53 protein-coding genes, 2 tRNA genes, 2 pseudogenes and 1 riboswitch (2 of these 58 running past the window's edge) are annotated in these 55458 nt (G+C 71.1%); of the genes and pseudogenes, 19 read left to right on the top strand and 38 right to left on the bottom strand.

Annotated features, from left to right (window positions below):
- Positions 1-1228: the 3' portion of a transglycosylase domain-containing protein gene (locus ACFY0K_RS11130; protein ID WP_390639991.1), read on the top strand. Its footprint begins 1097 nt before the window's first position; only the last 1228 of its 2325 coding nucleotides appear in the window; its start codon lies off the left edge, out of view; it ends in the stop codon at positions 1226-1228.
- 20 nt (positions 1229-1248) lie between these two features.
- Here the strand turns inward: ACFY0K_RS11130 and ACFY0K_RS11125 are convergent, their stop codons facing one another.
- The 3 genes from ACFY0K_RS11125 to ACFY0K_RS11115 form a co-directional block, all read right to left on the bottom strand.
- Entirely contained in the window at positions 1249-1569 is a 321-nt protein-coding gene (locus ACFY0K_RS11125) for a DMT family transporter (RefSeq protein WP_390639583.1), read from the bottom strand.
- A gap of 47 nt (positions 1570-1616) precedes the next feature.
- Positions 1617-1690, bottom strand: a riboswitch (guanidine-III (ykkC-III) riboswitch).
- Between the two features lie 53 nt (positions 1691-1743).
- Positions 1744-2100 carry a co-chaperone GroES gene (locus ACFY0K_RS11120; protein ID WP_351958170.1) on the bottom strand — a complete coding sequence of 119 codons (357 nt, stop codon included), beginning with the start codon at positions 2098-2100 and terminating at the stop codon, positions 1744-1746.
- 24 nt (positions 2101-2124) lie between these two features.
- Positions 2125-2457 (bottom strand): DUF3618 domain-containing protein, encoded by a 333-nt coding sequence (locus ACFY0K_RS11115; protein WP_351490942.1) that lies wholly within the window; start codon positions 2455-2457, stop codon positions 2125-2127.
- A gap of 104 nt (positions 2458-2561) precedes the next feature.
- On the opposite strand from ACFY0K_RS11115, the gene bcp reads away from it, so the two are divergent.
- The 4 genes and pseudogenes from bcp to ACFY0K_RS11095 all read left to right on the top strand — a co-directional run bounded on the left by bcp (position 2562) and on the right by ACFY0K_RS11095 (position 4532).
- A complete protein-coding gene (gene bcp, locus ACFY0K_RS11110; RefSeq protein WP_382722238.1) occupies positions 2562-3029 on the top strand; it encodes a thioredoxin-dependent thiol peroxidase in 468 nt (155 codons plus the stop codon).
- A gap of 152 nt (positions 3030-3181) precedes the next feature.
- Positions 3182-3729, top strand: a pseudogene (locus tag ACFY0K_RS11105) (HNH endonuclease).
- Positions 3726-4394 carry an HNH endonuclease gene (locus tag ACFY0K_RS11100; RefSeq protein ID WP_390639582.1) on the top strand — a complete coding sequence of 223 codons (669 nt, stop codon included), beginning with the start codon at positions 3726-3728 and terminating at the stop codon, positions 4392-4394. Before ACFY0K_RS11105 ends, ACFY0K_RS11100 begins: the two are co-directional and overlap by 4 nt.
- Positions 4395-4447: 53 nt before the next feature.
- Positions 4448-4532 (top strand) — tRNA-Leu (locus tag ACFY0K_RS11095).
- Between the two features lie 41 nt (positions 4533-4573).
- Here ACFY0K_RS11095 and rdgB read toward each other — a convergent pair.
- The 4 genes from rdgB to ACFY0K_RS11075 all read right to left on the bottom strand — a co-directional run bounded on the left by rdgB (position 4574) and on the right by ACFY0K_RS11075 (position 6818).
- Positions 4574-5179 carry an RdgB/HAM1 family non-canonical purine NTP pyrophosphatase gene (gene rdgB / locus ACFY0K_RS11090; protein WP_390639581.1) on the bottom strand — a complete coding sequence of 202 codons (606 nt, stop codon included), beginning with the start codon at positions 5177-5179 and terminating at the stop codon, positions 4574-4576.
- A gap of 33 nt (positions 5180-5212) precedes the next feature.
- Positions 5213-5620 carry a hypothetical protein gene (locus tag ACFY0K_RS11085; RefSeq protein WP_390639580.1) on the bottom strand — a complete coding sequence of 136 codons (408 nt, stop codon included), beginning with the start codon at positions 5618-5620 and terminating at the stop codon, positions 5213-5215.
- Between the two features lie 147 nt (positions 5621-5767).
- A complete protein-coding gene (gene rph / locus ACFY0K_RS11080; protein ID WP_390639579.1) occupies positions 5768-6505 on the bottom strand; it encodes a ribonuclease PH in 738 nt (245 codons plus the stop codon).
- A 79-nt stretch (positions 6506-6584) separates the two neighbouring features.
- On the bottom strand, positions 6585-6818 hold the full coding sequence (locus ACFY0K_RS11075) for a glucose PTS transporter subunit EIIB (RefSeq protein ID WP_089106674.1): 234 nt from the start codon (positions 6816-6818) through the stop codon (positions 6585-6587).
- Between the two features lie 170 nt (positions 6819-6988).
- Here ACFY0K_RS11075 and ACFY0K_RS11070 point away from each other — a divergent pair, with 170 nt between their 5' ends.
- Together ACFY0K_RS11070 and ACFY0K_RS11065 are read left to right on the top strand one after the other, a co-directional pair.
- Positions 6989-8287 carry a PTS transporter subunit EIIC gene (locus ACFY0K_RS11070; RefSeq protein ID WP_390639990.1) on the top strand — a complete coding sequence of 433 codons (1299 nt, stop codon included), beginning with the start codon at positions 6989-6991 and terminating at the stop codon, positions 8285-8287.
- Between the two features lie 132 nt (positions 8288-8419).
- The gene (locus ACFY0K_RS11065) at positions 8420-9667 is read left to right on the top strand and encodes a PTS transporter subunit EIIC (protein ID WP_390639578.1); all 1248 of its coding nucleotides are present in this window, start codon (positions 8420-8422) and stop codon (positions 9665-9667) included.
- Positions 9668-9771: 104 nt separating this feature from the next.
- On the opposite strand, the gene ACFY0K_RS11060 is transcribed toward ACFY0K_RS11065, so the two are convergent.
- On the bottom strand, positions 9772-10524 hold the full coding sequence (locus ACFY0K_RS11060) for an MBL fold metallo-hydrolase (RefSeq protein WP_390639577.1): 753 nt from the start codon (positions 10522-10524) through the stop codon (positions 9772-9774).
- Positions 10525-10762: 238 nt separating this feature from the next.
- Between ACFY0K_RS11060 and ACFY0K_RS11055 the strand changes: the two genes are divergently transcribed.
- A complete protein-coding gene (locus tag ACFY0K_RS11055; protein WP_382722257.1) occupies positions 10763-11218 on the top strand; it encodes a type II toxin-antitoxin system PemK/MazF family toxin in 456 nt (151 codons plus the stop codon).
- A 7-nt stretch (positions 11219-11225) separates the two neighbouring features.
- On the opposite strand, the gene ACFY0K_RS11050 is transcribed toward ACFY0K_RS11055, so the two are convergent.
- The 9 genes from ACFY0K_RS11050 to clpS form a co-directional block, all read right to left on the bottom strand.
- Complete coding sequence (locus ACFY0K_RS11050) at positions 11226-11717, bottom strand: hypothetical protein (protein WP_390639576.1); 492 nt, start codon at positions 11715-11717, stop codon at positions 11226-11228.
- Positions 11718-11841: 124 nt separating this feature from the next.
- The gene (locus ACFY0K_RS11045; protein WP_390639575.1) at positions 11842-13914 is read right to left on the bottom strand and encodes a putative Ig domain-containing protein; all 2073 of its coding nucleotides are present in this window, start codon (positions 13912-13914) and stop codon (positions 11842-11844) included.
- A 245-nt stretch (positions 13915-14159) separates the two neighbouring features.
- Complete coding sequence (locus ACFY0K_RS11040; RefSeq protein ID WP_351958183.1) at positions 14160-15110, bottom strand: cysteine synthase; 951 nt, start codon at positions 15108-15110, stop codon at positions 14160-14162.
- 7 nt (positions 15111-15117) lie between these two features.
- Positions 15118-15396, bottom strand: a complete 279-nt coding sequence (locus ACFY0K_RS11035; protein WP_351958184.1) for a MoaD/ThiS family protein — start codon at positions 15394-15396, stop codon at positions 15118-15120.
- An 84-nt stretch (positions 15397-15480) separates the two neighbouring features.
- Positions 15481-15576: a putative leader peptide gene (locus ACFY0K_RS11030; RefSeq protein ID WP_351958185.1), complete on the bottom strand. Its 96-nt coding sequence runs from the start codon at positions 15574-15576 to the stop codon at positions 15481-15483.
- Between the two features lie 539 nt (positions 15577-16115).
- A complete protein-coding gene (locus tag ACFY0K_RS11025; RefSeq protein ID WP_382722267.1) occupies positions 16116-16538 on the bottom strand; it encodes a Mov34/MPN/PAD-1 family protein in 423 nt (140 codons plus the stop codon).
- A gap of 134 nt (positions 16539-16672) precedes the next feature.
- Complete coding sequence (locus ACFY0K_RS11020; protein WP_390639574.1) at positions 16673-18121, bottom strand: amino acid permease; 1449 nt, start codon at positions 18119-18121, stop codon at positions 16673-16675.
- Between the two features lie 342 nt (positions 18122-18463).
- Positions 18464-19069, bottom strand: coding sequence for a DUF2017 domain-containing protein (locus ACFY0K_RS11015; protein WP_388603002.1), 606 nt, complete (start codon positions 19067-19069; stop codon positions 18464-18466).
- Between the two features lie 49 nt (positions 19070-19118).
- Positions 19119-19436, bottom strand: a complete 318-nt coding sequence (gene clpS / locus ACFY0K_RS11010) for an ATP-dependent Clp protease adapter ClpS (protein ID WP_351958189.1) — start codon at positions 19434-19436, stop codon at positions 19119-19121.
- A 58-nt stretch (positions 19437-19494) separates the two neighbouring features.
- Between clpS and ACFY0K_RS11005 the strand changes: the two genes are divergently transcribed.
- Both ACFY0K_RS11005 and ACFY0K_RS11000 read left to right on the top strand, forming a co-directional pair.
- Positions 19495-20841, top strand: a complete 1347-nt coding sequence (locus tag ACFY0K_RS11005; RefSeq protein WP_390639573.1) for a nicotinate phosphoribosyltransferase — start codon at positions 19495-19497, stop codon at positions 20839-20841.
- A 148-nt stretch (positions 20842-20989) separates the two neighbouring features.
- Complete coding sequence (locus ACFY0K_RS11000) at positions 20990-21574, top strand: isochorismatase family protein (RefSeq protein ID WP_390639572.1); 585 nt, start codon at positions 20990-20992, stop codon at positions 21572-21574.
- A gap of 610 nt (positions 21575-22184) precedes the next feature.
- Here the strand turns inward: ACFY0K_RS11000 and ACFY0K_RS10995 are convergent.
- Both ACFY0K_RS10995 and ACFY0K_RS10990 read right to left on the bottom strand, forming a co-directional pair.
- Entirely contained in the window at positions 22185-22514 is a 330-nt protein-coding gene (locus tag ACFY0K_RS10995; RefSeq protein ID WP_390639571.1) for a hypothetical protein, read from the bottom strand.
- Between the two features lie 121 nt (positions 22515-22635).
- A complete protein-coding gene (locus ACFY0K_RS10990) occupies positions 22636-24987 on the bottom strand; it encodes an immune inhibitor A domain-containing protein (protein WP_390639570.1) in 2352 nt (783 codons plus the stop codon).
- 423 nt (positions 24988-25410) lie between these two features.
- On the opposite strand from ACFY0K_RS10990, the gene ACFY0K_RS10985 reads away from it, so the two are divergent.
- Positions 25411-25704, top strand: coding sequence for a hypothetical protein (locus ACFY0K_RS10985; protein WP_351958194.1), 294 nt, complete (start codon positions 25411-25413; stop codon positions 25702-25704).
- Positions 25705-25782: 78 nt separating this feature from the next.
- Here the strand turns inward: ACFY0K_RS10985 and ACFY0K_RS10980 are convergent, their stop codons facing one another.
- Together ACFY0K_RS10980 and ACFY0K_RS10975 are read right to left on the bottom strand one after the other, a co-directional pair.
- The gene (locus ACFY0K_RS10980) at positions 25783-26403 is read right to left on the bottom strand and encodes an RDD family protein (protein WP_390639569.1); all 621 of its coding nucleotides are present in this window, start codon (positions 26401-26403) and stop codon (positions 25783-25785) included.
- 272 nt (positions 26404-26675) lie between these two features.
- Positions 26676-28043: an RDD family protein gene (locus ACFY0K_RS10975; RefSeq protein ID WP_390639568.1), complete on the bottom strand. Its 1368-nt coding sequence runs from the start codon at positions 28041-28043 to the stop codon at positions 26676-26678.
- A 241-nt stretch (positions 28044-28284) separates the two neighbouring features.
- Here ACFY0K_RS10975 and ACFY0K_RS10970 point away from each other — a divergent pair, with 241 nt between their 5' ends.
- Positions 28285-28698 carry an SsgA family sporulation/cell division regulator gene (locus tag ACFY0K_RS10970; RefSeq protein ID WP_390639567.1) on the top strand — a complete coding sequence of 138 codons (414 nt, stop codon included), beginning with the start codon at positions 28285-28287 and terminating at the stop codon, positions 28696-28698.
- A 33-nt stretch (positions 28699-28731) separates the two neighbouring features.
- Here the strand turns inward: ACFY0K_RS10970 and ACFY0K_RS10965 are convergent, their stop codons facing one another.
- Positions 28732-30138, bottom strand: coding sequence for an FAD-binding oxidoreductase (locus ACFY0K_RS10965; RefSeq protein ID WP_390639566.1), 1407 nt, complete (start codon positions 30136-30138; stop codon positions 28732-28734).
- Positions 30139-30230: 92 nt separating this feature from the next.
- Here ACFY0K_RS10965 and ACFY0K_RS10960 point away from each other — a divergent pair, with 92 nt between their 5' ends.
- Positions 30231-31724 carry a tetratricopeptide repeat protein gene (locus tag ACFY0K_RS10960; RefSeq protein WP_390639565.1) on the top strand — a complete coding sequence of 498 codons (1494 nt, stop codon included), beginning with the start codon at positions 30231-30233 and terminating at the stop codon, positions 31722-31724.
- 9 nt (positions 31725-31733) lie between these two features.
- Here ACFY0K_RS10960 and hppD read toward each other — a convergent pair whose 3' ends face one another.
- A complete protein-coding gene (hppD, locus tag ACFY0K_RS10955) occupies positions 31734-32882 on the bottom strand; it encodes a 4-hydroxyphenylpyruvate dioxygenase (protein ID WP_352366894.1) in 1149 nt (382 codons plus the stop codon).
- Between the two features lie 122 nt (positions 32883-33004).
- Here hppD and ACFY0K_RS10950 point away from each other — a divergent pair, with 122 nt between their 5' ends.
- Positions 33005-33481, top strand: coding sequence for an Lrp/AsnC family transcriptional regulator (locus tag ACFY0K_RS10950; RefSeq protein WP_351958201.1), 477 nt, complete (start codon positions 33005-33007; stop codon positions 33479-33481).
- A 3-nt stretch (positions 33482-33484) separates the two neighbouring features.
- On the opposite strand, the gene ACFY0K_RS10945 is transcribed toward ACFY0K_RS10950, so the two are convergent.
- The 4 genes from ACFY0K_RS10945 to ACFY0K_RS10930 all read right to left on the bottom strand — a co-directional run bounded on the left by ACFY0K_RS10945 (position 33485) and on the right by ACFY0K_RS10930 (position 38788).
- Entirely contained in the window at positions 33485-34273 is a 789-nt protein-coding gene (locus ACFY0K_RS10945; protein WP_390639563.1) for a S16 family serine protease, read from the bottom strand.
- A gap of 95 nt (positions 34274-34368) precedes the next feature.
- A complete protein-coding gene (locus tag ACFY0K_RS10940) occupies positions 34369-35010 on the bottom strand; it encodes a helix-turn-helix domain-containing protein (protein WP_351958203.1) in 642 nt (213 codons plus the stop codon).
- A gap of 367 nt (positions 35011-35377) precedes the next feature.
- Positions 35378-37174 (bottom strand): DEAD/DEAH box helicase, encoded by a 1797-nt coding sequence (locus ACFY0K_RS10935; RefSeq protein ID WP_390639989.1) that lies wholly within the window; start codon positions 37172-37174, stop codon positions 35378-35380.
- A 180-nt stretch (positions 37175-37354) separates the two neighbouring features.
- Positions 37355-38788, bottom strand: coding sequence for an MFS transporter (locus ACFY0K_RS10930; protein WP_390639562.1), 1434 nt, complete (start codon positions 38786-38788; stop codon positions 37355-37357).
- A gap of 180 nt (positions 38789-38968) precedes the next feature.
- Here ACFY0K_RS10930 and ACFY0K_RS10925 point away from each other — a divergent pair.
- Positions 38969-39040 (top strand) — tRNA-Cys (locus ACFY0K_RS10925).
- Positions 39041-39113: 73 nt separating this feature from the next.
- Here ACFY0K_RS10925 and ACFY0K_RS10920 read toward each other — a convergent pair.
- Entirely contained in the window at positions 39114-39680 is a 567-nt protein-coding gene (locus ACFY0K_RS10920; protein WP_390639561.1) for a DUF3566 domain-containing protein, read from the bottom strand.
- A gap of 240 nt (positions 39681-39920) precedes the next feature.
- On the opposite strand from ACFY0K_RS10920, the gene ACFY0K_RS10915 reads away from it, so the two are divergent.
- The 3 genes from ACFY0K_RS10915 to ACFY0K_RS10905 are packed head-to-tail and all read left to right on the top strand — an operon-like array spanning position 39921 to position 42624.
- A complete protein-coding gene (locus tag ACFY0K_RS10915) occupies positions 39921-40760 on the top strand; it encodes a CPBP family intramembrane glutamic endopeptidase (protein ID WP_390639560.1) in 840 nt (279 codons plus the stop codon).
- Positions 40757-41923, top strand: coding sequence for a sensor histidine kinase (locus ACFY0K_RS10910; protein ID WP_390639559.1), 1167 nt, complete (start codon positions 40757-40759; stop codon positions 41921-41923). The genes ACFY0K_RS10915 and ACFY0K_RS10910 overlap by 4 nt, the downstream gene beginning before the upstream one ends.
- The gene (locus ACFY0K_RS10905) at positions 41920-42624 is read left to right on the top strand and encodes a response regulator (RefSeq protein ID WP_390639558.1); all 705 of its coding nucleotides are present in this window, start codon (positions 41920-41922) and stop codon (positions 42622-42624) included. The genes ACFY0K_RS10910 and ACFY0K_RS10905 overlap by 4 nt, the downstream gene beginning before the upstream one ends.
- 15 nt (positions 42625-42639) lie before the next feature.
- On the opposite strand, the gene ACFY0K_RS10900 is transcribed toward ACFY0K_RS10905, so the two are convergent.
- The 8 genes and pseudogenes from ACFY0K_RS10900 to ACFY0K_RS10865 all read right to left on the bottom strand — a co-directional run bounded on the left by ACFY0K_RS10900 (position 42640) and on the right by ACFY0K_RS10865 (position 53055).
- On the bottom strand, positions 42640-43800 hold the full coding sequence (locus tag ACFY0K_RS10900; protein WP_390639988.1) for an SUKH-4 family immunity protein: 1161 nt from the start codon (positions 43798-43800) through the stop codon (positions 42640-42642).
- 394 nt (positions 43801-44194) lie between these two features.
- The gene (locus tag ACFY0K_RS10895) at positions 44195-46507 is read right to left on the bottom strand and encodes a xanthine dehydrogenase family protein molybdopterin-binding subunit (protein ID WP_390639557.1); all 2313 of its coding nucleotides are present in this window, start codon (positions 46505-46507) and stop codon (positions 44195-44197) included.
- Positions 46504-48276, bottom strand: coding sequence for a 2Fe-2S iron-sulfur cluster-binding protein (locus tag ACFY0K_RS10890; RefSeq protein ID WP_390639556.1), 1773 nt, complete (start codon positions 48274-48276; stop codon positions 46504-46506). The genes ACFY0K_RS10895 and ACFY0K_RS10890 overlap by 4 nt, the downstream gene beginning before the upstream one ends.
- Positions 48273-49166, bottom strand: coding sequence for an FAD binding domain-containing protein (locus tag ACFY0K_RS10885; protein WP_351958210.1), 894 nt, complete (start codon positions 49164-49166; stop codon positions 48273-48275). Before ACFY0K_RS10885 ends, ACFY0K_RS10890 begins: the two co-directional genes overlap by 4 nt.
- 387 nt (positions 49167-49553) lie before the next feature.
- Entirely contained in the window at positions 49554-51182 is a 1629-nt protein-coding gene (locus ACFY0K_RS10880) for a beta-N-acetylhexosaminidase (RefSeq protein ID WP_390639555.1), read from the bottom strand.
- 1 nt (position 51183) lies between these two features.
- Positions 51184-51610: pseudogene (locus ACFY0K_RS10875) on the bottom strand (carbohydrate ABC transporter permease); the annotation flags it as partial.
- A gap of 284 nt (positions 51611-51894) precedes the next feature.
- A complete protein-coding gene (locus tag ACFY0K_RS10870; RefSeq protein ID WP_093502368.1) occupies positions 51895-52173 on the bottom strand; it encodes a DUF3039 domain-containing protein in 279 nt (92 codons plus the stop codon).
- A 309-nt stretch (positions 52174-52482) separates the two neighbouring features.
- A complete protein-coding gene (locus ACFY0K_RS10865) occupies positions 52483-53055 on the bottom strand; it encodes a YqgE/AlgH family protein (protein ID WP_217545775.1) in 573 nt (190 codons plus the stop codon).
- Between the two features lie 251 nt (positions 53056-53306).
- Here ACFY0K_RS10865 and murA point away from each other — a divergent pair, with 251 nt between their 5' ends.
- A complete protein-coding gene (murA, locus tag ACFY0K_RS10860) occupies positions 53307-54647 on the top strand; it encodes a UDP-N-acetylglucosamine 1-carboxyvinyltransferase (protein ID WP_351958212.1) in 1341 nt (446 codons plus the stop codon).
- Between the two features lie 165 nt (positions 54648-54812).
- Here murA and ACFY0K_RS10855 read toward each other — a convergent pair whose 3' ends face one another.
- Complete coding sequence (locus tag ACFY0K_RS10855; protein ID WP_089106629.1) at positions 54813-55094, bottom strand: HU family DNA-binding protein; 282 nt, start codon at positions 55092-55094, stop codon at positions 54813-54815.
- A 295-nt stretch (positions 55095-55389) separates the two neighbouring features.
- Positions 55390-55458, bottom strand: the 3' portion of a protein-coding gene (locus ACFY0K_RS10850; RefSeq protein WP_390639554.1) for an NAD-dependent malic enzyme. It continues 1335 nt past the right edge of the window; only the last 69 of its 1404 coding nucleotides appear in the window; its start codon lies off the right edge, out of view; the stop codon is at positions 55390-55392.

Genomic DNA, 55458 nt, shown 5'->3' with positions numbered 1-55458 from the left:
CGGTGACTTCCAGGTCGGCTCCACCTTCAAGCCGTTCGTCTTCGCCTCCGCCGTCGACAACGGCTCCACCACCCAGTCCGGGCAGACCATCACCCCGAACACCTACTACGACGGCACCGACAAGCGCACCGTCCAGGGCTGGCCCGGCGGCTCCTACGCGCCGGAGAACGAGGACGGGAAGTCGTACGGCCAGATCACCGTCCGCAAGGCCACCGACCTCTCCGTGAACTCGGTGTACGCGCAGATGGCCGTCGACGTCGGCCCGTCCAAGGTCAAGCGGACCGCCGTCGGCCTGGGCATCCCCGCCGACACCAAGGACCTCCAGCCGTACCCGTCGATCGCCCTCGGCACCGCCACCGCCAGCGTCCTCGACATGGCGGAGGCCTACGCCACGCTCGCCAACCACGGCAAGCACGGCATGTACACCATGGTCGACAAGGTCACCAGGGACGGCACGCAGGAGATCAAGCTGCCGGAGGCGACGACCGAGCAGGCCGTCAGCCGGCAGGCCGCCGACACCACCACCTCGATCCTGCAGAGCGTGGTCGACAACGGCACCGCCACCGCCGCCCAGGCCGCGGGCCGCCCGGCCGCCGGCAAGACCGGCACCGCCGAGGAGGACACCGCCGCCTGGTTCGCGGGCTACACCCCCGACCTCTCCACCGTCGTCTCCGTGATGGGCCAGGACCCGGTCACGGCCGCCCACAAGTCGCTCTACGGCGCGCTCGGCCTGCAGCGCATCAACGGCGGCGGGGCCCCGACCGAGATCTGGGCGCAGTACACCAAGGACGCCCTGAAGGGCACCACGGCCTCCGACTTCGACCTGGACCTCCAGGCCGGCGCCGAGACCGTGGCCCCGCCCACCCAGGGCACGGCCACCCCGGGCACCGGCGGCCAGGACAACGGCGGCACCACCGGCGGGAACCAGGACAACGGCGGCACCACCGGCGGCGGCCAGGACAACGGCGGCACGACGGACGGCTCCACCACCGCCGGCACCACCGACGGCGGCACGACCGGCGGCTCCACCACCGACGGCTCGACCACGGCCGGTACGACGACCTCCGGCACCGACTCCGGTACGACCACCTCGGGAACGGACTCCGGCACCTCGACCGGGACCACGAACGGCGGCACCGATACCGGTACGACGGCGGGTAACGGGGACGCCGGGACCACCACAGGAACGACGGCGGGCGACGGCGGAGGATTCGGCTTCGTCCAATGACCCAGGTCGGTGACCGCTGATCAGCGACCGCTGGTCGCCTTGAGTCCCACCACGGCGACCAGCAGCAGGCACACGAAGAAGATCCGGGCGGCGGTGGCCGGCTCCCCCAGCACCACCATCCCGAACACCGCCGCCCCCGCCGCCCCGATCCCCACCCACACGCCGTAGGCGGTACCGATGGGGAGCGTCCTCGCGGCGTACGACAGCAGCACCATGCTGGCGACGATCCCGCCGCCGGTGAGCAGACTGGGCACGAGCCGGGTGAACCCGTCGGTGTACTTCATCCCCACCGACCACCCGACTTCGAGCAGACCGGCGACGACCAGCAGAACCCAGGCCATGACAGACACCTCCGAGACGTCTCGCTGACGTATCTCCGACAGCGGGGGGTGCGTCGTCTTTGCCTTCACGGTCCCGGTACGGCGCGTCTCGTCGGGCTGGCTCCTTCGAAGGTAGCAAAGAAACAGCAAAGGGGCCTGGTGACCACAGTCACCAGGCCCCTTGAAGCCTCTGAATCAGAGATAGAGGCCGGTCGAGTCCTCCGAGCCTTCGAACCGGTCGGCGGCCACCGCGTGCAGATCGCGCTCCCGCATCAGCACGTACGCCACCCCCCGCACCTCGACCTCGGCACGGTCCTCCGGGTCGAACAGCACCCGGTCGCCGGGCTCCACCGTCCGCACGTTCTGCCCGACCGCGACCACCTCGGCCCAGGCCAGCCGCCGCCCGACGGCCGCCGTGGCGGGGATCAGGATGCCTCCGCCCGACCGCCGCTCACCCTCCCCGGTGTCCTGCTTGACCAGGACCCGGTCGTGCAGCATCCGGATGGGCAGCTTGTCGTGCTGGCTGCTCTGCTCGTCTCTCTTGGCGCTCACGCCTGTGAACCTACCTGCCTCTGATCAGCTCTTACGCCGCCGGGTACCGCTGAAGACCAGCAGCCCGACCACGCCCACGGCGACGAGCGCGACCGGCACCACCCGCTCCAGGCGCGGCGCGCCCTCCTCGTCCACGAACTGGGCCTTCACATCGCTCACGACCCGGTTGACCTGGACGTAGGCTCTCCCGAGGGTGTGATCGACGTTGGCCGCGACCTTGGCCTTCGCATCGCCGACGATGGTCTTCGGGTGCACCCGCACCCCGATCTCGTCCAGCGTCTCGGCCAGCACCTCGCGGCGGCGCTTGATGTCCGCCTCGATCTGCGCCGGGGTTCTGGTGTCCGACGTCTCCGCCACCGTAGGCCCTCCGAAGTCTGCCGTACTGCCGTACTGCCTGTTCTGGACAGTCTGTCAGCTCTCGCCGCCGCCGCACGGCCAGGACCCCCCGTTACGCTAGACCGATGAGCGAGCGACTCCAGCCCGGGGACGTAGCCCCCGACTTCACCCTCCCCGACGCCGACGGCAACGAGGTGTCCCTCTCCGCCCACAAGGGCCGCAAGGTCATCGTCTACTTCTACCCCGCGGCCCTCACCCCAGGCTGCACGAAGCAGGCCTGTGACTTCACGGACAACCTCTCCCTCCTCGCCGACGCCGGCTACGACGTCCTCGGCATCTCCCCCGACGCCCCGGAAAAACTCGGCAAGTTCCGCGAGAAGGAGAACCTCAAGGTCACCCTCCTCGCCGACCCCGACAAGAAGGTCCTCGACGCGTACGGCGCCTTCGGTGAAAAAATGAACTACGGCAAGACCTACCTGGGCGTCATCCGCTCCACGATCATCGTGGACGAGGAGGGCAAGGTGGAGAAGGCCCTCTACAACGTCCGCGCCACCGGCCACGTGGCCAAGATCATCAAGGACCTGGGCATCTGAGGACCACCTGATCCACCGACACCGACGGCTCGCACCGGGACACTCCCGGCGCGAGCCGTTCCCGCTTTTCCGGCTCCCGTGCGTGACTGTCCGATAACCGGTTCGTTACTCCGTACGGGCTGCGAACACGCGGCCGGGACGGAGGGGACTCGATGGGGGCCAGTGCGTACACCAGGGAGCGGCTGGAGGAAGCGGCTCGTGGGGCACGGACGTTGTCGGAGGCGCTGGGGAGGCTGGGGGTGGATCCGGGGAGTTCGACACGGGGGTACGTGCTCGGGCGGATGAAGAAGCTGGGGGTCGACGTGTCGCACTTCGAGCGGGAGGGGGTGAAGTGGACGCGGGAGGTACTGGAGGGGGCGGTGGCGGCTTCGACGAACATGTGCGAGGTGCTGCGCAGGCTGGGGCTGGAGGTGGTCGGCGGGCATCACACCCACATCAGTCGGAGGATCAAGGCGTACGGGATCGACACGTCGCACTTCCAGCTGCCGACACGGAAGGGAAAACCGTGGCGTCCCAGGACCCCCGAAGGACTGCTCGTCGAGCCGAGGCGGTCTGGCGAGGGCATCCGCTTCCGCTTGAGGTCGACCACGTCGACGGCAACTGGCGCGACAACCGCATCGAGAACCTGCGGCTGCTGTGCCCCAACTGCCACTCGACCACGGACAGTCATCGCGGCCGCGGCAAAGGCAGGGCCTCATGAGCGGGGGCGATCGGTACACCCGGGAGCAACTCGCCGAAGCAGCCGTGCAGTGCTCCGACATCGACGAGGTAATCGCCTTCTTCGCCACTCCGCCGTACGGCCAACTGCGCCGCCACCTCTTTCGACGTTTCGACCACTTCGGGATCGATGTCTCGCAAATGCCACGCCAGAGGCGAACAAGAACGTCACCCGCCAGTCCGGCCCGCGACGAGCTACGCCGAGCGGTCAAAGGAGCGACCTCCATCGCCGAGACGCTCCGCGCCCTGGGAATGGATCCCTACAACAGCAGACTGCGTGCTCAGTTCCGCCTTTGGGCAGCCGAGGCAGGTCTGGACACCTCGCACTTCCTGGGACAAGCACATCAACGCGGCGGACCGGGTACCACGCCACGCAGGCACGCCGAGGACATCCTGGTCCAGCACAACGGCAGCCGCCGGACCAGAACCCATCTGCTCCGCCGGGCACTTCTGGAAGTGGGCGTGCCCGAGGAGTGTGCCGAGTGCGGCACCGGCCCGGAGTGGCTCGGCAAGCCCATGACCCTGGAGGTCGATCACATCAACGGGGACTGGAGCGACGACCGGCAGGAGAACCTGCGTCTACTGTGCCCGAACTGCCATGCGGCCACGAGCACCTGGTGCCGAGGAGGCACACGAGGAAAGGCGTAGCCCCGTACACTGGGCCAAGCAAAACGGCAGCTCCAAGAAATGTCCGTTTTGGGGCGGTCGTGGCGAAATAGGCGATACGCGCGGGTTTTAGGTGCCCGTGGGAGAAATCCCGTGTGGGTTCGAGTCCCACCGACCGCACAGACGAGGGGCCGCCTGCACGGGCGGCCCCTCTTCCGTTCTTAGCCCAACAGCTCCCGCACCACCGGCACCAACGCCCGGAAGGCCTTTCCCCGGTGGCTGATCGCGTTCTTCTCCGCCGGGGTCAGTTCGGCGCACGTCCGCGTCTCGCCCTCCGGCTGGAGGACGGGGTCGTAGCCGAAGCCGTTCGTGCCGGAAGGGGCGTGGCGAAGGACGCCCCGCAACTGGCCCTCGACCACGCGCTCCGTGCCGTCCGGCAGGGCCAGAGCCGCCGCGCAGGCGAAGTGGGCGCCACGGTGTTCCTCGGCGATGTCCGCGAGCTGGGCGAGCAGCAGGTCCAGGTTGGCCTTGTCGTCGCCGTGGCGGCCGGACCAGCGGGCGGAGAAGATGCCGGGGGCGCCGCCGAGGACGTCGACGCAGAGGCCGGAGTCGTCGGCGACGGCGGGGAGGCCGGTGGCCTGAGCGAGGGCGTGGGCCTTGAGGAGGGCGTTCTCGGCGAAGGTGACGCCTGTTTCCTTGACGTCGGGGATGTCGGGGTACGCGTCCGCGCCCACCAGTTCGTGGGGCAGCCCCGCCTCCGCGAGGATCGAGTGCAGCTCGGTGATCTTTCCGGCGTTGCGGGTGGCGAGGATCAGGCGGGTCGTCATGCGCAGCAGTATCGCAAGGGCGGGCGCGGCGGCTTACGGGGTGCAGACCTTGGTCAGTTCGCCGGCCGCGTCGGTGACCGGGGTGACGTCGGGGGTGGAGTCGCCGTTCCTGACGGCGGTGCGGACGTTGTCCACGGCCTGCTGGAGGTGGTCGACGGCCTTGTTGACGTCGGCGTCGTCGGTCCTGTCGCCGATCTTCTTCAGGTTCTGCTGGATGGAGTCGAGGGCGGCGTCGGTGCGGGTGGGGTCGTTCGCGGCGTTCTCCACGGCCTGCTGGAGTGCGGTGACGCCGTCGGCGATGGAGTCGGCGGTGCGGACGCAGTCCAGTGCGGTGTTGACGGAGTCGCAGCCGCCGAGAAGGGCGGCGGTGAGTGCGGTGGTCGCGGCCACGACGGCGATGGTGGTGACGCGGCGGCGTCCTCGGCGTCGGCTGGCGGCCATGGCGGTGTTCCCTCCCCGTGGTACGGCTGGCCGGGCGCACGGTTGTACGTGCCGTGCGCCCGTACTGATAGGGACGCGGGCCCGGCCGCCCGGGTTGCCCCCGCCGTACCTCGGGTTTTTCCCTTCCCTTTACTCCTTGGGGCCCCGCTACTTCTTGAGTGCCTCTTCGAGTGCCGCCCGCTGGATCGCGGCCAGGTCGGTGCAGCCGGCGACGGCGAGGTCGAGGAGGGCGTCGAGTTCGTCGCGGGCGAAGGGTTCGGCCTCGGCGGTGCCCTGGACCTCGACGAAGCGGCCGTCGCCGGTGCAGACGACGTTCATGTCGGTCTCGGCCTTGACGTCCTCCTCGTAGCAGAGGTCGAGCAGGGGGACTCCGCCGACGATGCCTACCGAGACGGCCGAGACGGTGCCGGTCAGGGGCTGGCGGCCGGCCTTGACGAGCTTGCGTTCCTTCGCCCAGGTGACGGCGTCGGCGAGGGCGACGTAGGCGCCGGTGATGGCGGCGGTGCGGGTGCCGCCGTCGGCCTGGAGGACGTCGCAGTCGAGGACGACGGTGTTCTCGCCGAGGGCCTTGTAGTCGATGACGGCGCGCAGGGAGCGGCCGATGAGGCGGGAGATCTCGTGGGTGCGGCCGCCGATCTTGCCCTTGACGGACTCGCGGTCGCCGCGGGTGTTGGTGGCGCGGGGGAGCATGGCGTACTCCGCGGTGACCCAGCCCTCGCCGCTGCCCTTGCGCCAGCGGGGGACGCCTTCGGTGACGGAGGCGGTGCAGAAGACCTTGGTGTCGCCGAAGGAGACGAGGACGGAGCCCTCGGCGTGCTTGCTCCAGCCGCGTTCGATGGTGACCGGGCGGAGTTGTTCGGGGGTGCGGCCGTCGATTCGAGACATGGCGACGAGCCTATCCGGAGCGCGGGAAGGGGCTCTTACCCCGGTGGGAAGAGCCCCTTTTTCGCGGTGAGCCGGAGGCTCACATCATGTCTTCGATCTCCGCGGCGATCGGGTCGGCGTCGGTGCCGATGACGACCTGGATGGCGGTGCCCATCTTGACGACGCCGTGGGCGCCGGCCGCCTTGAGAGCGGCATCGTCGACCAGCGAGGCGTCGTGGACCTCGGTGCGCAGCCGGGTGATGCAGCCTTCGATCTCGTCGATGTTCTCGATTCCGCCGAGGCCGGCGACGATCTTCTCAGCCTTGCTGGCCATGTTCCTTCTCCCTGATCCGAACCGCTTTGTCGCAGTAACCCACAGTTGGCCCATCTTTGCGAGCGGTCGTGCCGCGCGTGCCGAATGATGGCGAGCAGCGCGGCGGAACCGTCTGTCGACTGGTCTACACCAGCTGGTGGGCGGTCGACAAACCCCCGGAGGAGGCGCCCGTGAGTGCCGAGAGCGCCGGCAGTGCGGCCGGTCCCGCGCGGGAGCGGTGGCACGCCCTCTTCCAGGGGCTGCAGAAGATGGGTCGCAGCCTTCAGCTGCCGATCGCGGTGCTGCCGGCCGCGGGGATCCTGAACCGGCTGGGCCAGCCCGACGTGTTCGGCGAGCAGGGGCTGGGCTGGACGGCGGTCTCCAAGGTGATGAAGGGGGCGGGCGGGGCACTGCTCGACGGTTCGGTCGGGCTGCCCTTGCTGTTCTGCGTGGGGGTCGCGATCGGGATGGCGCGGAAGGCGGACGGTTCGACGGCGCTGGCGGCGGTGGCGGGCTTTCTCGTCTATTACGGAGTGCTGCACCAGTTCCCGGAGGGCTGTCCGGGCGGGTCGAGGACGTTGCCGGGGATCGGGTGCCAGGTGCGGGACGGGTCGGTGTCGGCGTTCACGTTCCAGAATCCGGGGGTGTTCGGCGGGATCGCGCTGGGGCTGCTGACGGCGTTCTTCTGGGCGCGGTACCACCGGACGCGGCTGGTGGACTGGCTGGGGTTCTTCAACGGGCGGCGACTGGTGCCGATCATCATGTCCTTCGTGGCCATCGCGTTCGCCGCGCTGTGTCTGTGGGTGTGGCCGCCGGTCGGTGGCGGTCTGGAGAGTTTCAGCCGCTGGCTGCGGGACGCGGGGGCTTGGGGTGCGGGGGTGTTCGGGGTTGCGAACCGGGCTTTGCTGGTGGTCGGGCTGCACCAGTTCCTGAACGTGCCGATCTGGTTCCAGTTCGGCAGTTACACCACGCCCGAGGGGCAGACGGTGCACGGTGACATCAACATGTTCCTGGCGGGTGATCCGGACGCGGGCCAGTTCACGTCGGGGTTCTTCCCGGTCATGATGTTCGCGCTGCCGGCCGCCGCGCTGGCCATCACGCACTGCGCGAAGCCGCACCGGCGCAAGGAGATCGGCGGTCTGATGCTGTCGGTGGCGCTGACGTCGTTCGTGACGGGCATCACGGAGCCGCTCGAGTACTCGTTCATGTTCGTCGCGCCGCTGCTGTACGGGATGCACGCGGTGCTGACAGGGGTGTCGATGGCGGTCACGTGGGGCCTGGGGGTGCACGACGGGTTCAGTTTCTCGGCGGGACTGATCGACTACGTCATCAACTGGAAGCTGGCGACGCGGCCTTGGGCGATCATCCCGATCGGGTTGTGCTTCGCGGCGGTCTACTACGTGATCTTCCGGTTCGCCATCACGCGGTTCGATCTGAAGACGCCGGGCCGAGAACCGGAGGACGAGGTGGAAGACGTCACAGAAGCTTGAGCAGCCTGTGGCCGAAAGGCATACGCCGCGTAGTGCTCCGGTTGCGGAATTGACGGGTTCCTTATAACGCCCCCATCGTGTACAACAGGTCTACACCACTGAGTGGTGTAGACCACCACCGATGGAGGAAGTATGACAACCGCCACCGCGACGGCGGCCCCCACAAAGAAGTGGGGATCCGGTCTTTTCCAGGGCCTGCAGAAGATCGGCCGCAGCCTTCAGCTCCCCATCGCCGTGCTGCCGGCGGCCGGCCTGCTGCTCCGCTTCGGCCAGCAGGACATCCACGACAAGCTGCACCTGCCGGACAAGGTCACGGCGGTGTTCGCCACGGCGGGTGGCGCGATCTTCGACAACCTGCCGCTGCTGTTCTGCGTCGGTGTCGCGATCGGCTTCGCCAAGAAGGCGGACGGCTCCACCGCGCTGGCCGCGCTGGTCGGCTTCCTGGTCTACAAGAACGTCCTCACCGCGTTCCCCGTCACCGACGCGAAGGTCCAGGCGGGCGCCGACATCGCCGCCACCTACAACAACCCCGGTGTGCTCGGCGGCCTGGTGATGGGTCTGCTCGGCGCGGTGATCTGGCAGCGCTTCCATCGGACCAAGCTGGTGGACTGGCTCGGCTTCTTCAACGGCCGCCGGCTCGTCCCGATCATCATGGCCTTCGTCGGCACGATCATGGGTGTCTTCTTCGGCCTGGTCTGGAAGCCCATCGGTGACGGCATCTCCGACTTCGGCAAGTGGATCACCGGTCTCGGCGCCCTCGGTGCCGGTCTGTTCGGTCTGATCAACCGCGCGCTGATCCCGGTCGGCATGCACCAGTTCGTGAACACGGTCTCCTGGTTCCAGATCGGTGACTACAAGACCGCGTCCGGCACGATCGTCCACGGTGACCTCACCCGCTTCTTCGCCGGTGACCCGACGGCCGGTCAGTTCATGTCCGGCTTCTTCCCCATCATGATGTTCGGCCTCCCGGCCGCCGCCCTCGCCATCGCGCACACCGCCCGCCCCGAGCGTCGCGCCGCCGTGATGGGCATGATGCTGTCGATGGCGCTGACCTCCTTCGTGACCGGTGTGACCGAGCCGATCGAGTTCACGTTCATGTTCATCGCGCCGCTGCTGTACGCGATCCACGCGGTGCTCACCGCCCTGTCCATGGCGGTCACCTGGGCGCTCGGGGTGCACGCGGGCTTCACCTTCTCCGCGGGTGTCATCGACTACATACTCAACTGGAACCTGGCGACCAAGCCCTGGCTGATCATCCCGATCGGCCTGGTGTTCGGAGCGATCTACTACTTCGTCTTCCGCTTCGCCATCATCCGCTTCAACCTCCCCACCCCGGGCCGCGAGCCCGAGGAGGAGATCGAGGACCTCACCAAGGCGTGAGTCCCCACGGTGTGGCGAAGGCCCCCCGCAGCCCGGCGGCTGCGGGGGGCCTTCTCGTCGTGCGGGGGCCTTCTCGTCGTACGGCCCTGAACTCCGTCCGCGCGTCAGATCTCGTACGTCGCCCGAGGCGCCGCGAGATCCACCGGGCCGTCGAAGACCTCGCGGGCATGGGCGAGGTTGACGGCGGGGTCGGTCCACGGCGGGATGTGGGTGAGGACCAGGCGGCGGGCGCCGGCGCGGGCGGCGGTCTCGCCGGCCTCGCGCCCGTTGAGGTGCAGGTCCGGGATGTTCTCCTTGCCGTGCGTGAAGGCGGCCTCGCACAGGAACAGGTCGGTGTCCCGGGCCAGGTTCTCCAGCACCGGCGTGAGGCCGGTGTCGCCGGAGTACGTCAGGGACGTCCCGGCGTGCTCGACGCGGATGCCGTACGCCTCCACGGGGTGCCGGACCCGCTCGGTGTGGACCGTGAAGGGGCCGACGTCGAACGTGGACGGCTTGACCGTGTGGAAGTCGAAGACCTCGCTCATCGAGGAGGCGGTGGGGGTGTCGGCGTAGGCGGTGGTGAGGCGGTGCTCGGTGCCCTCGGGGCCGTAGACCGGGATCGGCGGGCACGGGCCGCCGTCGTGGCGGTAGTAGCGCGCCACGAAGTAGGCGCACATGTCGATGCAGTGGTCGGCGTGCAGATGGCTCAGGAAGATCGCGTCGAGGTCGTAGAGACCGCAGTGGCGCTGCAGCTCGCCCAGGGCGCCGTTGCCCATGTCGAGGAGCAGCCGGAAGCCGTCGGCCTCTACGAGGTAGCTCGAGCAGGCCGATTCCGCGGACGGGAACGACCCCGAGCAGCCGACGACGGTGAGCTTCATGAAGCAGAAACCTCCGTTGGCGGAAACCCAGATGCGCTGGGGAACCGGAGTCGGGAAAAAGGGCATGACGGGGGTCGTGCGGTTTGTCGAGCGTAAGGCGCAAAAGAGCCGGTCGCTCCTCTGCCAGGGACCGTTGTGGGCGAACTCACCTGTGGTGTCACCGGTTCGGCTGGACCGGGGGCGCAAAAGGATCGCGCAAGGGCGCGCATTGATTATCTCGCGCCGGTAACGTCGTCGTATGGACACGTCATGGTGGCTCGCGCTCGCGGCAGTCGTCCTGCTGGCGCTGGTCGCCACGCTCGTCGACGGCTGGGGCAGAGGCCACCGCCCGCGCGGGCACCGCACCCGCCCGCCGGGGCACCCGCGCGGCACGCGCGCGCAGGCCGGGCGGCCCCACCCGGGGGACATCTGGTGGGCCAACGTGCCCTACGAGGACGGTCCCGGCGCCAAGGACCGGCCCTGTCTGGTGCTGGCCGTGCACGGCAACAGGGCGACGGTCGCGAAGATCACCAGCAAGTACCACGACGAGCGCGCCGGGGTGATCCCGCTGCCGCCGGGCTCGGTCGGGGACGCCCAGGGCCGGCCGAGCTTCCTGGAGACCGACGAGCTGCGCGAGATCGCGGTGTGGGAGTTCCGGCGCCGGGTGGGCGTGGTCGACCCGGTGCTGTGGGACCAGGTGCGGCACCTCGCGTAGGACCGGCTCAGCTCACCTTCACGATGACCCGCCACTCCTGGATGCCCTTGCAGGAGACTCCGCCGGGCGCGGTGGGCTGGGCGCACAGGGGGCGGGTGGAGGAGAGGGTGACGGTGCCGGGGGCGACCGCGTCGTAGGCGGCGGAGGCGTCGCCCGGCTGGAGCACGATCCCGGCGTTGGTGGCGCGCAGTGCGGAGCCGCTGGCGGTGACGGCCGTCCAGGGGCGCTGCCGGGTGCCGTCGAGGCTGAGCCGGAGCTGTCCGCCGACCGCCATGCAGTAGGTGCTGCCGCTGTCCGCGGCGGTGAGCTCGCCGGCGCTGACGCAGCGGGTGGAGACACCGGGCGAGGACGCGCTCGGCGAGGCGGACACCGTGCCGCTGCCCTTGTCCGTGTTGTTCCCGCTCCCGCTGTCCGCGCTCCCGCTCTGCGAGCCGCAGGCCGCCAGCAGGAGCAGGCTCGCCGCGGCGAGCGACGTGCGGTGGAACGTCGTACGGCGCATGGGGTGTCCGCCTTTCCGTCGGGGAACGGACCCTGGGTGCCGATATGACGTATCCGCCCCTCGTACGGATCCCGCACCCGGACGGCTTCCGGGTGCGGGATCGGGTCAGTTCACTCGAACGGGGTCAGCCGGTCGTGACGGCGGTGTCGTCGACGACGAAGCTGGTCTGGAGCGAGGAGTCCTCGACACCGCTGAACTTCAGGGTGACGGTCGAGCCCGCGTAGGACCCGAGGCTGAAGGACTTCTGCACGTACCCGGAGGCCGCGTTGAGGTTGGAGTACGTGGCCAGGGTGGTCGAACCGGCGGTGACCGTCAGCTTGTCGTACTGGGTGCTGGTGGTGGTCTCGGCCGTGTCGACGTGCAGGTAGAAGGTGAACTTGGTGTTGGTGCAGGCGGCCGGGATCGTCACCGACTGGGAGAGCGTGTCGGTGTGCGAGGAACCGTAGCCGTCGAGCCAGGCCTTGTACGAGCCCGCGTGGGCCGCCTCGCCGCTGTCGTTGGTGATGACACCGCTGGAGGCCGTCCAGGTGGTGTTGCCCGACTCGAAGCCGGGGTTGCCGAGCAGCTGGGACGAGGAGCAGGTGCCGCCGCCGCTGGTGGAGACGGTCCAGGTGAAGGAGGCCGAGCCGGAGGCGCCGGTGGAGTCGGTCGCGGTGACGGTGGTGCTGTAGGTGCCAGCGGTGGACGCCGTACCGGAGATCAGGCCGGTGGAGCTGGAGATGGACAGGCCGGTGGGCAGGCCGGAGGCGCTGTAGGTGAGGGTCGCGCCCGCGCTGTCCGAGGCCGAGATCTGCAGGCTGACCGAGCTGCCGGTCGCGGTGGACTGGCTGCCGGGGTTGGTGACGGTCACCGTGTTGCCGGTGGTGGTGCCTGAGGTGAAGGCGGCGGTGCCGTTCGGGGTGCCCCAGCCGGTCGGGCCGTCGTAGCCGGTGCCGGCGGTGCAGAAGTACGACGTGGAGCACGAGCCGTTGTTGCCGCTGGTGACGTCGTACAGGTTGCCGGTGTGGCTGTACGGGTACTTCGCCGGGTAGTCGCTCGAACCCGGGGTGCCCGCGAGGGCGTACACACCGGCGATGATCGGCGAGGAGGCACTCGTACCGCCGTAGACCGCCCAGCCGGAGCCGCCGTAGGTGTCGTAGACCGCCACGCCGGTGGCCGGGTCGGCGACCGCGGAGACGTCGGACTCCATGCGCTTGGTGCAGCCGGTGTCGGTCTGCCAGCTCGGCTTCGAGTCGTAGGCGGAGCAGCCGGAGCCGGTGCCCTCGGTGGAGCTGGTCTTCCACACGGACTCGGTCCAGCCGCGGGTGCTGGAGGAGGTGGAGAGTGCGGTGCCGCCGACGGCGGTCACGTACTGGGAGGTCGCCGGGTACTCGGCGCCGTAGCCGGAGTCGCCCGCGGAGACGGTGATCGCGACACCCGGGTGCTTGAAGTAGGAGGTGTCCTCGCTGGTCTGGGAGGAGGACTCGGAGCCGCCCCAGCTGTTGGAGACGAACTTGGCGCCGAGCGCGACGGCCTCGTTCTCGGCGGTGCCGAGGTCGGAGTCGGTGGCGGAGTTGGCCTCGACGAGGATGATGTTGCAGTTCGGGCAGACGGCGCTGACCATGTCGATGTCGAGCGCTTCCTCGCCGGCCCAGCCGGAGTCGTTCGTCGGCAGCGAGGTCGTCGAACCGGTCTGGCTGACCTGCTTGAAGCAGCCGTTGGCGACGGTGCAGGCGGACAGGCCGTACGTGGAGCGGTAGGTGGCGAGGTCCGAGGCCGCGTTCGGGTCGTTGTAGGCGTCGACCACGGCGACGGTCAGGCCGGAGCCGCCCGTCGAGGGCAGGTTGTAGGCGCTGTGCAGGTTGGACGGGCTCAGGCCGGAGGGGGCGGCGGCGAGGGCCGAGGCCAGCTGCTGCTTGATGTCGGTGCGGCGCTGCGCGAAGCAGTTGACCTCACCGGGCTTGGACACGGCGGCGCACAGGTGCTTGGTGGGCACCTTCTGCCCGGCCTTGCCGGTGCTGTGCACGGCACGCCGGGCGGGGTCGGTCAGGGCCTTGGCGTTCTGGGCGGCCCGGGAGGTCTGGGCGGTGGCCTGGGGGGCGGTGGTGTGTACCTGTGCCTGTGCGGCCGGTGCCGCGACGAATCCGGAGACGGCGAGGGCGAGGGCGGGGAACGCGAAGGCCAGAAGTCTTCGCAGGCTCCGTCGTGATTCACGCATGGGGGTACTGCCTCCATCGGTGGGGTTACAAGGCAGGCCCGTGACGCGCGTAGCGGCGGCAGAGTGCGCGGTCATGAGCATGACACTTCGAACACCCTGGGATGCCGATGAGCGTGGCATGACAGGACGGTGAGGAACCTAGCCGGGTTCGCCGGGGACCGGTTCCCCCCGGCGAAGATCTTTGCTCCGCCATAGGCAGCGCTTAGCCCCCTCATAGAGGGGGATTGGCGCATACATGATGAGCGCTATGCCCAGAGCTGACCCTGAAGGGTCTCGATGGCTTCCTCGGTCGTGGCGGCGGTGTACACGCCGGTCGACAGGTACTTCCAGCCGCCGTCGGCGACGACGAACACGATGTCCGCGCTCTCCCCGGCCTGTACGGCCTTCTTCCCGACGCCGATCGCGGCGTGCAGCGCGGCGCCGGTGGAGATGCCCGCGAAGATGCCCTCCTGCTGGAGCAGGTCCCGGGTCCGGGTCACGGCGTCCGCGGAGCCGACGGAGTAGCGGGTGGTCAGCACGGAGGCGTCGTACAGCTCGGGTACGAAGCCCTCGTCGAGGTTCCTGAGCCCGTACACGAGGTCGTCGTACCGGGGTTCGGCGGCGACGATCTTCACGTCGGGCCTGTGCTCCCTCAAGTACCGCCCGACGCCCATCAGCGTGCCGGTGGTCCCGAGCCCCGCGACGAAGTGCGTGACGGACGGCAGGTCGGCGAGGATCTCCGGACCGGTGGTCGCGTAGTGCGCACCGGCGTTGTCCGGGTTGCCGTACTGGTAGAGCATCACCCAGTCGGGGTGCTCGGCGGACAGCTCCTTCGCCACGCGTACGGCGGTGTTGGAGCCGCCCGCGGCCGGGCTGGAGATGATCTCCGCGCCCCACATCCCCAGCAGGTCGCGCCGCTCCTGCGAGGTGTTCTCGGGCATCACGCAGACCATGCGGTAACCCTTGAGCTTGGCCGCCATCGCCAGCGAGATGCCGGTGTTCCCGGACGTCGGCTCCAGGATGGTGCAGCCCGGGGTGAGCCGGCCGTCCTTCTCCGCCTGCTCGATCATGTGCAGGGCGGGGCGGTCCTTGACCGAGCCGGTCGGGTTGCGGTCCTCCAGCTTGGCCCAGATCCGGACCTCGGGGGACGGCGAGAGCCGCGGCAGGCGCACCAGGGGGGTGTTGCCGACCGCGGCCAACGGGGAGTCGTAGCGCATGCCGATCTCAGGCCATGCCGCCGGCGACCGCCGGCAGGATCGTCACGGTGTCGCCGTCGGTGAGCTTGGTGTTGATGCCGTCGACGAAACGGACGTCCTCGTCGTTCAGGTACACGTTCACGAAGCGGCGCAGCTTGCCGTCGTCCACGATGCGGGCCTGGATGCCCGCGTGCCGGGTCTCAAGGTCGGCGAACAGCTCGGTGAGGGTCTCACCGCTGCCCTCCACCGCCTTCTGACCGTCGGTGTACTGGCGGAGGATGGTCGGGATGCGGACCTCGATGGCCATGGCTCAGGGCTCCTGTCGGAAAGTCTGGGTGGGTGGGCGCGCAGCGGCACGCCGCGGCTCACGGCCGTACGGCGGCAGGGAACGTCAACAGATGGCGCTGTTCAGCCTGCACAGGTCGACGTGCAGCCGCGCCACGAGCACCACGCCCGGCGCCTTGTCGCTCACGTCGTTCAGAACCATGCGGTCATCGTATCGATTCCCGCCCCCGGTTCCGGAGTGTGATTCCACATCCCGGACACTTTCCGGCCGAAAGATGAGACGCCCGACCCCAGGGGCGCACAGCCCGGCGCCGGGCCAGGGACCCACCCAGGGGCACGGAGAACTACGCGACCAGCCCCCACCGACCCGCAGGCGCCCACCGGCCGGTCCCGCACCGCCGGAATCCGCCGTCGCGGCGGAGAAGGATTTTGGTGAGCGGCGGAGAGGGGCGAAGGAAGATCTGGTGGACGGCGAAGAAGCGGGCACGGATCGGCGCCGGGCCAGGCAGCCCACCCAGGGGCGCGGGGAACTGCGCGACCAGCCCCCACCGACCCGCGGGCGCCCACCGGCGGGTTCGGCACCACCGGCCCGCGGGTGCCCAGCGGCCGGTCCGGCGCCGCCGGGATCCGCCGGTGCGGCCGAGCGCCGTCGCGGCGGAGAAAGAATCTGGTGAGCGGCGGAGAGGGTGGCGAGAGGGCTGGTGAGCGGTGGAGGAGAGGCTGGTGTCGGGTCGGTGGGGGTCAGTAGGACTCGACGATCCTCACCTCTTCCTCTGTCACCTCGCCCTCGATGATGCGGTAGGAGCGGAACTGGAAGTCGCCGAGGCCGTCGGTGTCGGCGGTGGAGACGAGGACGTAGTGGGCGCCGGGCTCGTTGGCGTAGCTGATGTCGGTGCGGGAGGGGTACGCCTCCGTCGCCGTGTGGGAGTGGTAGACGACCACCGGCTCCTCGTCGCGGTCGTCCATCTCCCGGTAGAGCTTCAAGAGGTCGCCGGAGTCGAACTCGTAGAACGTGGGGGACATCGCCGCGTTCAGCATGGGGATGAAGCGTTCGGGGCGGTCGGAGCCGGCCGGCCCGGCGACGACGCCGCACGCCTCGTCGGGGTGGTCCTTGCGCGCGTGGGCGACGATCTGGTCGACGAGGGCCTGGGTGATGGTCAGCATGGTCGCCAGGATAAGCAAGGGGCCGTCCCGTACCGAAGGCTGGTACGGGACGGCCCGGATGCCGGACGCCCTGAGCGGCTGCCGCAGGGGGGCGCCACGAGTGCTCCCCTGCGGCGGGCGTCCCGGAAGGGTGGTCAGTTCACTTTCTCCAGCGGCGCCGGCTCGCGGCGCTCGGCGACCTCGGGGTTGCGGTTCTTCAGCACCAGCCAGCCGACGCCGAGCGCGGCGGCCCAGCCGGCCATCACGTACAGGCAGACGCGGGAGTCGGCGTCGTACGCGATCAGGCAGGTGACGAAGAGGAGGAAGGCGATGGCGATCCAGCTGCACTTCGCGCCGCCCGGGGCCGGGAAGGCGGAGGCCGGCAGGCGGCCCGCGTCGACCGCGCGGCGGTAGAGGACGTGGCTGATCAGGATCATCAGCCAGGTCCAGATGCCGGCCGCGGTGGCGACGGAGGTGACGTAGCCGAACGCCTTCTCCGGGACGACGTAGTTGAGGACCACGCCGATGCCCATGAAGAGGACCGAGACCGTGATGCCGAACGCCGGGGTCTTCGACGCGGACAGCTTGCGGAACACGGCCGGGGCCTCGCCGCTGTCGGCCAGGTTCCGCAGCATGCGGCCCGTGGAGTACATGCCGGAGTTGCAGGAGGAGAGGGCGGCGGTGAGGACGACGAAGTTGACGATGCCGGCGCCGGCGGGGATGCCGATCTTCGCGAAGGCCGCGACGAAGGGGGAGACGCCGGGGGCGAACTCCGTCCACTTCACGACGCAGAGGATGACGGTGAGCGCGCCGACGTAGAAGAGGGCGATGCGCCAGGGGAGGGTGTTGATCGCCTTGGGGAGGGTCTTCTCCGGGTTCTCCGACTCGCCGGCGGTGACGCCGACCAGCTCGACCGCGAGGTAGGCGAACATGACGCCCTGAAGGGTCATCAGGGAGGAGCCGACGCCCTTGGGGAAGAAGCCGTCGAACTGGTAGAGGTTCGCGACCGACGCGGTGTCACCGGCGGAGCTGAAGCCGAAGGTGAGGACGCCGAGGCCGATCACGATCATGCCGATCAGGGCGGTGACCTTGACCATGGAGAACCAGAACTCCAGCTCTCCGAAGACCTTCACGGAGATCAGGTTGACCCCGAAGAGGACCACCAGGAAGACCAGGGCGGTCACCCACTGCGGGACCTGCGGGAACCAGTAGTTCACGTAGATCGCGGCGGCGGTGAGCTCCGCCATGCCCGTCACGACCCACATCAGCCAGTACGTCCAGCCGGTGAAGTAGCCGAAGAACGGGCCGAGGAACTCCCGGGAGTACTCGGCGAAGGAGCCGGAGACCGGGCGGTAGAGCAGCAGTTCGCCGAGGGCCCGCATGATGAAGAAGATGATGCCGCCGGCGAGGGCGTACATGAGGATGAGGCTGGGGCCGGCCTTGGCGATGTTCGCCCCGGCGCCCAGGAAGAGCCCGACGCCGATGGCGCCGCCGATGGCGATCATCTGGACCTGGCGGCTGCCGAGCCCGCGCTCGTACCCCTCTTCGGAGCCTTCGGCGGAATTCGCGGAATTCCCCGACGTGTCGACCTGAGCGGAGGTCATGTGTGCTGTGCGCCTTTCTCCATGCCGACCCGGGCCTCTCGTCGGCCTCGGATCGGGTTTCGATCCCCCCGGATTGCTGGAGCGGTGCCTGACCGGTGGTGCCGGTTCGGTGGCGCACCCGGACGTACACGTGGGTGGTGTTCGCCGGGCGGTCGTGAAGATTTATCACGGCCGCAACATTGATCACCGGGTTCCGTCGAGAGGGATTGTGGCGCACGCCACTGGAAGAAGCGGACAAAACGCGACCGAAACGGCCATAACAGGCCGCAACGGTGACGCGATCGTTATCCGGATTTGAGCGTCCTCTGAGCGAACACGAAGCCGGTACGCAATCGGGACGGACTACGGCATAAGGGTGGCGACCAGGGTCTCCTGGAGGCCGCCGAGCCACAGGTACGCCATCACCATCGGCTTGCGCGGGTCCTCGTCCGGGAGCCGGTAGAGGAGGTCGGTGTCGTCCTCGTCGGTGATGTCCAGGCGGCAGCCGATCGCGAGGCGCAGGTCGGTGAGGGCGCCGAGCCACTGCCGGGACTCCCCGGGCGCCAGCTTGAGGACCGCCTCGCCCTTCTCCCCCGGGGCGAGGGAGTCGAGGGTACGGATCACCGCGAGGGCGCTCTCCCGCTTGCCGGCCCTGAGGTCGTTCTCGGTGTAGCGGCGGAACTCGGCGGAGTGCGCCTGCTGCTCCTCGGCCTCCTCCGGGGACTGCGGGAGCCGCTCGGGGTCGCTGTAGGCGTCCGGGAAGAGCCGGCGCAGCACGGGGTCGGCGGGCGCCTCGGTCGGACCCTCGGCGAACAGCTCGGCGAGCGGGTCGTCGGGGGCGTCCTCGGCGGGGCCGGGGCCGATGAGCTCCAGGAGCTGGACGGCCAGCGACCGGATGATGGAGATCTCGACATCGTCGAGGGCGACGGCCGCGCCGCCGCCGGGGAGCGGTTCGAAGATTCCTGGCATGGAGGGGATTCGCTGCTTCCGGAGCTGATCGGGGCCGGTCGGGTGAGGGTTACTTCCGGTCCTGCTGGAGGGTGGCCCACAGGCCGTAGCCGTGCATCGCCTGTACGTCGCGTTCCATCTCCTCGCGGGTGCCGCTGGAGACGACCGCCCGGCCCTTGTGATGGACGTCCAGCATGAGCTTGGTGGCCTTGTCCTTGGGATAGCCGAAGTACGTCTGGAAGACATACGTCACGTAGCTCATGAGGTTGACGGGATCGTTGTGCACGAGCGTGATCCACGGGACGTCGGGCTCGGGGACGGCGAAGGTCTCCTCCGCCGACTCGGTGCGTTCGATCTCTACGGGAGCGGGTGACGTCACAAGGCCCATGCTGCCACGGGCCCCACAAATCGTCACACTGACGCGAAGGGGTGTAGCATCTGTCGCCATGAACACTGCGGACCTTGGGCTGCCGGTGGACGTCCCGTCGACGGCGCTCTTCACGGACCAGTACGAGCTGACGATGCTGCAGGCCGCCCTGAAGGCCGGTACGGCCGAGCGGCGCAGCGTCTTCGAGGTCTTCACCCGGCGGCTGCCGGAGGGGCGCCGCTACGGCGTCGTGGCGGGCACCGGGCGCGTCCTGGACGCTGTCGAGAACTTCCGCTTCGACACGGACGTCCTCGACTTCCTGGCGGAGCGGAACATCGTCGACGAGCCGACCCTCAAGTGGCTCGCCGGCTACCGCTTCAGCGGCGACATCTGGGGCTACCCCGAGGGCGAGGTCTACTTCCCCGGCTCGCCGATCATGCGGGTGGAGGGCTCCTTCGCCGAATGCGTGCTGCTCGAGACCGTGATCCTCTCCATCCTCAACCACGACTCCGCGATCGCGGCCGCCGCCTCCCGGATGTCCTCGGCCGCCGGGGACCGCCCGCTGATCGAGATGGGCGCCCGCCGCACCCACGAGCTGGCCGCCGTCGCCGCCTCCCGCGCCGCCTACGTCGGCGGCTTCGCCACCACCTCCGACCTGGCCGCCGGCTTCCGCTACGGCATCCCGACGGTGGGGACGAGCGCCCACGCCTTCACCCTGCTGCACGACCACGAGCGGGACGCCTTCCGCGCCCAGGTCGACTCGCTGGGCCGGGGCACCACCCTGCTGGTCGACACCTACGACGTCGCCGAGGCGGTCCGTACGGCCGTGGAGGTGGCCGGGCCCGAGCTGGGCGCCGTCCGCATCGACTCCGGCGACCTGCTGCTGGTCGCCCACCAGGTGCGCCGGCAGCTGGACGAGCTGGGTGCGACGCGCACGAGGATCACCGTGACCTCCGACCTCGACGAGTACGCCATCGCCTCGCTGGCCGCCGCGCCCGTGGACGCGTACGGGGTCGGCACCCAGCTGGTCACCGGTTCCGGGCACCCCACCTGCTCCATGGTCTACAAGCTGGTCGCCCGCGCCGAGTCCGCGGACCCGCAGGCTCCGCTGGTGCCGGTCGCCAAGAAGTCGACCGGCGGCAAGACGTCCGTCGGCGGGCGCAAGTGGGCGGCGCGGCGGCTGGACGCCGACGGGGTGGCGGAGGCCGAGGTGGTCGGCACCGGCGAGGTCCCGGCCGACCTGGTCGACCGGCAGCTCCTGGTCGAACTGGTGAAGTCCGGCGAGGTCGTCGCCCGCGAACCGCTGGACGCGCCCCGCGCCCGGCACGCGGCGGCCCGCGCGAACCTGCCGCTCTCGGCGACCCAGCTCTCGCGCGGGGAACCGGTCATTCCGACGGAGTACGTGCAGGGGCGCTCGGGTAGCTAGAGCGGGTGCCCGCGTACGCGCCCCGCAAGGCCCCCTCCCCTACGCCCCCGTAAGTCTCTACGCTCGGAGGTTCAGGCCGGGCCCGCACCCCTTGCATCCGCGTCTCCCCCGTCGACGGACCCGCTATCGAAAGCGAAGGACACCTACCATGCGCCGCGCCTTGATCGTCGTCGATGTGCAGAACGACTTCTGCGAGGGGGGAAGCCTTGCGGTGGCAGGGGGGGCCGATGTGGCCGCCGCGATCACCGAGCTGATCGGGCAGGCGCCGGCCGGCTACCGCCACGTGGTGGCGACCCGCGACCACCACGTCGCGCCGGGCGGCCACTTCGCCGACAACCCCGACTACGTGCACAGCTGGCCGGCGCACTGTGTCGCCGGCACGGAGGGCGTGGGCTTCCATCCGAACTTCGCCCCCGCGGTCGCCTCCGGCGCGGTGGACGCCGTGTTCAGCAAGGGGGCGTACTCCGCGGCCTACAGCGGCTTCGAGGGCGTCGACGAGAACGGGGTCACGCTGGCGGAGTGGCTGCGGGCCCGCAAGATCGACGAGGTGGACGTGGTGGGCATCGCCACCGACCACTGTGTGCGGGCTACCGCCCTGGACGCCGCGAAAGAGGGCTTCCGCACCCAGGTCCTCCTCGACCTCACGGCAGGCGTGGCCGAGGCGACGACGGACCGAGCCCTGGAAGACCTCCGCAAGGCCGGCGTGGAACTGACAGGCAAGCCGGTGGTCTGAAACACCGGAAACTTCCACCCTTCACCCGCTTCACCACCTGCCCCCGCCACCCCCTGCACGCTTCACCACCTGCCAGCCCGGACCCTCTTTCCGCCGGTCAGATGGATTTCCGCCGCAACGGCGCTCCGCCACGACGGCGGAATCCGGCGGTGCCGGACCGGCCGGTGGGCACCCGCGGGCCGGCGGGGGCTGGTCGCGCAGTTCCCCGCGCCCCTGGGTGGGCTGCTCTGCCCGGCGCCGAAGAGCCCCGCGGCCCCCCGGGGCAGCTGCTCCTTGAGACCCGGCCGCCCTTCCTTCCCGCCGCAACGGCGCTCCGCCACGACGGCGGAATCCGGCGGTGCCGGACCGGCCGGTGGGGGCTGGTCGCGCAGTTCCCCGCGCCCCTGGGTGGGCTGCTCTGCCCGGCGCCGAAGAGTGCCGCGCCCCTGGGTGAGCTGCCCGGTCCGGCGCCGAAGAGTGCCGCGCCCCTGGGGCAGCTGCTCCTTGAGACCCGGCCGCATTTCCTTCCCGCCGCAACGGCGCTCCGCCACGACGGCGGAATCCGGCGGCGCCGGACCGGCCGGTGGGGGCTGGTCGCGCAGTTCCCCGCGCCCCTGGGGTGTCGTGGTGGTCAGGCTGGTGTGGGTCTTCGGAGGAGGGAGCGGATGGGTCTCCAGAGTTCGAGGGGGGTGACACCGTTGTCAGGGGCCGTTCGCCATATGAGGCCGTCGGGGTGGTGGAGGACGGCGGTGATCTCGTCGGGGGTGGGCGGGGCGGCGTTGCCCCGCAGGTAGACCGCTCGCATGCCGAGGTTGCGGAGCCTCGTCAGGGCCCGGGCGCGGTTCTGGGCGTGAACCAGTACACGAACGGCGGACGAGCCGTCCGCGGTGATCGGGCTGGGCAGGTTCAGCGCCACGATCACCCTGCCGTTCGGCAGCTTGCAGAACCCTCCTGCGGCCATGCGGTCACACCCCCGTGTGCGTCGGTGTCAATAAGAAAGCCACAGGACGCACCTAAGCACGAGCGGCGGCGACCCGCCAAGGGGTCGCCGCCGATACGTGTCTGACCTGCAACGATGGGGATTACTTCACTGCGGGGCCGACCTGGAGGGAGATCGTCGAGCCGTCCTTGGCCTCCGTGACGATGTTGATCTTCGTGTTGGTGTCAGTGATCTTGACGCCGCCGGCCGGGTTCGAGGCGTCGTAGTAGTCGCTCTTGTGGTCGTTGAAGACCGACACCCCGGAGGACTGCCTGATCTTCGTCGCCACGTCCGCCTTGTGGAGGGTGATGCCGTCCGTGGCGTAGAGGCTGAACGGCGAGTCGTAGGCCTGGATGCGGTTGCGCATCAGCGTGCCGTCGGACCACTTCAGCGCCGTCGGGTGCGAGTCGATCGGGAGGATCAGACCGGTGCCGGGGTGGACGCTGGTGTTGTCGTCCGCCTCGGAGGTGTCCCACTTCCAGATCAACAGGCCGTTCTGGTACGGGTAGTGCTCCACCCAGTCCGGACGGGTCGTCGAGAAGCCGAAGTTGTACGGACCGGTCTTGAGGGTCTTGTCGTACGACACGTACTGGCGGTTCTCCGCGATGTAGTACTGCGCGTAGTCCTTGGTGAAGGACGCGCCGATGCGGGAGAAGCCGGAGGCGGTCCAAGCCGCGTCCGCGGACTCCGCGTTGTCGGAGAAGACCGCCGAGCCGTCCGCCGTCAGGGTGATCTCGTCGGCCGCGAAGCCCTTGAGGGCGACCCCGCCGTCGGTCTGGTAGCGGAAGCGGAGCTGGATCTTCTGGCCCGCGTAGGCGTCCAGCGGGTACGACAGCTTGGTGTAGGCGTCGACCGAACCGGTCAGCGCCGGCTTGTCGCTGCCGTCGCGCGGGATGGCCGCGCCGTTCACCGTGCCGTCCAGAGCGGTCCAGTTCGCGCCGCCGTCGGTGGACACCTCGGTGTAGAGGTAGTCGTAGCCCGACTCGATGTCGTACCAGCCGTCGAGGTTCAGCGTGGCGGACGACTTGCCGGTGAGGTCGACGTCGCGGGTCAGGGTGTTCTTGAGGTTGTCGCCGCTGCCGCTCCACCACTGGGTCGAGCCCTGGGCGGGAGACACGACGGTGGTGGTGACCGCCTTGTCCGGCAGGGTGACCACCGTGGCCTGCTTGTTCTCCGTGTTGTACTCGGCGACGCCCAGCTTGTGGCTGGACTTCGTGCCGGCCTTGGCCACGTCGTAGTTGAGCCAGCCGAGCTGGAGCTTGTCCCAGGCGTTCATGTCGCCGGGCAGGTCGCCGATCGCTTCCTTGCCGGTGCCCAGCCAGGAGCCGGAGGACATCAGGGTCCAGAAGCCGGTGGAGTTCTCGCCGCCGTTGGTGTCGTACTCGTCCGGCAGGCCGAGGTCGTGGCCGTACTCGTGGGCGTAGACGCCGAGTCCGCCGTTCTCCGGCTGCATGGTGTAGTCGCCGACCCAGATGCCGGTGTCACCGATCTGGGTGCCGCCGAGCTTGTTGCCGGCCGGGCCGGTGGCGCCGGCGTCGGTGCCGAAGGCGTACCAGCGGTGCGCCCAGATCGCGTCGGTGCCCTGGGCGCCGCCGCCCGCGGACTCGTCCTCGCCGGCGTGCACGATCTGGAAGTGGTCGATGTAGCCGTCGGGCTCGTTGAAGTTGCCGTCGCCGTCGTAGTCGTAGCGGTCCCACTGGTCGTACTGCGCGAGGTCCGTCTTGATGGCGGCGGCGGACACACCGGCCGCCTCCTGGTCGGCGACCCAGGCGGTCACGCCGTCCTTGACCAGGTTCCAGACACTGGAGCAGGTGGTGGAGCCGCAGGCGTTGTTGCCGTAACGGGCCTCGTTGTAGGGGACCTTGACCCAGTCGGTGACCTCGCCGTCGACCGAGTAGCGGCCCGAGGACTGCTTCTCGTAGTACTTCTTCAGCGACTCGGTGTCCTTGCCGGTGCCGAAGTAGAGGTCCTGGAAGTGCTGCTGGTTGTAGTCCGCCTGCCAGGCCGTGGAGTTGTCCTTGGTCCGGTCGGGCGCGGCTATCCGGTTGTGCAGCGGGCCGGCCGTGCCGCCGTACCGCGGGTCCGTCTGGTCACCGAACTCGACCAGGATCGTGAAGATCCTGTCCGTCTTCTCGCGGCCGAGCTCGACGTACTTGCTGTCGCCCGTGTTGCCCTTGAGCTGGACGACCTTCGAACCGTCGCGGTCCTTGACCTGGGCCTTGCCGGATATGACCTGGTCGAGGGCTTCCTGGTGCTGGGCCTCCTGGGTCTTGCTCAGGGGGCCGTCGAGGTCGTGCTCCTCCTGCTTCGTCGACGGGTCGTGCCGGTCGACGGTGCTGGTGGTCGCCGTCGGGGCCGTGGTCGCCGCGACCGCGAAGGTGGCGAAGCCTACGGAGGCGGTCGCGAGCGTCACGCCGACGGCGAGTGCTCTGAACGTCCAGGGTCTGCTGGTCACTTGAGTTCCTCCCCCGCGCCGCGCGCACGGCAAGGAGGACCGGGTGATGGTTGGGGGTCCGTGCGCGCACGTTCAACGCGTCGATTCAAGTGACGACATTTGACTACTGGTTTACGAGAAAAGACAGATCTTGACTCGGACTGTCCAACTGCACTATGCGGAGAAGAAGTTCGCTTTACGGACGCCGGGCCCGCGGTACCCCCGAAGGACCCCACCCAACCGGCGCGCATATGCCTCTGGTTGCCGTATGCCATGCGACCGTGCGCCCCCTGTGCACCGGTACCGTGGGTTAGGTCACGCTTACCGGACGTTCCTCTCGGGCATGCACGCGAATAGAGTCGAACGGTGGAACGCCCGGAAGCCGGTGGAAAGCAAGGCCGGTTCCCCCGTCTCACCCCCAAAACTTCCGAGGACACGATTGCCATGCCTCGTCCGACCCCGGCACAGCTCGTCTACGGTTCGGCCGCCGTGATCTGCTCGACGCTCGCCATGCTGCTGCTGTCACAGACGAGTTCGGGCATCGGGATCGCGGTCATCGCGCTCGCCGCGCTCGGTCTGGGACTGCTGGTGGCCATGACGGTCCCGCTCCCCCGGCCGCGCACGGTCGCACAGTCCCCGTCCGCCCCGATCGCACCGCCCGAGGTGCGGGTCCCCCTGCACCGGGAGACCGTGGCCGCCGCCACGGCCGAGCCCGTCCGGGAGCCCACCGCACCCTGACGCACACACCAGTGAAGTCGGCGGGTCCGTGAGCTGACGGACCCGCCGGCTGCTTGTGCGCCCCCCTGTACCGGCCCGCTACGCGCCCGTACTCACCACGACCGTCTTCGCCGCCTTGTCGTGCAGCCCCTGCTTGTACGGCTTGTCGAAGAAACTCCAGCCGCCGCAGATCACCGTCCAGATGCAGGCGCAGCAGAAGGCGAACGGCACCCACAGCACCAGGGCCCGCAGCAGCGAGGTCTGGGTGGAGGGCGTGGCGCCGTCGGACAGGTTGGCGACCCGCATGCGGAGCCACTTCATGCCGAGGGTCTGCCCCGACCTGGCGATCAGCAGGGTGTCGTAGGCGACGAAGAGGACGGCGGCGACGAGCGACTGGGCGAAGGACCGGCCGGCCGAGATCCGGTCGCCGTTCATCTGGTACTCGCTCACCCCGAACGCCAGGGTGAGCAGCACGACCACGATGCCCACCAGGATCATGTCGATGATCCGCGCGAGGGTGCGCTTGCCGCTGTCGGCGAGGGGCGGCATCCCGGCGAGGGGATCGGCGGGATAGCCACCGGAACCGCCGCCTCCGTAGGGACCGCCGCCGCCCGTGTCGTAGGGGCCGCCGCCGTAGGAGGGCGGCGGGGGCTGCTTCCTGAACGGATCGTTCTCCGGCGGCTCTCCTGAGCCCGGGGGCGGGGGCGGTTCGGTGCTCATGGCCCGAGTGCACCCCGAAGCAACCGGACCCGCACCCGGCGAGCGGCCGTACGGGGTACGGATACCCCGAAGGGGCCCGCGGGCAAGCGCCCCGAACGGGCCAGGAGGCAGCGCCCCGAAGAGGCCAGGGGGCAGCGCCCCGAAGGGGCGCGGGGGCAGCGCCCCGAAGGGGCGCGGGGGCAGCGCCCCGAAGGGGCGCGGGGAACTGCGCGACCGGCCACGACGGCGCCGCGGACGAACGACGGCCCGTCCCGGCGCCATCAGCCCAGCGCTCAGCCGGCGACGAAGGTGTGCGCCGCCTTGTCGTGCCAGCACTGGTGCCAGGGGCGGTCGAACAGGCACCAGGCGACGCCGACGATCCCGATGCCGAGCAGTCCGGGCACGGTGTACACCAGCCAGCGGCGCAGGGCGCCGCCGAAGCTGGGGGGTTCGTGGCCCTCGATGTCCCGTACTTCCAGGCCGAACAGCTTCTTGCCGAGGGTACGGCCCCATCGGGCGGTGGGCAGCACCTCGTAGAGGACGCCGGCGACGAGCAGGACCGCGAGCACGATGCCGAGGTACAGCCCGGTCGTGCCGTCCAGCAGCCAGACGGTCTCGGTGCGGCCGGACAGCTTGGCCGCGTCGATCTTGTCCTGCACGTGATCGGCCGCCTTGGTCCCGAACGGTACGGCGGCGGCCGCGGTCACCGCGCCGACGACCAGACTGTCGACGAGCCGGGCCGCGAACCGCTTGCCGAGACCGGCCGGCCGGGCCGCCGCCTGCCGCCGGGCGGCCGCCTGGAAGGGGTCCTCCACCGGCGGCTTCCAGGGGGCGACCTGCTGGTCACCGGCGAGCTGGTGCACCTGCTGGGCCCAGGAGGACTGCCCGCCGCCGGCACCGGAGGCCATGGGGGCGGCGGACTGCTGCGGAGGGACGACGGGGGCGACGGCCTGGGGAGCCGCGGCGGCTGCCGGAGGCTGGGCGGCGGGCGGCTGGGCGGCGGGCGGCTGGGCCGCGGCGGCACGGGCCGCGGCCGCCTTTCCGGCGCCGAAGCCGGGACGTGCGGGACCGGCGGCACCGGGAGCGCCGACCGGCCCCTGGGCGCCGAACCCGGCCGCACCGGCCCCGGGGTTCGGTGTGCCCTCGCCCCGGACCGGCCGGAAGGTCAGCGTGCCGTCGTCCATGGGCGGCCGGGCCGCCGGCGGAGTCCCCGCCGGGCCGACCGTCGGCCTGCGGAAGATGAACGTGCCACCGGAGTCGAGGTCCCCCTGGTCCGCCTGGTCCCCCTGGTCCGCGGGCGGGATCGACGCCGTGCCATCGGTCCGGGACGACCGGCCGTCCGGCTGGGCCGGGGCGCCCGCCACCCGGGGGTCGCTGCCCCACGCACTCCCCTCCGCCGTCCAGCCGGAGGCGCCGCCAGGCCGCGGGTCCTCGTCGAAGAAGTGCGGGCCGGTCTCCTCGACCGCCGCCGGGGCCGCGGGACCCGCGGGGTGCGAACCCGGCGGCGGGACGAGCGGTTCGCCGTCGGACGGGGCCGGGCGGCTGGTGCCCGGCACCCACGCGGCGCCGTTCCAGTAACGGACGTAGCCGGGGATGGACGGGTCCGGGTAGTAGCCCTCGCGGGGCCGTTCGTCACCGGGTGCCGGGGTTGGGGCGGTCATGTCCGTCATCCCGTATCTGCTCGGGGGTGATGTGGGAGCCTCCACATCTATCAGACCCGGGTGCCCGCCACCGCCAGTCCCGCAGGACCCGCCCCTTTCCGGGCACCCCTGTGCACCCCCTTCACCGCGCCGGGAAAAATTTCCCGGAACCCGCGTAATGCTCGCGGCCCCAGCCCCTCTCCACTCGTACGGGCCCACCCGAAGGCGCCCGTACGGCTGACCGAGAGAGGAACCCGACGCCATGCAGCACACCGTGGTGGAGCGCGAACTGGAGCTGCGGCTCATCCTGTCCCCGGAGCGGAGCGTCCCGGTCCCGGCCCGGCTGAACTACCGCTCCGACGACCCGTACGCCGTCCACGTCGGCTTCCACATCAACTCCGAGCAGCCCGTCAACTGGACCTTCGCCCGCGACCTGCTCGTGGAGGGGGTGTTCCGGCCGTGCGGGCAGGGGGACGTGCGGGTGTGGCCGGCGAAGGTGGCGGGCCGCACCGTCGTACTGATGGCGCTGAGTTCACCCGACGGTGACGCGCTGCTCGAGGCACCGGTCCCCCAGGTGTCCGCCTGGCTGGAGCGGACGCTGCGGGTGGTGCCCCCGGGAAGTGAGGGCGGGCAGCTGGGGATCGACGAGGCGCTCGATCAGCTGCTCGCCCGGTGAGGGCCCCACCGGATGGAATCGGAACGGCCGGGATCAGAACAGCTTGCCGGGATTGAGGATGCCCAGCGGGTCGAAGACCTGCTTCACGGCCCGCTGCATCTCCACGCCCACCGGTCCGATCTCCCGGGCCAGCCACTCCTTCTTCAGGACGCCGACGCCGTGTTCGCCGGTGATGGTGCCGCCGAGCTCCAGGCCGAGGCCCATGATCTCGTCGAAGGACTCGCGGGCGCGGCGGCACTCGTCGTCGTCCTGGGCGTCGAAGCAGACGGTGGGGTGGGTGTTGCCGTCGCCGGCGTGGGCGACGACCCCGATGGTCAGCCGGTGCTTCGCCGCGATGCGCTCGACGCCCTCGATCATGTCGCCGAGCCGGGAGCGGGGCACGCACACGTCGTCGATCATCGTCGTGCCCTTGACGGCCTCCAGGGCGACGAGCGAGGAACGGCGGGCCTGGAGGAGGAGTTCGGACTCGGCGGCGTCGTCGGCCGGGACCACCTGGGTGGCGCCGGCGGCCTCGCAGAGCTTGCCGACGGCGGCGAGGTCGGCGGCCGGGTCCGGGGTGTCGAACGCGGCGAGCAGCAGCGCCTCGGTGGACTCCGGCAGACCCATGTGGGTGAGTTCGTTGACCGCCTTGACGGTCGTGCGGTCCATCAGTTCGAGCAGGGACGGCACATGGCCGCCCTCCATGATCCGGCACACGGCCTCGCAGGCGGCGGCCGCGGAGCCGAACTCGGCGGCCAGCACCAGCTGCTGCGGCGGCTTGGGCTTCAGCGCCAGCACGGCCCGTACGACGATGCCGAGCGAGCCCTCGGAGCCGACGAAGAGGCGGGTGAGGTCGTATCCCGCGACGCCCTTCGCCGTGCGGCGGCCGGTGGACATCAGGCGGCCGTCGGCGAGGACGACGTCCAGGCCGAGGACGTACTCGGCGGTGACCCCGTACTTCACGCAGCACAGGCCGCCCGACGCCGTGCCGATGTTGCCGCCGATCGTGCACATCTCCCAGCTGGAGGGGTCCGGCGGGTAGTAGAGGCCGTGCTCCTCGACCGCGCGGGAGAAGGTGGCGTTGACGACGCCGGGCTCGACGACCGCGATGCGGTCCACCGGCGAGATCTCCAGGACGCGGTCCATCTTGGTCAGGGACAGCGCGATGCAGCCGTCGGTGGCGTTGGCGCCGCCGGACAGGCCGGTGCGGGCGCCCTGCGGGACGACCGGGACGCGCAGTTCGGTGGCGACGCGCATGACGTGCTGGACCTGCTCGACCGTGCGCGGCAGCACGACGACGGCCGGGGTGCCGGCCGGGCAGAAGCTCGCCATGTCGTTGGCGTAGGAGGCGGTCACGTCGGGATCGACGAGGACCGCGTCGGCCGGCAGCCCCGCGAGGAGCCGGTCGGTGAGGTTGCTGGTGGCCTCGTCCCGAGGCGCTTCGATACGGCTCATGATCACAGCGTCGCACCCGGGGCCATCGGTGTGAACCCCACAGGTGCCCTCCTTGGGCCGCCCGGATGCTTTGGTCGTATTGACGCACAGTGTCCGTCATGTGCGCGCTGGATAACCGACCGTCCCCACCGGCCACCTCACTGCTCCCGGAACCGGCTCCACCGCGCCGCCGCGGCCGGGTGCTGCGCCGGCTGCTGGTCGTCTCGCTGGTGGGCGGCGTGGCGGCCGGCGGCACCCTGATGCTGTGGCCGCGCGAGCCGCACCGCGCCGCGCCGGCCCCGGCGGCCGGGCCGCGGGCCCAGGCCGCCGCCCGGGCGGCGGCGGCCACGGCGGCGCAGACGGCCGTCCTGAACGGCCTGCCCGCCGCGCTGCCCGACCTGACCGCGCTGATCGGCGCCCGCGAGGCGCTGGTCCGGGCGCGGCCGAAGGACGGGGCGGCCTGGGCGGTGCTCGGGACCGCGTACGTCGAACGGGCGCGCAGGACCGCCGACACCGGCGACTACCCGCGGGCCGAGCGCGCGCTGCGGACCTCCCTCAAGGTGGCCGCCGAGAACAACACCGCGGCGCTGAGCGGACTGGCGGAGCTGGCCGTGGTGCGCCGGGACTTTCCCGAGGCGAGGCGGTTCGGCGAGGAGGCGCTGAAGGCGGCGCCGAAGCGGTGGTCGGCGTACCCGGTGCTGATCGACGCGTACAACGGGCTCGGCGACTACAAGGCGGCCCGGTCCGCGCTGGACAAGCTGATGGCGCTGAAGGTGGGAGCCGACGTGAAGCCGGCGGTGATGGCGCGGGCCTCCGCGGTGTACCGGGACCGGGGCTGGCGCGAGGACGCGGTGGCCCAGGTGACCGACGCGGCGGCGGCCGCCCGGACGCCGGCCGAGCAGGCCGCGTACCTGTGCCAGGCCGGGCAGCTGGCCTGGGAGCGGGGCGAGCGGGAGGACGCGCTGCGGCACTTCACGGCGGCCGTGCGCCTGGACCCCGACCAGTCGGCGGCGCGGGCCGGGCAGGGGCGGGCGCTGGCCGCGCTGGGCCGTACGCAGGAGGCGCTGACCGCCTACCAGGGGGCGCTCGCGCACCGGCCGGCTCCGCAGGTGGCCCTGGAGTTCGGCGAGTTGTACGAGTCGCTGGGGATGGGGCAGCAGGCGGAGGCGCAGTACGAGCTGATGCGGACCCAGGTACGGCGGGAGCTGGCGGCCGGGGTAGACGACGACCTGGTGATCGGGCAGTACGAGGCGGACCACGGGGACGCCCAGGAGGCGGTGGAGCGGCTGACGGCGGAGTGGGAGCGCCAGCCCGGCATCGAGGTCGCGGACGCCCTGGGCTGGGCCCTGCACCGGGCCGGCGACGACAAGGAGGCGCTGCGCTACGCCTCGATCGCGACCGACTCGACGAAGGGCGGCGGGGTGCGCAGCGCGCCGTACGCCTTCCACCGGGGCATGATCGAACGCGACCTGGACCTGGAGGCCCCGGCCCGCCGCCACCTCCAGGACGCCCTCCGCATCAACCCCTACTTCTCCCCCCTCCAGACCCCGGCGGCCCACACCACCCTCACGGCCCTCGGCAACCAGCCCCCGAACGAGGAACTGCCGCAGTAGGCCGGCGGATCACAGGTTGCCGCGGCGGTCCTGTTCGCGTTCGATCGCTTCGAAGAGGGCCTTGAAGTTGCCCTTGCCGAAGCCCATGGAGCCGTGGCGTTCGATGATCTCGAAGAAGACGGTCGGGCGGTCCTGGACCGGCTTGGTGAAGATCTGCAGGAGGTAGCCGTCCTCGTCGCGGTCGGCGAGGATCTTCAGTTCGCGCAGGGTGTCGATCGGGACGCGGGTGTCGCCGACCCACTCGCCGAGGGTGTCGTAGTACGAGCCGGGGGTGTCCAGGAACTCGACGCCGGCCGCACGCATGGTCCGTACCGTCTCGACGATGTCGTTGGTGTTGAGCGCGATGTGCTGGACGCCCGCCCCGCCGTAGAACTCCAGGTACTCGTCGATCTGCGACTTCTTCTTCGCGATCGCCGGTTCGTTGATCGGGAACTTGACCTTGAGGGTGCCGTCGGCGACCACCTTCGACATCAGCGCGCTGTACTCGGTGGCGATGTCGTCGCCCACGAACTCCTTCATGTTCGTGAAGCCCATGACCTTGTTGTAGAAGCCGACCCATTCGTTCATGCGGCCGAGTTCGACGTTGCCGACGCAGTGGTCGACGGCCTGGAAGGTGCGGCGGGCGGGGGGTTCGACGATCGGGGACGCGGCGGTGAAGCCCGGCAGGTACGGGCCGTCGTACCCGGTCCGCTCGACGAGGGTGTGGCGGGTCTCGCCGTACGTGGCGATCGCGGCGAGGACGACGGTGCCGTGCTCGTCCTTGAGTTCGTACGGCTCGGCCACCGACCGCGCGCCGTGCTCCACCGCGTAGGCGTACGCGGCACGGGCGTCCGGGACCTCGATGGCGAGGTCGACGACCCCGTCGCCGTGCTCGGCCACGTGGCGGGAGAGGAAGTGGCCCCACTCGGTGTCCGGCCTGATGACGGAGGTGAGGACGAACCGGGCCGAGCCGTTCTCCAGGACGTAGCTCGCGGTCTCGCGGCTGCCGGTCTCCGGGCCGGAGTACGCGACCAGCCGCATGCCGAAGGCGGTGGAGTAGTAGTGGGCGGCCTGCTTGGCGTTGCCCACGGCGAAGACGACGGCGTCCATTCCCTTGACCGGGAAGGGGTCATTCTGCCGGGCGGCCGCGGCGGGAGTGTGCTGTGTGGTCTGCGTCATGTGCGAAGCGTGAACCCGCCTCGCAAGGTGCGCAATAGATGGCGTTTCTCCTGGGCAATATGCTCAGCAGTACGGCCGTACTGGCGGACTTTCTGTGCAGGGTGACCATCCGGAGGCGGGCCATGGCGATCGATCAGCTGGACGGGCGGATCCTGGTGCTGCTGGCCCGGGAGCCGCGCATCGGGGTGCTGGAGATGTCCCGGAGGCTGGGCGTGGCCCGCGGGACCGTGCAGGCGCGCCTGGACCGGCTCCAGTCGAACGGCGTGATCCAGGGGTTCGGCCCCCAGGTGGACCCCGCGGCCCTCGGTTACCCGGTCACCGCGTTCGCCACCCTTCAGATCCGGCAGGGTCAGGGCCCGGACGTGCGGGCGCACCTGGCGACCGTGCCCGAGGTGCTGGAACTCCACACCACCACCGGCACCGGCGACATGCAGTGCCGGCTGGTGGCGCGCTCCAACGCCGACCTCCAGCGGGTGATCGACCGGGTCGTCGGTTTCGAGGGCATCGTCCGTGCCTCCACGGCGATCGTCATGGAGAACCCCGTACCGCTGCGGATCATCCCCCTGGTGGAACAGGCCGCCGCGGACAGCGAAGGGTGAGGCTCAACAGGCGGGGACCTTCTCCCCCTTCTGCAACGCCACCAGATCGGACACGGCCCCCTTCAGGGTCGTCACCGGCACCAGCCGCAACCCCTTCGGCAACTCCGCCTTCGCATCGGCACACTCGTCCTTGGGCACGAGAAACACCGTCGCCCCGTCCCGCCGCGCGGCCTGCGTCTTCAGCGCGACCCCGCCCACGGCACCGACCGCGCCGTCCGCACCGATGGTCCCGGTGCCGGCGATGTTCTTCCCCCCCGTGAGGTCGCCCCCACTGCCGTTGCCGTCCAGCTTGTCGATGATCCCGAGTGAGAACAGCAACCCCGCGCTCGGCCCGCCCACATCGGCCAGCTTCAGGGTCACCTTGACCTTGCTCGCGCTCAGGTCGAGGTACTTCAGCGCGGCCTGGGTCGCCGCGTCCTGCGACTGCTTCATCTGCTCGGTGTTGTGCTGCTCGATCTCCTGGACGTTGTTCCCGCTCGGGTAGACCGAGTCGCGCGGCATCACGGCGCGGTCCGTCCGGAACCAGTTGCCGAGCACGTCGCCGAGCGAGACCCGCGCGTCCGGCCCGGTCGCCTCGATCGTCGTCATCCGCAGCTGCCCGCTGGTGGTGCGGGTGGGCGCCCCGGAGACGGTGATCACCGGGGTGCCCTTGTTGGCGCCGAGCACGTTCGCCGTCATCCCTGGCTGGGCCACCGAGAACGGCAACGGCGCGAAGACGGCCGTACCGATCAGAGCCACGACGGGAACCGCACAGACGGCGACGGCCTGGAGACGCGTGAGACGTGAGAGCACGGAGTCAATCTAACGTGGCGACCTGTTCAGGCCATCGCCCCGACCCCCCGCACACACCGCACCGCCTCCGCCGCCGTCCGCGCGGCCGCCGTCTCTCAGCGCAAGGCCTCCGCGACCTCCCGGGCCGCGTCCATGACCCGTGCGCCGACCCGTTCCGGCACGGCGTCGGCCAGCATCACGACCCCCACGCTGCCCTCGACGCCGGTGACCCCGATCAGCGGCGCCGCGGCCCCGCTCGCCCCGGCCTCCAGTTCGCCGTGGGTCAGCGTGTATCCGGGGTCGTCCCGCGCCGAGTGCCGGGCGGCCAGGATCGCCTTGCCGGCGGCGCCGCGGTCCAGCGGGTGCCGGAACCCGGCCCGGTAGGCCACGTGGTAGTCGGTCCAGGTCGGCTCGACGACCGCGACGGCGAGCGCCTCGGTCCCGTCGACCAGGGTCAGGTGCGCCGTCGCCCCGATGTCCTCGGCGAGCGACCGCAGCGCCGGCAGGGCTGCTTCCCGCACCAGCGGATGCACCTGCCGGCCAAGACGCAGCACCCCCAGCCCGACCCGGGCTCGCCCGCCCAGGTCGCGCCGTACCAGCGCATGCTGCTCAAGCGTGGCGAGCAACCGGTACACCACGGTCCGGTTCACGCCCAGTTTGTTGGAAAGCTCGGTGACGGTCAGCCCGTGGTCCGTGTCGGCCAGCAGTTTGAGGACCCTGAGGCCCCGGTCGAGCGTCTGAGAGGTCTCCGCGGTCACGACGCCCACTCCTTAAGTGGTGAGGTCGGCAACCTCCGACGCGGCGGATGCGTCGCCGAGTCCCGTCAGCGACGCGCTTCAGAGGCCGCCGATCGGCATGGCGGCCCGGCGGCTCCGGGCCCAGTCGCTTCACGGCTGCGCTCCGCGGCGGCGCTGCCACGGGGCGTGTGCGTAGCGGGACAGTAGCGGTGCGGGTTCGCTGAGCGGAAGCCTCCGTCCAGAATCCGGTCACGCAGCGGTACGGACTACTGCGCTTTGTGTCGGTATGCGTCCGCCCGCCGCGCACCACAGCGGTGCTGGGGTACCCCCGGCCGAAGGGTGGGGGAGGAACTGCGCGACCAGCCACCACTCACCCGCGGCCGGCCGACTACCGCATCCGTGTGGCCCACTCCTGCACCTTGGCGATCCGCTGCCGCAGCTGCCCCGCCGTCGCCTCCGCACTCGGCGGCCCCCCGCAGACACGCCGCAGCTCCGTATGGATCACCCCGTGCGGCTTGCCGCTCTGGTGGACATACGCGCTGACCATCGTGTTCAGCTGCTTGCGCAGCTCCATCATCTCCTTGTGGGAGACCACGGGCCGCCGTTCCGCGGGCAGTTCCAGCAGGTCGGCCTCGGTGTCCGGCTTCTTGCGGCTGTGCGCGATCTGCCGGGCCTGCCGCTTCTGCAACAGCAGCTGCACCTGGTCGGGTTCGAGGAGCCCGGGAATGCCGAGGTAGTCCTGCTCCTCCTCGCTGCCCGGGTGGGCCTGCATGCCGAACTCGGCCCCGTCGTACAGCACCCGGTCGAAGACGGCCTCGGACTCCAGCGCCTCGAAGGCGAACTGCTCCTGTTCGCCGGTGTCCTCGTCCTGCTCCTTGTTCGCCTCCTCCATCTCCTTCTCGGACTCGGCGTACGGGTCCTCCTCGCCGTCCTTCTTCGGCTTGTCGAGGGCGTGGTCGCGCTCGACCTCCATCTCGTTGGCGAAGGTGAGGAGGTCGGGGACGGTCGGCAGGAACACGGACGCGGTCTCGCCGCGCCGCCGGGACCGCACGAAACGGCCGACGGCCTGGGCGAAGAAGAGCGGAGTGGAGATGGTCGTCGCGTAGACGCCCACCGCCAGCCGGGGCACGTCGACGCCCTCGGACACCATCCGCACCGCGACCATCCACCGGTCGTCACTCGCGCTGAAGTCGTCGATCCGCTTGGACGCGCCGGTGTCGTCGGAGAGGACCACGGTCGCCTTCGTCCCCGTGATCTCACGGATCAGCTTCGCGTAGGCGCGGGCCGACTCCTGGTCGGAGGCGATCACGAGGGCCCCGGCGTCCGGGATCCCCTTGCGCACCTCCGTCAGCCGCTGGTCGGCGGCGCGCAGCACGGCCGGCATCCACTCGCCGCGCGGATCGAGCGCCGTACGCCAGGCCTGACTGACCGCGTCCTTGGTCATCGGCTCGCCGAGCCGGGCGGCGATCTCGTCACCGGCCTTCGTCCGCCAGCGCATGTTGCCGCTGTAGGAGAGGAAGATGACGGGCCGCACGACGTGGTCGGCGAGCGCGTTGCCGTACCCGTAGGTGTAGTCGGCGGCGGACCGCCGGATCCCGTCCTGCCCCTCCTCGTACGTCACGAACGGGATGGGGTTGGTGTCCGACCGGAACGGCGTACCCGTCAGGGCCAGTCGCCGGGTGGCCGGCTCGAACGCCTCCAGGCAGGCCTCGCCCCAGGACTTGGAGTCACCGGCGTGGTGGATCTCGTCGAGGATGACGAGCGTCTTGCGCTGCTCGGACCGGTTGCGGTGCAGCATCGGCCGCACGCCGACACCGGCGTACGTCACCGCGACCCCGTCGTACTCACGGCTGAGCGGTCCGGCGCTGTACTCGGGGTCGAGCTTGATCCCTATCCGCGCCGCGGCCTCCGCCCACTGTTTCTTCAGGTGCTCGGTGGGGGCGACGACGGTGACCTGCTGCACGACGTGGTGGTGCAGCAGCCACGAGGCGAGCGTCAGCGCGAACGTCGTCTTCCCGGCGCCGGGCGTGGCCACGGCCAGGAAGTCGCGCGGCTGCTCCTGGACGTACTTCTCCATGGCCGCCTGCTGCCAGGCACGCAGCTTGCTGGCGGTACCCCAGGGCGCCCGGCCCGGGAAGGCCGGCGAAAGGTGATGGGAGTTGGAGGAGGACGGGGAAGCAGACATAGGTGTGGGCCCGGAGGGCCCTCCGTTGAGGGTGGTGGCGGGCGACGGGCGGGCGGTAGTCACGGTCTCCGTAGTAAGGGGGTCGGGCGGCTGCTACGTATGACAACCGGGCCACCCTACCGGCGCCCCGCGGCTGTCAACGCGCGGACAAGGCCGCCTCCCCCTCGGGTGGGACTCACGTCACAGATCACGAAGCCGGGTCGTCACCCAGGCCCCGGCGAGGGCCACCGCCGCCATCGGCAGGAACACCGCGGCGAAGGCCGCCGGGTGGGAACCGGAGCCCGCCGCCCCCGTCATGCTGCCGCCGCCGAGGGCGGCGAAGGCCGCACCGGCCACGGCGAGCAGGACGACATTGGAGAGCGCGTCGGAGATCTGCAGGGCCGCGGAGTTGGCGCCGGCCTCGGCCGGGGCGGACAGCCGGAGCATCAGCACGCTGGCCGAGGCGATCACCAGGCCCATCCCGAAGCAGCCGAAGGCCCAGGCGACGGCCACGGTCCACACCGGCACGCCGGACACGAGCACCGCCGGCGCCGCGGCGACCGCCGCCGCCACCAGCACCATCCCGAGCGTCATCAGCCGCTCCCGGTACGGCTCCATCCGCGGCCGCGCCTGCACCCACGAGCCCGCCGCCCAGGTCACCCCGCCGGCCGCCAGCGAGAACCCGGCGAGGGTGGGCGACAGGCCCCGCTGGGTGACGAGCATCAACGGCACGAAGGACTCGGCGGAGACGAACGCGCCGGCCGCGACCCCGCGCAGCAGGACGACGGAGGGCAGGCCCCGCACCGCGCGGTACGTGCCGCGGGGCAGCAGCGCGAGCACGGCGGGCACCAGCAGCGCACCACCGAGCAGCCCCGGTACCACCGACACCCACCGCAGATCCTGCGCCGCGTACTGCAGCAGCCCCGCACCCAGCGAGATACCGAAGGCGAGCAGGATCCGCCGCCGGTCGAACGCCCCCCGCGCCCCTTCCTCCGCCACCGGCCCACCCGCCCGGCGCCGTATCTGGGGAAGTGCCAGCGCCGCCGGGAAGACCACGAGCACCGGGATCCCGAGGAACACCCACCGCCACCCGAGCCGCTCGGTCACCGCACCCGCGGCCAGCGGCCCGACGATGGACGGCACCACCCAGCCCGCGGCGAACGCGGCCATGATCGCGGGCCGCAACCGCTCCGGGTAGGCCCGCCCCACCACGACGTACAGCGCGACGATGACCAGCCCGCCGCCGAACCCCTGCACGGCCCGCCCGGTGATGAACACCCACATGCTCTGCGCGGTCCCGGCCACCACCAGCCCGGCGGCGAAGCCCCCGATCCCCGCCGTCAGCGCCCCGAGCGGCCCCTTCCGGTCCGACCACTGCCCGGCCAGCACCATCCCGAACAGGCTGGTCGTGAAGTACCCCGAGAAGGCGAACGCGTACAGCGAGACCCCGTCCAGCTCCCGGGCCGCGACCGGCATCGCCGTACCCACCGCGGTCGCCTCGAAGGCGATGAGCAGAACGACGGAGACGATCCCGACGCTCAACGCCCGGTAGGACCGCCCCAGCACTCCCTGCGCGTCGGCTCTGTCGGGGGTCTCGTCCGCGACAACGGCGTCGCTCGGCTCAAGGGCGGTCATGCTCACCACGGTAAGGCCCAATCCCCACTCTGACCCCTGTCGCAAGCCCCACCCCGCCTCCGACCTTGGTCGTACACCCCGGGCCCCCCGTTCATGAACGCCGTATGGCAGTCCCGTTGCAGCCCCACCGATCCCCTTGAGCCCGTCCCTCACACCCTCGTACCTTCGACTCACACACACGGCCGTGTGCCCGAGTGGCTTAGGGACTCGCCTGCAAAGCGGGTTACGCTGGTTCGATTCCAGTCACGGCCTCTTACTGCCTGACCTGGCAGAACGACAGGGCGGCACCTCAGCAGAGGTGCCGCCCTTGCGGTTGTGCGGGTGGCTACGGCCGGCGGGGGCCGGGGGCGGCTTCGGTCCGGCGGGTGCGTGGGTGCAGCCGTGTCAGGAGGCGGAGGGCCTGGGCGGCGGGGGGCGGGTCGGTGAGGTCGCCGGACAGGGCCACTTCGACGCCGCCGCTGAAGCGGGCGGTGTAGTTGTACATGAAGCCGCACAGGCAGGCCAGAACGGTGCCGAGGAGGATCTCCAGCGCGACGACCCCGGTCGCGATGATCAGCGTCTCCCACGGCGTGGGCCACTCGCCGGGGGCCACGAGGTCGAGCAGCACCGACGTGGCGAGGGCGACGCCGAGGACGCACACCCCCAGGCCGGTCAGGAAGAAGAAGCTCATCACCGTGACCGACCACGGGTTGGTCCCGGCTATTCGCATGCGGGTGGGCCGGCGCGGTGGGCCGTGCGGGAAGGCGTGGTCACGGGGTGGCGCGGGCTGCGGCGAACCGCGTTCGGGGGCTGTCGGAGTGGGCGCCGTCGTTGACGTCACCATGCGGGACGAGATCCTCGGCCCCGGCTTGCGGGCCGTGCTGCGGGTCCTGCTGCGCTTGGTTCGGCTCATGTCCGCTCCCTCGCTGGTCCTCACCTGCGACGTTAGGCGGAGGCGTGCGGCCGCGCATGTCCGGCGACGACGGTGAGTGAGCAGGAGCCCGCCGGCCCGGGCGGTGGCGGGCGTTCGGGTTGTCCCCCGTGCGAGCTACCGGCAGGTGTCCACTCAGCGGTGACGATCGCGGGGCGGCCGGTCCGTAGCGTTCGGGCCAGTCGCGGCGCCCGGCCGCGGATCCTGTGAGGGAGAGTCATCATGAGGCTGGTCTGGCAGCTCCTGGCGGTCGCGGTGGTCGCCTTCGCCGGGGGCCAGGGCGTCGCCGCGGTGCAGGGGAACTGGTTCCTCACCCTGGTCCTCGGCCTGCTCACCGCCGTGGTCGCGGTGCTCGTCTACGGGTGGGTGGTACGGCGGACCGAGCACCGGCCGAGTGTCGAGGTGGGGCGGGAGGGGGCCCGGGCGGCGTTCGGGCGGGGGGCGGCCGTAGGTGTCGTGACGTTCGCGTGTGTCATCGGGAACATCGCCTTCCTCGGGGACTACACGGTGCACGGCGTGGGCTCGGTGACGGGTGCGGTGGGGGTGGTCGGGTACATGGCCGCGGCCGCGGTGACAGAGGAACTGCTGTTCCGGGGCGTGCTGTTCAGGATCGTCGAGGAGCGCACCGGGACCTGGATCGCGCTGGTGTCGACGGGGGCGCTGTTCGGGATGATGCATCTGCTCAACAAGGACGCGACGGTGTGGGGTGCCGTGGCCATCGCGATCGAGGCCGGCGGCATGCTCGGCGCCGCGTACGTCGCCACCCGTACCCTCTGGCTGCCGATCGGCCTGCACTTCGGCTGGAACTTCGCCGAGTCCGGCATCTTCGGTACCGAGGTCTCCGGCAGCGGCGGAGCGCAGAAGGGGCTGCTGGACGCGGCCACCTCGGGCTCGGAGCTGGTCACCGGCGGGCGGTTCGGGCCGGAGGCGAGTCTGTACTCGGTGCTGCTCGGGGTGCTGGTGACGGTCGCGTTCCTGTGGTCGGCCGCGCGGCGGGGGCGTGTGGTGCCGCGTCGGCGCCGGGACGTCCCGGCCGGCGCCGTCGCTACACTGCCCCGGTGATCGGTCCTCGGCGGGCGCCCGGGTGGTGGCACCAACTCGACGTCACGGTACGGGATCTGCCGCTCGGGCTGCTGCTCCTGGCCGGGTCGTTCCTGCCGGCGCTGCACGGCAAGGGGACCCAGGTCGGAGACCTGCCGACCCGCCCCTTCGACGCGCTGACGATCGCGGTGCTCGGCCTGGAGTGCCTGCCGCTCGCCGGGCGCCGCCGGTGGCCGGCCCTCTCGCTGGCGCTGGTGTCCGCCGGATTCGCCGTCGACCAGCTGCGCGGCTACCACTCGGTCGCGGGCACCGCGCTGCCGCTCGCCCTGATCAGCGCCGGCGCCCACCTGGAACGGCACCGGCGGGCGGGCGCGCTGGTGGTCTCCGCGGCCTACGTGCCGTTGGCGGTCGCGCTGTACCGGCTGGGGTCGGGTGGCGAGACGGTGAGCGGGTTCGTGACGTTCTACCTGGCGCTGGTCCTCGCCTGGGGCGTCGGGGCGTGGCTGCGCTCCACCCGGGCCGCGGAGGCCGGGCGGCGGCGGCGCGTCGCCGAGGACACCCGAACCGCCGAACGCACCCGGATCGCCCGGGAGTTGCACGACGTGGTGACCCACCATGTGACGGCGATGGTGGTGCAGGCGGAGGCGGCCCGGTACCTGACCGGCGCGCCGGACCGGCTGGACCGGACGCTGACCGCCGTCACCGACACCGGGCGGCTGGCCATCTCCGACCTGCGTCATCTGCTCGACCTGCTCGATCCCGGCCACGGCACGGACACCGGTGGCGGCAGGACACCGCCCGCCGGCCGGCTGCTCACGCTCGTGGAGCAGACGCGCGGGGCCGGGCAGCCGGTGGAGTTCACCGAGGAGGGCACGCCGTCCCCGTCGGCGGGCAGCGCCGACCTGGTGGCCTACCGGGTGGTGCAGGAGGCCCTGACGAACGCCCTCAAGTACGCCCACGGCAGCCGCACTTCGGTGCGGGTGCGGCACGGCCGGAAGGAGATCACCGTGGAGGTCGGGACGGACGGGCCAGGCTCGGCCACTGCGTCCCCCGGCGGGAGCGGGCGGGGCCTGGCCGGTCTGCGGGAACGCGTTGCCGTGCTGGGCGGCGAGTTCAGCGCCGGACCCGCGGACGACGGCCGTTTCGTCGTCCGGGCCCGGATACCCGCGGGGAGCCCGGCATGACGGGCGGGACCGGCGGGACCGGTGTGACCGCCGCCGTCGGCGAGGCGCCGATCCGGGTCCTGGTCTGCGACGACCAGGTGCTGATCCGCACCGGGCTTGCGACGATCATCAACGCCCAGCCCGACCTGGAGGTGGCGGGCGAGTGCGGGGACGGACAGGCCGCGGTCGGCCTCGCCGCCCGGCTGCGCCCGGACGTCGTGGTGATGGACGTCCGGATGCCGGTCCTCGACGGCATCGAGGCCACCCGGCTGCTCGCCGGTGCCGGGGTGCCGCATCCGGTGAAGGTGCTCGTGGTGACGACGTTCAACCTGGACGAGTACGTGTACGAGGCCCTGCGCGCCGGAGCCAGCGGCTTCCTGCTCAAGGACGCGCCGCCGGACCGGCTGCTGCACGGCATCCGGACCGTGGCCACGGGCGCGGCCCTGCTGGACCCCGAGGTGACCCGGCAGCTCGTGGGCCGCTACGCCGCCCGGATCCGCCCGGCCGACGGCGGCACCCCGCACGGCGTCCCGCTGACCCCCCGCGAGCTGGAGGTGCTGCGGCTGATCGCGGACGGCCTCTCCAACAGCGAGATCGCCGCGGCGCTGGTGATCAGCCCGGAGACCGTCAAGACCTTCGTGTCCCGCATCCTGACCAAGCTGGATCTGCGCGACCGCGTCCAGGCCGTCGTCTACGCCTACCGGCAGGGCCTGGTGACCTGACCCCGTGCCGTCCCGCTACAGCACCCCACCCGCCTCGTCCTGGAACAGCTCCGTCCAGTAGTGCCAGTCGGCGTCCGTCGTGGCCGGGGTGGGGTCGATGGTCGCGAGGGTGTGGAGCATGGTCGCGGCGAGCTGGTCGTAGGCCTCGGTGGTGAGTTCGTGGTTCAGGTGCTCGTCGATGGTGCGCTCGTGGTGCAGGAGCCAGAGGGTGTAGGCGAGCGTGGAGATGTCCGTGTTGAGGGGGTAGAGGGTCGCCTCGGGCTCGGAGAAGTTGAGGATCGCTCCGGTGGAGCCGTCCACGACGAGGCTGTTGTCCTCGACCAGGTAGCCGAGGCGTATGAGCCGGTCGGCGTGGGCCGGGAGGTCGTCCAGGGGGAAGCCGCCGGTGTGGATGTCCGCGAAGTACTCCCAGAGGGTGGGGAGCGGGGCGTCCGGGTCGAGGTGGAAGACGACCGCGTCCTCCGGGAGGCCGGTCTCGCGCAGGAAGCGGCGGGTCGGCTCGTGGGTGAGCGTGGGCGGGAAGTCGACCTCCTCGAAGCGGGCCACCCGGCCCTGCCCGAACTCCTGGTCCAGGAGCCGGGTCGGCAGGTCGACGGCGAGCCCGGAGTCCGTGCCGGGGCCGGCGATCAGGCTGAGCGGGCGGATCAGGGCCGTCGCCTTCCAGTACGGCGGGACGCGGCCGGCCGTGCCCTCCTCGAAGAGCTCAAGGAGCCTGCGGGAGGCCTCGGTCGCCGCCTTCGTGCCGTGCGTCCCGGCGAGGGAGGCGAAGCGGCCGCGCAGGCCCGTCAGTTCCTCGGTGACCGCGGCGAAGCGCAGCAGGGTCTCCAGCGAGGGGGCGAGCGGGCGCGGGTCGGTGGGGTCGATGAGGTAGGCCGTGCTGATCTCGCCGGTGCCGCCGTCGAGGAGGATCGACTCGGTGTCCAGGCCGGCCGGGGCCAGCAGCTCCCCGATCACCAGGCGGTCCCGGAGCTCCTCCGCGAGCCGGGCCGGGCCGTCCGTGGCGTCCGCCAGGGTGCGCAGGCCGACCGTGCGCAGCGGCTCGAAGGTCAGCAGGCCGCCGCTCTCGGGCAGTCCGGGGCCGGTGAGCCAGCTGCGGGTGGGTTCGTGCGTGACGTACCGGTCCAGTTCGGCCTCGGTCAGCGTGATCGCCGTCGCACCGCTGCCGGTCGTGCTGATCGTGCTCATCGCTGCCCCCGCGATCAAAGAGTTCAAGACGTGCAAGTCGTTCCGAGTGGTGCGCCGTGCGTAGATGCCGGAAGTCAGCAGGGCATGACGGGCCGTCCGGGCTTCCCCTCCGGAACGGCCGTCCCCACTGCCAGAACACTACGCCGCGGCACTGACAACGCCCCCAGAAGAGACGCCGGACGCCCCTCGACCGTTCCGCCCCGGTGGGAATCGTCTCCACCGTCTGTGCCACGGCGAGCTCCGGCATGTCCAGCCACGGTCCCAACGGCCCAAAGCCCGGCCGGAGTTCCGCGTCCGGTCCGCGATCGACCACGCGGCCCCGTACCCGGTCCTGGACCGCCCGGCCTCCCGTTCCGCCGCGGCGGTCGCCGCGGCACCGGAAGGGTCACTGCCCCGTGACCACCGCTGCCTGTGGGCGGATCGGGAGGCGGTTGACGGGGCGGCCGGTCGCGGCGCGGACGGCGGAGGCGATGGCGGCCGGGGAGGTCACCACGGGTACCGCGCTGACCGACTTGGCGCCGAAGGGGGCGACCACGTCGCGTTCCTCGACGAGCTTGACGATCCGGATGTCGGGTGCGTCGAGGGCGGTCGGCAGGGCGTAGCCGGTGAGGTCGGGGTGGCGGATCAGGCCGCGCGGGGTGCGCAGGTTCTCCGTCAGGGCGATGCCGACGCCCTGCGTGACGCCGGCCTCGATCCGGGCGTTGAGCTGGGCCGGGTTGAGGATCCGGCCGACGTCCTGGGCGACGGCCAGCTCCACGACCCGCACCGAGCCGAGTTCGATGTCGACGTCGACGACCGCGCGGATCGCGCAGAAGGCGAGGCCGACGAAGGCGTCGCCCTGGCCGTCGCCGTTCAGCGGCTCGGTGGGGTGCGGGCGGCACTGCGCGGTGGCCCACAGCTCCTTGCCGTCCAGCGCCTCGGTGACGGTGGTCGACAGGACGCCGTCGTACGAGGTGATCTTGCCGTCGGTGATCTGGAGCAGTTCGGTGGACATGCCGAACTTGTGGGCGAGGGGCTGGAGGAGCTGGGTGCGGACCATCTTGGCCGCGCGTTCCACGGCGCCGCCGGAGACCCAGGTGTGGCGGCCGCGGCAGCCGGGGCCGGCCGGTGGCTGGTCGGTGTCGACGGGGGCCACGTGGACCTCGTCGACACCGAGGGTCTCCTGGACGATCTGGCGGGCCAGCGTGGTGAAGCCCTGGCCGGTCTCCACGGCCGCGCAGAGCACGGTCGCGATGCCGTCGTGGACCTTGACCGTGGCCGTCGAGACCTCGTCGGCGCCCTCCGCGCCGAGCATGTGCACCATGCCGAGGCCGTAGCCGACGCCCCGGCGCACGGCGCCCGGTTCGCCCGCGCCCTCGGGGCCGCCGGGCAGCAGCCACTCGTCCTCAGGGCTGTCCTTGGGAAGCTGCGGGAGCGGGAAGTCCCGTACCGCCTGGAGGAGTTCGGCGACCGGGGCGGGGCAGGTCACGGTCTGGCCGATGGGCAGGAGGTCGCCGGTGGCGAGCGCGTTGCGCAGGCGGATCTCGGCCGGGTCGAGGCCGAGCTTCTTCGCCAGCTTGTCCATCTGCGCCTCGTAGGCGGCGCAGACCTGCATGGCACCCTCGCCGCGGACGTGTCCTGAGGGCGGGTTGTTGGTGCGGACGGCCCAGCCCTCGATGAAGGCGTTGGGGACGACGTACGGGCCGCAGGCGAAGGAGACGGCGGCCGCCAGGGACTCGGCGGAGGTGTCGGCGTAGGCGCCCGCGTCCAGCAGGATCTGCGCCTCGACCTTGACCAGCTTGCCCTCGGCGTCGGCGTGGTGCCGGTAGCGGAGCAGGGTGGGGTGGCGGTGCGCGTGGCCGAGGAACGACTCCTCGCGGGTCGCCGTGAGCTTGACCGGGCAGCCGGTCTTCAGGGCGAGCAGGCCGAGCGGCAGCTGGAAGCCCTGGTCCTCGCGGTCGGCGGTGGCGCCCGGCACGCCGGTGACGACGATCTTCACCTGTTCGAGCGACAGGCCGTAGCAGGCGGCGGCCGTGTTGCGGTCGGTGTGCGGGTCGGTGGAGGCCAGGTAGAGCTCGACGCCACCGTCAGGGCGGGGCACGGCGAGTCCGGCCTCGGCACCGATGGGGGCGGGGTCGGCGCGGCCGATGCGGTACTGGCCCTCGACCACGATCTCGCCGGTCGCGTCCGGGTCGCCGTGCTGGAGCGGGATGTGCCGGATCAGGTTGCCGTCGGGGTGCAGCGGCTCGGCCTCGAACGCCTGCTCGGGGTCGATGACCGGGTCGAGCACCTCGTACTCGACGATGACGGCGGCGGCGGCCATGCGGGCGGTGTCCGGGTGGTCGGCGGCGACGGCCGCGATGGGCTCGCCGTGGTGCCGTACGACCTCGGAGGCGAAGACCGGGCGGTCCGGGGTGCCCCGGCCGTGGCGCGGGGTGCCGGGCACGTCCTCGTGGGTGACGACGGCCCGTACGCCGGGCATCTCGCGCGCGTGGCTGGTGTCGATCGACACGATGCGCGCGTGCGGGTGCGGGGAGCGCAGCACGGCCGCCCACAGCAGGCCTTCGGCCCACAGGTCGGCCGCGTACGGGAAGGTGCCCTCGGTCTTCGCGCCGGCGTCGGCGGCCGGCAGCGACACGCCGAGGCCGTGCGGCAGCGGCTCGGCGGCGGGGACGGGGGTCTCCGCGGCGGTGGTCGTGGCGACGGTCTCGTTCGTCACGCCTGGCCTCCGTCCGGGCCGTAGGGCTGGTCGTCGTAGCTCTGGTTCTGGCTCTGCTCGTCGAACGACTGGTTGCCGCCGAAGGTCTGGTTCCCGCCGAACGACTGGTCGCCGCCGAACGACTGGTTGCCGCCGAAGGTCTGGTTCCCGCCGAACGACTGGTTGCCGCCGAACGACTGGTTGCCGCCGTACGACTGGTCGTACGCCTGCTCGTGCGGGATCTGGATTCCGGCCCCGAAGGTGCGCGGGGACTCGAACGCCGAGGCGTTGACGCCGCCGGCACCCGGTCCCGCCTGATGCGGAATACGGGCCTCGTCGCCGTCCGTCTCAGCGTCGGCGGCGGCATGTGCCTCGCGTTCGGCGACGACCTCGTCGACGGCGTCCAGGACGCCCCGGTAGCCGGAGCAGCGGCAGAGGTTGCCGCACAGGGCCTGGCGGGTCTCCAACTCGGTGGGCGCCGGGTTGCCCTCCAGCAGGTCGTGGACGGTCATCGCCATGCCGGGGACGCAGAAGCCGCACTGGACGGCTCCGCAGCGGGCCAGGGCGCGCTGCACGTCCGAGGGGCGGCCGTCCTGGGCCAGGCCCTCGACCGTGCGGACCTCGCTGCCGGCGGCGGTCACCGCGGGGACCAGGCAGGAGGCGACCAGGCGGCCGTCGACCTGGACGTTGCAGGCGCCGCACTCGCCCTGCGAGCAGCCGTCCTTGGCGCCGGCGAGGCCGAGGCGTTCGCGGAGGACGTACAGGAGGGACTCGCCGATCCAGGCGTCGGTGACGGGGCGGTCGGCGCCGTTGACGCGCAGGACGTAGGAGGCGAGGGGGTGGTCGTCGACCGCCTCGGCCTCGCCGTCGGCGTGCTGGGTCCCCGCCGCACCGCTCGCCTCGTCGGGCGCGGGTGGCCCCTGCGGGGCGGACTCGCCGTCGGCGGCCCGCGGGTCGTGGGCGGGGTGCGAGCCGGTCGCGGCGTGGGGCGCGTCGGCCTCGGCGGCGTCGGCCGGGCCACCGAACGCGGCCGGTTCGCCGGCGCCGGGTGCCGCACCGACGGCGCGCAGTTCGCCGGTGCCGGACGGCCGGCCGACCGTGTACGGTTCGCCGATCTCCCCCGATTCGCCCCGTTCGCCCCCTTCGCCCCCGTCCGGCGCGTCGGCCACAGGCGGCGCGCCGACGGCCTGGGAGGTGAGTCGAGTGGCCGGCGTGTCGCCATGGCCCGCGGGGGGCCCAGCGGGCGATCCAGGGGCCTCCGCGGGGTGTTCCCAGGCCGGGGTCTGCGTCACCCAAGGCGCGGAGGCACCGCCCGGCAGGGTCGTCGGCGGCGTGCCGCCCCACTGCTCCATGAGCGCGGATGTGGTGAACTCGCCCGATTCGTCCGGAGAGTCGCCGCTCGCGACCGGGATCGACCACTGGCCGGTCACGTCGTGGCCGGGCGCCGGCGGCGGCTCCTCGTACGTCCACTGCTGCGTCGAGGCCGGGTTGTACGTGAACCGGTCGCCGACGGGCTGCTCCTGCGGGACCGCGTTCGGGTCGGGCCACCGGGCACCGTCGGCCGGCGCGCCCCAGGTGTCGGTGCCGGGGGCGGCCGCTATCTGCGGCGGCACATAGCCGTGTCCGGGCGCGGCCAGCGGACTGTCGGCGGACAGCAGGGCCTCGATGCCGCCCTCGGGAAGCTTCACGAACGCGGTCGCGCCGTCGTCGTAGTCGCCCTGGGGCAGCGGGTCCCAGCGGCGGCCGCCACCGCTCGCGGGCGCGCCCTCTCCGTGCTGGTCGTCGGTCATGACAGCGCCCTCCCCAGTGCTCGTCGGGCCAGCGCGGCGACGGTGCGCCGCAGGTGCAGTACGGCGGGCGGAAGCGCCGGCACCGTGCCGTCGGGCTCGGGGGCCGGGTCCGGGATGCAGGCGGCCGCGACGTACTCGCCGAAGGCGGTCAGCGCCTCCGGGACGAGCGCGCGGTCGTTGTCCCAGTCGATCAGCCGGGCCACCCACTGTTCGGCGTCCAGGGGCCTGAGCGGCATCGGCGCTATGGCGCCGACGGCGCATCTGACCCCGCGCCGCGCGGGGTCGAGGACGAGCGCCACGGAGGCCACCGAGCGGCCCGGTCCGGTGCGGCCGGTCGCCTTCAGGAAGACCTGCGGGGCGTGCAGCAGCGGCACCCGCACGAAGCCGATCAGCTCGCCCGCGCGGAGCATCTCCACGCCGGCCAGCAGGTGCGACACCGGGATCTCCCGGCGGGATCCGCCCGGCCCCGCGATGATCAGCGTCGCCTCCAGGGCGGCGAGCACCGGCAGCGCGTCCCCGGTGGGCGCGGCCGTGGCGATGTTGCCGCCCAGGGTGCCTGCGTTGCGGATGTGCGGCGGACCGGCGGCCCGCGCGGCGGCGGCGAGCGCCGGGATCAGGGCCGCGAAGTCGGGGCGGCCCATGCGCGCGTGCGTGAGCCCGGCACCGAGCAGGGCGTTGCCGTCCTGGTACTGCCAGCCGCGGATCTCGCTGATCCGGCCGAGGCCGACCAGGGCTGCGGGCCTGAGCTGTCCGGAGTTGACGGCGGCCATCAGGTCGGTGCCGCCCGCGACGGGGACGGCGGCGGGCATGTCGGTGAGGGCCGCCACGGCCTCGTTCAGCGTCGTGGGCAGCGTGACGGACTGCCCCGCCTGCGGTGCGTGCGTGGTCAAAACCGGCTGCCCCTTCCCGCTGCCCCACCTGGTCCCACCTGTGTGGCCGTACGGTACGTGCTCACAGGGCGGACGTGGCAACTCTGGCACATCTTCGCAAGCCTCGAACGCACGGGTCCGCTAGGAGGCATTCGCCCACTTCATCGGCTACTTGGTCCGTTTTCGTCCCCCATCGCCGGTGCGCACCGATTGACACTCTTCGGTGATCCTTGGGGTCTTTTTCCATTACGCGTTCGGGACGAGAGCGCCCCTTACGGGGCGCCGGGGGTACCCCCGGGCGAAGGCCGGGGGAGGAACTGCGCGACCAGACACGACGGCGCCGCGGACGGGAGACCGCACCCCCGCGGCCCCTCCAACCGCACCCCCGCGGCCCCTCCAGCGGAGCGCTCAGCGGGCCGGGGGCGGCCCGTCGAGGGGGCGGCCGGGGACACCGGGGCGCTGCTGCCACGGCAGGGGGCCGGCCGGCGGGCGGTAGGCGACCCCCAGGGCGTCGAGCCGCCGGTAGTGCGCGGCCATGCGTCGCTCGAAGCCGGTGAAGTCCCTTTCCCCGGGGGCCGGGAGCGCGCTCCAGGCGACCTCGGCGAAGGCGGCGAGCCGGGGGAAGGCCTGGTAGTCCACGCGCGCGTGGTCCTCCATCACCTCGGTCCAGACGTTGGCCTGGGTGCCGAGAATCCGCCGTGCCTGGGATTCGTCGAGCTCCGCCGGAACGGGCTCGAACCGGTACACGTCCTCCAGGGTGCGGACGTATCCGATCGGCACCGGCTCGTCCGCGCCGCCGGCCTGCCGGTGGTCCAGGTACACGTACTGCTCGGGGCACATGACGACGTCGTGGCCGGCCCGCGCGGCCGCGATCCCGCCGCCGTAGCCGCGCCACGACGAGACGGCAGCGCCCTCGGCGATCCCGCCCTCCAGGATCTCGTCCCAGCCGATGAGGCGGCGCCCGCGCGCGGAAAGCCACTTCGCGAAGTGGCCGATGAACCACGACTGCAACGCGTCCTCGTCGGCGAGCCCGAGTTCCTTGATGCGGGCCTGTGCGGCGGGCGAGGCCCGCCACTGGTCCTTCGGGCATTCGTCGCCGCCGACGTGAATGAACTCCGAGGGGAACAGCTCCAGCACTTCCTCGAACACCCCCTCGTAGAAGTGCAGGGTGTTGTCAGTGGGGGCGAGTACGTTCGGAGAGATCCCCCAGGAGTCCCAGACGGAGAGGGCGGTGGTGTCGATGACGTCGGTGTTGCCGAGTTCCGGATACGCGGCGACGGCGGCCTGCGAGTGTCCCGGTACGTCGATTTCGGGGACGACCGTGATATGCCGCTCGGCCGCGTAGGCGACGATCTCCCGGATGTCGTCCTGGGTGTAGTAACCGCCGTGCGGCTTCTCCTCCCACAGGGGTGACGCCCGATGACCGAATTTCGTCCGGGTGCGCCAGGAGCCGACCTCGGTGAGCCGGGGGTACCGCTCGATCCGCAGGCGCCAGCCCTGGTCGTCCGTCAGGTGGAAGTGGAAGACGTTGAGTTTGTGCGCCGCCATGAGATCGAGGTAGCGCAGCACGCCTTCCTTGGGCGTGAAGTGCCGGGCCACGTCGAGCATGAGGCCGCGCCAGGAGAATCGGGGGGAGTCCTCGATCACCTGGTGCGGGATGCCGTACCGGATCCCGGGGCGTACGGGAGCCCGGCGGAAGGCCTCGGGGCCGAGCAGTTGGCGCAGGGTCTGGGCACCCCAGAAAACGCCCGCGGGACCGCCACCGCGGATTTCCACCCCCCAGTCGGCGATCACGCTCAGGCGGTAAGCCTCGGGCTCCAGTGAGTCGTCCAGGTGCAGTCGTACGGCGTTGCGGGCGTCCTCGGGGCCAGGTCGCAGCGGCACCCCGGCGGCGCCGACCGTGGCGCGCAGCCAGCGCTCCGTTCCCTCGGTGCCGGGAGCGGCCCACAGCGTGGTGTCCTCGTCGATCAGGACACCGCATCGCATCGGCCCCTCGACACTGCGCGGCGCCGGAATCAGATCCGTCTCTGAAGTCATGTCAGTCCTTAACCGCTCCGCCCGGTACGGAGACCAGGCGTCGCTGCACGAGTACGAAGAACACCCAGGCCGAGATGGAGGAAAACAGGATCGTGGCCACCAGGCCGAACAGGACGAGCGGGAAAAGGATCTCCTTTCACGAATCCCCGCATCTGGAAGAAGAGGGGGATGGCCAGGGCCGCCACGGACACCGTCCGGGCCACAAGAAGCGTGATCAACAGGGTGGTGCGGAAGCGGAACCGGAATCGGGTCACGGCGGTGGCCGCGAGAAAGGCGGTCAGCGCCGGGACGATGACCACACGGCCCGCGACGACCAAACCGCTGACGAACCAGCGGCCGAATTCCTGCTGCCCGAAGACCCGCCGGAAGAAGTCCAGAGAGGGCGAGAGGGTCCACGGCCGGAGCCGGTCCGACTCGATCTCCCCGGCCGCCGGGCGAACCCGCACACAGGATTCACGACGGTCACAGCTCCTCCCCCTGCCGGCGCAGCAGCCGGTGAGGAGTGCAGGGGTCTCAAGCGTTGCATTATGTGCAACGATGGTTTCGCTCTGCACAACACGAGAGAGTACGGACAAGACGAGCAGGCCGACAAGAGGTCTCGACCATTCCGCGGGCCGGGACGCACCCCGCGCAACGCACGAGCACGACAAAAGCCCCGAAGCACACCAAAGTGCCTCGGGGCCTCAGAGAGCCGAGCTGTCAGACCTGGGGGTTACTTGTCCTTGCCCTCGCCGTCGCCGCCGCTGCCCATGGATTCGTAGATCTCCTTGCACATGGGGCACACGGGGTACTTCTTCGGGTCGCGGCCGGGCACCCACACCTTGCCGCACAGCGCCACGACGGGGGTGCCGTCGAGGGCGCTCGCCATGATCTTGTCCTTCTGGACGTAGTGGGCGAAGCGCTCGTGGTCGCCGTCGCCGTGGGACACCTGCGGCGTCGGCTCTACGAGGGTCCCCGTACCAGTCCCGCGCTCGGGCTCAAGAGTGCTCATAAGGGCCAAGGGTAATCAACCGCCGAGAACTATGGATCCCAGGCTTGCGCAACGGGCACCGCCGGCCGCGGCGCTCCGTTCGCGTCCGGTCCCGCCTCACGTACGCGAGGACGGGACGGGGGCCGTTGACCGGGCCCCGCGGCGCCACAACTCCCACGCGCGAGCGCGGATGTCGCGGGAGCCGTTCTGTCGGTGCGCTCGCATTCGGCGCATGTGCAGGAGCTACGTGGTGGCACGTGAAGCGTCGCTGGGTGGCCATGAGGACCGCCGCTCTCGAACGGCCTGACCGACGCCCGAAAGAGCGATCCATCAGTTGAGCGAGGGGTCGTCCGGGTAGGTGGCCACCATCGCGAGCTCGTTGCGCTGGCGGCGCAGGACCTCGCGCCAGAGTCTTTCCGGGGACGGGGAGGAGACGTCGCCGGGTTCGGACTCGACGACGTACCAGGCACCCTCGACCAGTTCGTCCTCCAGCTGGCCGGGGCCCCAGCCGGCGTAACCGGCGAAGATCCGCAGGGAGCCGAGGGCCGAGGCGAGCAGCTCCGGCGGGGCCTCCAGGTCGACCAGGCCGATCGCGCCGTGCACCCGGCGCCAGCCGAGCGGGGCCCGGTCGCCGTTGGCCCCGCCGGGGATGACCGCGACGCCGAGCGCGGAGTCCAGGGAGACCGGGCCGCCCTGGAAGACGACCCCCGGCTCGCCCGCGAGCGAGGCCCAGCCCTCCAGGATGTCGCCGACGTCCACCGGGGTGGGGCGGTTGAGGACGACACCGAGGGAGCCCTCCTCGTCGTGGTCGAGAAGGAGCACCACCGCACGGTCGAAGTTCGGGTCCGCCAGGGCGGGCGTGGCCACGAGCAGCCGCCCTGTGAGCGAGGACACCTCGGTCATGCCTGACATGATCCCGCATCTTCCCCTCGCATGGGGAGCCAATCCGGGTCCACGGGTGAATGCAGCTCAGGGCGGAAGGGAGCGTCCCCGGCGCACGGTCACCAGCGGTGACCCCATGCGTCCGGTTAGGCACCGTTCGTGTTGTGACACAGCTATGACGTAGCTGGGTGGTCCGTGGGCTTACGGGAGGGGGCCGATGGGCGATTACTCTGTCTTTCCAGCCCTGCCCAACTCCATGGAACGCGAGATTCATGACCGTCAACGACGATGTCCTGCTTGTCCACGGCGGCACCCCGCTGGAGGGCGAGATCCGTGTCCGCGGTGCGAAGAACCTCGTACCGAAGGCCATGGTCGCCGCCCTGCTGGGCAGTGCACCCAGTCGGCTGCGCAACGTTCCGGACATCCGTGACGTGCGGGTCGTACGCGGCCTGCTGCAGTTGCACGGGGTGACGGTACGTCCGGGCGAGGAGCCCGGTGAGCTGGTGCTCGATCCGACGTACGTGGAGAGCGCGAACGTCGCTGACATCGATGCCCACGCCGGGTCCAGCCGCATCCCGATCCTGTTCTGCGGCCCGCTGCTGCACCGCCTCGGCCACGCGTTCATCCCGGGCCTCGGCGGCTGCGACATCGGCGGCCGGCCGATCGACTTCCACTTCGACGTGCTGCGGCAGTTCGGCGCGACCATCGAGAAGCGCGCGGACGGCCAGTACCTGGAGGCGCCGAAGGGGCTGCGCGGCACGAAGATCCAGCTGCCGTACCCGTCCGTCGGCGCGACCGAGCAGGTGCTGCTGACGGCCGTACTCGCCGAGGGCGTCACGGAGTTGTCGAACGCGGCCATCGAGCCGGAGATCGAGGACCTCATCTGCGTGCTGCAGAAGATGGGCGCGATCATCGCCATCGACACCGACCGCACGATCCGCATCACCGGCGTGGACAAGCTCGGCGGGTACACCCACCGGGCCCTGTCGGACCGTCTGGAGGCCGCGTCCTGGGCGTCGGCGGCGCTGGCGACCGAGGGCAACATCTACGTCCGGGGCGCCCAGCAGCGCTCGATGATGACGTTCCTGAACACCTACCGGAAGGTGGGCGGTGCCTTCGAGATCGACGACGAGGGCATCCGCTTCTGGCACCCCGGCGGCCAGCTGAAGTCCATCGCGCTGGAGACGGACGTGCACCCCGGCTTCCAGACCGACTGGCAGCAGCCGCTCGTGGTCGCCCTGACCCAGGCCACCGGCCTCTCCATCGTCCACGAGACGGTCTACGAGTCCCGCCTCGGCTTCACCTCCGCGCTGAACCAGATGGGCGCTCACATCCAGCTCTACCGCGAGTGCCTGGGCGGCTCGGCGTGCCGCTTCGGCCAGCGCAACTTCCTGCACTCCGCGGTCGTCTCAGGCCCGACCAAGCTGCAGGGCGCCGACCTGGTCATCCCCGACCTCCGCGGCGGCTTCTCGTACCTGATCGCCGCCCTCGCGGCCCAGGGCACCTCCCGCGTCCACGGCATCGACCTCATCAACCGCGGCTACGAGAACTTCATGGAGAAGCTCGTAGAACTCGGCGCCAAGGTGGAACTGCCGGGCAAGGCACTCGGCTGACGCCTGCGAGGGCGGTACGACGATGGGGCGGCCCCTGGTGGAGGGGCCGCCCCATCGTCATGTTCAGCCGCGTCGGCGGACGCGCCCCGAAGGGGCGTGGGGAACTGCGCGACCAGCCACAGCGGGCCCGCAGTCACCCACGGCGCTCAAGCGGAGCGCCTCGGCTCACTTGCCCTTGGCGGATTCCTTGAGCTTCGAGCCCGCGGAGACCTTCACGCTGTAACCGGCGGGGATGTTGATCGGCTCGCCGGTCTGCGGGTTACGCGCGGTGCGAGCGGCACGGTGGGTGCGCTCGAAGGTCAGGAAGCCGGGGATGGTGACCTTCTCGTCGCCCTTGGAGACGATGTCGCCGACGACGTCGGCAAACGCGGCCAGCACGGCGTCGGCGTCCTTGCGAGTCACCTCGGCACGGTCGGCCAGCGCGGCCACCAGCTCACTGCGGTTCATGTTGTTACTCCCGTGTTCTTCTTGCCATTGAGGCGTGCCACGCGGCGGAGCCGCATGTTGGGCCGGGACGCATCCTGCCCCCACCTGCGGCGGGAACGCCAATCCGGTGCCGCCCATACCCTACGGGTGGGCCGAAGGGGGGGTTTCACGACGCGCCGATCGGATGGCGTGGCAAGTTTCACAAACGTTTGCCTGGGGGCTGCTGCCCCCAGACCCCTGCATCATGCACCGGCGTCGCGTTTCGGCTGCCGGCCGGTGGGGGCTGGTCGCGCAGTTCCCCGCGCCCTACGGGGCGCTACGCGCCCTTCGCCGCTTCCCGTACCGCTCCCGCCACCGCTCCCGCGACCTTCTCGTTGAAGACGCT

The sequence above is a fragment of the Streptomyces sp. NPDC001507 genome (assembly GCF_042894765.1).
Classification (GTDB): domain Bacteria; phylum Actinomycetota; class Actinomycetes; order Streptomycetales; family Streptomycetaceae; genus Streptomyces.
Note: the sequence above shows the minus strand (reverse complement) of the source record. Positions and strands in the feature narration are given on the sequence as shown.

Coding starts and splice junctions, on each gene's coding strand:
- ACFY0K_RS11125 (WP_390639583.1), bottom strand. CDS start 1,569: ATGGCCTGGGTTCTGCTGGTCGTCGCCGGTCTGCTCGAAGTCGGGTGG.
- bcp (WP_382722238.1), top strand. CDS start 2,562: ATGAGCGAGCGACTCCAGCCCGGGGACGTAGCCCCCGACTTCACCCTC.
- ACFY0K_RS11100 (WP_390639582.1), top strand. CDS start 3,726: ATGAGCGGGGGCGATCGGTACACCCGGGAGCAACTCGCCGAAGCAGCC.
- rdgB (WP_390639581.1), bottom strand. CDS start 5,179: ATGACGACCCGCCTGATCCTCGCCACCCGCAACGCCGGAAAGATCACC.
- ACFY0K_RS11085 (WP_390639580.1), bottom strand. CDS start 5,620: ATGGCCGCCAGCCGACGCCGAGGACGCCGCCGCGTCACCACCATCGCC.
- rph (WP_390639579.1), bottom strand. CDS start 6,505: ATGTCTCGAATCGACGGCCGCACCCCCGAACAACTCCGCCCGGTCACC.
- ACFY0K_RS11075 (WP_089106674.1), bottom strand. CDS start 6,818: ATGGCCAGCAAGGCTGAGAAGATCGTCGCCGGCCTCGGCGGAATCGAG.
- ACFY0K_RS11065 (WP_390639578.1), top strand. CDS start 8,420: ATGACAACCGCCACCGCGACGGCGGCCCCCACAAAGAAGTGGGGATCC.
- ACFY0K_RS11060 (WP_390639577.1), bottom strand. CDS start 10,524: ATGAAGCTCACCGTCGTCGGCTGCTCGGGGTCGTTCCCGTCCGCGGAA.
- ACFY0K_RS11055 (WP_382722257.1), top strand. CDS start 10,763: ATGGACACGTCATGGTGGCTCGCGCTCGCGGCAGTCGTCCTGCTGGCG.
- ACFY0K_RS11050 (WP_390639576.1), bottom strand. CDS start 11,717: ATGCGCCGTACGACGTTCCACCGCACGTCGCTCGCCGCGGCGAGCCTG.
- ACFY0K_RS11045 (WP_390639575.1), bottom strand. CDS start 13,914: ATGCGTGAATCACGACGGAGCCTGCGAAGACTTCTGGCCTTCGCGTTC.
- ACFY0K_RS11040 (WP_351958183.1), bottom strand. CDS start 15,110: ATGCGCTACGACTCCCCGTTGGCCGCGGTCGGCAACACCCCCCTGGTG.
- ACFY0K_RS11035 (WP_351958184.1), bottom strand. CDS start 15,396: ATGGCCATCGAGGTCCGCATCCCGACCATCCTCCGCCAGTACACCGAC.
- ACFY0K_RS11030 (WP_351958185.1), bottom strand. CDS start 15,576: ATGGTTCTGAACGACGTGAGCGACAAGGCGCCGGGCGTGGTGCTCGTG.
- ACFY0K_RS11025 (WP_382722267.1), bottom strand. CDS start 16,538: ATGCTGACCATCACCCAGGCCCTCGTCGACCAGATCGTCGCCCACGCG.
- ACFY0K_RS11020 (WP_390639574.1), bottom strand. CDS start 18,121: ATGACCTCCGCTCAGGTCGACACGTCGGGGAATTCCGCGAATTCCGCC.
- ACFY0K_RS11015 (WP_388603002.1), bottom strand. CDS start 19,069: ATGCCAGGAATCTTCGAACCGCTCCCCGGCGGCGGCGCGGCCGTCGCC.
- clpS (WP_351958189.1), bottom strand. CDS start 19,436: ATGGGCCTTGTGACGTCACCCGCTCCCGTAGAGATCGAACGCACCGAG.
- ACFY0K_RS11005 (WP_390639573.1), top strand. CDS start 19,495: ATGAACACTGCGGACCTTGGGCTGCCGGTGGACGTCCCGTCGACGGCG.
- ACFY0K_RS11000 (WP_390639572.1), top strand. CDS start 20,990: ATGCGCCGCGCCTTGATCGTCGTCGATGTGCAGAACGACTTCTGCGAG.
- ACFY0K_RS10995 (WP_390639571.1), bottom strand. CDS start 22,514: ATGGCCGCAGGAGGGTTCTGCAAGCTGCCGAACGGCAGGGTGATCGTG.
- ACFY0K_RS10985 (WP_351958194.1), top strand. CDS start 25,411: ATGCCTCGTCCGACCCCGGCACAGCTCGTCTACGGTTCGGCCGCCGTG.
- ACFY0K_RS10980 (WP_390639569.1), bottom strand. CDS start 26,403: ATGAGCACCGAACCGCCCCCGCCCCCGGGCTCAGGAGAGCCGCCGGAG.
- ACFY0K_RS10975 (WP_390639568.1), bottom strand. CDS start 28,043: ATGACCGCCCCAACCCCGGCACCCGGTGACGAACGGCCCCGCGAGGGC.
- ACFY0K_RS10970 (WP_390639567.1), top strand. CDS start 28,285: ATGCAGCACACCGTGGTGGAGCGCGAACTGGAGCTGCGGCTCATCCTG.
- ACFY0K_RS10960 (WP_390639565.1), top strand. CDS start 30,231: ATGTGCGCGCTGGATAACCGACCGTCCCCACCGGCCACCTCACTGCTC.
- hppD (WP_352366894.1), bottom strand. CDS start 32,882: ATGACGCAGACCACACAGCACACTCCCGCCGCGGCCGCCCGGCAGAAT.
- ACFY0K_RS10950 (WP_351958201.1), top strand. CDS start 33,005: ATGGCGATCGATCAGCTGGACGGGCGGATCCTGGTGCTGCTGGCCCGG.
- ACFY0K_RS10935 (WP_390639989.1), bottom strand. CDS start 37,174: ATGTCTGCTTCCCCGTCCTCCTCCAACTCCCATCACCTTTCGCCGGCC.
- ACFY0K_RS10930 (WP_390639562.1), bottom strand. CDS start 38,788: ATGACCGCCCTTGAGCCGAGCGACGCCGTTGTCGCGGACGAGACCCCC.
- ACFY0K_RS10920 (WP_390639561.1), bottom strand. CDS start 39,680: ATGAGCCGAACCAAGCGCAGCAGGACCCGCAGCACGGCCCGCAAGCCG.
- ACFY0K_RS10915 (WP_390639560.1), top strand. CDS start 39,921: ATGAGGCTGGTCTGGCAGCTCCTGGCGGTCGCGGTGGTCGCCTTCGCC.
- ACFY0K_RS10905 (WP_390639558.1), top strand. CDS start 41,920: ATGACGGGCGGGACCGGCGGGACCGGTGTGACCGCCGCCGTCGGCGAG.
- ACFY0K_RS10890 (WP_390639556.1), bottom strand. CDS start 48,276: ATGACCGACGACCAGCACGGAGAGGGCGCGCCCGCGAGCGGTGGCGGC.
- ACFY0K_RS10880 (WP_390639555.1), bottom strand. CDS start 51,182: ATGACTTCAGAGACGGATCTGATTCCGGCGCCGCGCAGTGTCGAGGGG.
- ACFY0K_RS10870 (WP_093502368.1), bottom strand. CDS start 52,173: ATGAGCACTCTTGAGCCCGAGCGCGGGACTGGTACGGGGACCCTCGTA.
- ACFY0K_RS10865 (WP_217545775.1), bottom strand. CDS start 53,055: ATGACCGAGGTGTCCTCGCTCACAGGGCGGCTGCTCGTGGCCACGCCC.
- murA (WP_351958212.1), top strand. CDS start 53,307: ATGACCGTCAACGACGATGTCCTGCTTGTCCACGGCGGCACCCCGCTG.
- ACFY0K_RS10855 (WP_089106629.1), bottom strand. CDS start 55,094: ATGAACCGCAGTGAGCTGGTGGCCGCGCTGGCCGACCGTGCCGAGGTG.